Below are 57,671 nucleotides of genomic sequence, written 5' to 3'. Positions count from 1 at the left end.
CATTCTCTACCCAGAAGCCAGCAGCACCACGAGAGTAATCACCTGTCACGACGTTCACGCCTTGGCCCATGGTTTCAGTTACCAGTAAACCTGTGCCAAGTTCTTTCAGCATTTGCTCGAAACTTTGTCCCGTCGACTTCACGTACCAGTTGTGGATACCACCAGCATGGCCAGTTGGGTCCATTTTCATTTTACGAGCCGCATAACTCGTTAGCAGGTAAGTCGCGAGTACACCATCGGTGATGATTTCACGATCTTGCGTGTACACACCTTCACTATCAAATGGACTAGAAGCTAGGCCACGTAAGACATGTGGACGCTCTGAAATATTGAACCATTCTGGAAGTACTTGCTTGCCGAGGTGATCAAGTAAGAAAGAGGATTTACGGTACAGGTTACCACCGCTGATTGCCATCACTAGGTGGCCAATCAAACCTGTCGCTACGTCCGCAGCAAACATGACTGGGTACTTACCCGTTTTCAGCTTTTGAGCGTCTAAGCGACTGATGGTTTTTTCTGCGGCACTGCGGCCAACTACTTCAGGAGCCCAAAGGTCGTCACGATGGCGAGCAACGGTGTAGCTGTAGTCACGCTCCATCTCACCATTTTTGCCTACACCAATCACACAACAGCTGGTGCTGTGGCGACTTGACGCGTAGCTTGCCAACAAGCCATGGCTGTTACCGTACACTTTGACGCCGTAATGACTGTCATAGCTCGCACCATCGCTTTGCTTAATCGCATCGCTGTAGTTAAGTGCTTCTTTTTCAGCGGCAATCGCAACTTGTGCTGCGTAATCTGGATCGGGTGCGTCTGGGTGGAAAAGGTCTAAATCAGGCACCTCTTTCACCATATATTCTTTCGGAGCTGGGCCCGCGAATGGATCTTCTGATGTGTATTGAGCGATGTCTAATGCTGCTAACACCGTTTGCTCGATAGCCGCTTCGCTCAAATCGGATGTGGAAGCACTGCCTTTACGTTGGCCACGGTAAACGGTAATACCCAGTGCGCCGTCGCTGTTGAATTCAACGTTTTCCACGTCACCCATGCGAGTGGAAACACTCAAACCCGTGCTCTTGGTAATTGCGACTTCAGCGGCATCAGACTTCGCCGCAGCGATTTCTAGTGCACGTGAAACGGCTTGTTCTAGCTCGGTACGTTGCTCAGCAACCTGCTGTTTAATATCCATTGTCTTTCACATCATGTATTCGATGTACAATAGAATAACAAGAATTTCGCTTTCTCCCCACGATTCTTGTTAAAATAGTCATAATATTAATCAAAACACAGGCAACTGAAATGGCACGTAAGAATCAAAAAGCGCCATGGGAACCAGAAGAAGAGATCATCTGGGTAAGTAAATCCGAGATGAAGCGCGACATGGAAGAGCTGCAAAAGCTTGGCGAAGAGCTTGTCGGCCTTAAGCCAGCAGCTCTCGAAAAGTTTCCATTGAGCGAAGACCTACGCGAAGCAATTGCTGATGCGCAGCGCTTTAAAAACGAAGCACGCCGTCGTCAACTGCAACGTATCGGTAAGTTAATGCGTTACGAAGATCCAGAGCCAATCCAAGCGGCACTAGACAAAGTTCGCAACAAACACTCGCAAGCAACAGCGGCACTACACAAGCTTGAAGCGCTGCGTGATCGTGTAGTCGAAGAGGGCGACAAAGCAATTGATGACGTTATGGAGCTTTATCCAGAAGCAGACCGTCAACGTCTACGCCAACTTGCTCGCCAAGCAGCGAAAGAGAAGAAGGCCGGTAAACCAGCAAAATCTTACCGTGAAATTTTCCAAATTCTAAAAGCCTTGAACGAAGAAGAAATCTAATTCAATGCTTAAGAACGCAAAAAGCAGACCTTTGTGTCTGCTTTTTTTATGCCTATTTTCTAGTATTACGCTAGACGATTGAGGTTCTCACCACGATCAAACGCGTTAATATTCTCAATTAAAATCTCAGCTAAACGCTGTATCGAAGAATCACTTCCCCACGCAACATGCGGCGTTAGTAGCAAGTTAGGCAAATGCATATTCGCAATCAACGGGTTGCTTTCATCAGCGGGTTCTTGGGTAAAGACATCAAACCCAGCCCCAGCAATCTCACCTTGCTTTAACCCATCGACCAAAGCTTGCTCATCCACCAAGCCGCCACGTCCGGTATTAATCAAAATAGACGTTGGCTTCATCTGCTTAAGTTCCGCTTCACCAATCAAATTATGTGTCTCATCATTCAATGGACAATGTAGCGTGATGGCGTCCGCTTGATCCAACATCTCGGTAAAAGAAACATAGCCTTCTCGGCACTCTGTTACACCTTTACGTTCTGCAAACAACACATTCATACCCAATGCTTTTGCCAATTGTGCCGTTGCTTGACCTAATGCGCCGCTGCCAAGCACACCTAAGGTGCTGCCTGCAACATCTCCAATCGGATGCGTAAAGAAACAGAACTGCTTGTTGCGCTGCCATTCGCCAGCAGCGATATCTTGGTGATAACCAAACAAGTTACGACGCAAAGCAAACAGCATCGCGATAACGTGTTCTGGCACAGAGCGGGTCGCATAGCCACGCACGTTGGTAACCGCGATGTTGTGCTCGGCGCAATAGTTTACATCGACGTTATTAAAGCCCGTTGCCGCGACGGCAATCATCTTGAGGTGAGGAAGTTGAATGAGAACAGATTGGTCGAGCACCACCTTGTTGCTGATCACGATATCCGCATCAGCAAGACGCTCAACAACTTGCTCAGAAGAAGTCAGATCGTATTCCACCCAATCATGGGCAAAGCTTGGACGAGGTATTTGAATTTGGGCTGGGATGGTCGCTCGGTCGAGGAAGACCACTTTAGGCAGTGACATAACAACTCCTTGTTCACTGCCTAAAGATGAATTTATGGACGTGGCAGTGTTTTGTAATCTGGTAATTTACGCGCTGGGTTGAAATAGTCAAAGATCATCTCTTCCGCTTCTAGGTAAAAATCACAAGGAACAAAAATACTGCGCAACCAATCGGTTTTCGGGTGATAAAAGCTCAGCTCTGCGGCGTGCAACTCTAGACGTTCAGAGAAGGCTTTTGCTTCTTCTGTTGCGTAAAACTCATCACCCACAATTGGGTGACCTAACGCTTGCATATGAACACGCAATTGGTGTGAGCGGCCTGTAATCGGCAATAAACGCACAATCGTCGTCTTTGAACCATCAGGGTGTTCTTCTCGCTTCGCTACTTGGAAGATCGTCCTAGAGGGTTTGCCATCTTCAAAGCATACTTTCTGCAGAGGACGATTCGGCCAATCACAAATCAAAGGCAGATCGATCTCGCCCTCTTCTTGTTCAATATGGCCCCAAACACGTGCGTAGTAGATTTTATGCGTCAATCGGTATTGAAACTGTTTTTTTAACGCACTTTCTGCACGCTTGTTTTTAGCAAGAACCATTAAGCCAGAAGTGCACATATCTAAACGATGCACGACTTGAATGTCTGGATATTGCTCGGTTAAGCGACTCCACATGCTGTCATAGTGCTCAGCAAGACGCCCCGGCACAGAAAGCAAACCAGATGGCTTGTTTACCGCCAAAATTTGCTCATCTTCAAAAACGACATCAATCCAAGGGTCGGTTGGTGGATTGTACTCAAGCATTGCCATGGGCAGGATCTCTACAGAATAAAAACGCGCTGATTATACCCAAGAGATGCAAAGATGCATGCAGAAAAATCGCTTAAACCCTGCCTCTTTTTACCATCGATATAACTTTTAGAAATAACAAAAGCAACCAAGTCAATAACGAAGAAAAAAATTAAAAAAATCACTTCGTAAATATAAATTGACAAGCTGAGCGGTAATGTTATTTATAAGCACTAGTTGACACAAAAAGGACAATAATAAATGGAATCCGCAGTATCCGATCAACCCCAATCCAAAGTCTCGCAATTCTTCCGCTCTCTTGGCCCTGGTATTCTCATGGCCTCTGCCGCCGTCGGTGGTTCTCACCTTGTTGCATCCACCAAAGCTGGGGCTATCTACGGCTGGCAACTTGCGGCGCTCATCCTGCTGGTAAACCTTTTTAAATACCCATTCTTCCGAGCAGGCGTGCAGTACACCATGGGCACTGGTAAAACGTTGGTTGAAGGCTATGCCAAACTTGGTCGCCCATACTTGTGGTTGTTCTTATTCCTCAGTTCCGTTTCTGCGGTCATCAACACAGCAGCACTGTTGATGTTCAGCGCGAGCTTGTTGGGCTATTTCATTCCATTTTCTTTGTCGATGGCATCACTCAGTGTCATTGTTTTGGTGACATGTTTAGTGATTTTATTCGCCGGCCACTACAAAGCACTGGATACACTTTCAAAAGTCATTATGACGGTCCTAACGATAGCGACGCTACTTGCGGTTGCGATAGCGTTTGGAAACCCTGTAGAGCCTGTTGCGAACTTTGAATCCCCTTCTCCGTGGTCAATTGCTGCCATCGGCTTTATCGTTGTGACCATGGGCTGGATGCCTGCTCCAATCGAGATCTCTTGTTTAACGTCTGCGTGGCTAAAGCGCCAAACTAGCCAACAAGAAGTTACGGCAAAATCTGCCTTGTTTGATTTCAACGTCGGCTACATTGGCACTGCGGTATTGGCTTTGGTGTTTGTATCACTAGGTGCGTTGATGCTGCACGGTTCAGGTATTGAGCTTAAGAGCTCCGGCGTAGGCTTCTCCCATCAGCTTGTTGGCTTGTACGCCTCAACCATTGGTGAATGGTCACGTTACCTGATTGCTGTGATTGCATTCTTTTGTATCTTCGGCAGCACCATTACGGTAATTGACGGCTACTCGCGTGTGATTTCAGACTCTCAACGGTTGCTGCGTTCACAACCAGAAACCGATCCAAAAGCGACGTCGGCCATCATGCTTATTGTTTCTCTATGTGCTTTAGGTATCGTTGTTTTCTGGGCTTCAGCACTATTACCGATGTTGAACTTTGCCATGGTATTGGCGTTTATGACGACGCCATTCTTCGCGCTTTTAAACTATATTCTAGTGAGTAAAACCGACTTGCCTAAACCATTGGCGCTGGGTCGTAAATTGAAGTGGTTGTCGATTGCTGGTTTGATTTACTTATTCGGCTTCTTAGCGCTATTCATTTGGTGGAAGTGGTTGATGTAATCAGCTGCGAGCAATCAACTGAGCTTATGAGATAAAAAGCTCAGATAAAGAAAAAGGTCTTCAATTGAAGACCTTTTTTCGTTTGTATGGACGCTGATTAGTTGTGGCTGACGACAATTAAACGTAGCGAATCTAGCTGAACCTGAGCTTGGTTGATATAGCCTGTTAGCTCTTTGATTTGTTCTTCAATCACTTCAATTTCTTCGTCACGGATGTTCGGGTTAACCGCTTTCAGTGCTTGTAGGCGCTCAAGCTCTGCATTCAAGCTTTGTTGCATGTCTTGCTGTGCTTGCTTGCGAATCTCTTCCACTTTCTGCTCAACCAATGCGTCACCCGCTTCGATGAGGCTGTGGATGTCTTTCTGTACTGATGTCACTAGCTTGCTGCCTAGGTGACGGTTTACTGGGCTAAGCTGACGGTTGAAACCTTCAAACTCAACCTGAGAAGACAGATCATTACCACGACCGTCCATCATCATGCGGATTGGCGTCTTCGGTAGGAAACGCGTAATACCGCTGCGTTTTGGTGCTTGCGCATCCACCGCGTAAACCAACTCAAGCAAGATAGTGCCCACTGGTAGCGCTTTGTTCTTCAGCAAAGAAACCGCTGACGTACCCACACCTTCGCTCATCAGCAGATCGATACCGCCTTGAATCATTGGGTGTTCCCAACTGATGAAGTGCATGTCTTCGCGAGACAGCGCGGTATCGCGGTCAAACGTGATTGTCGCGCCTTCGTATGGCAAGCCTGGGTAGCTTGGCACCATCATGTGCTCAGATGGAGTTACAATCAGTGCGTTTTCACCCTTGTCGTCTTGGTTCAGACCGATGGTATCGAACAGAGACAACGCGAATGTCACTAGGTTTGTGTCGCCATCCGTCGATGCGATTTTCTCAACGATTTGCTGCGCTTTGTCGCCGCCGTTTGAGTGTATTTCTAGCAGGCGGTCACGACCTTGCTCAAGTTGTGATTTCAGCTCTTTGTTCATCTTCGCTGATTCTTCAATCACTTCATCAAGGCTTGAAACATCACCAGATGCCAGCATTTCAATCAGTGCATCAGAGTACTTATCGTAAACCGCGCGACCTGTTGGACACGTTTCAGCAAACGCGTTCAGACCTTCATCGAACCAACGCGCAAGGATCGCTTGTGAAGTACCTTTTAGGTAAGGTACGTGGATGTCGATATCACGCTTCTGACCGATACGGTCCAGACGGCCAATACGTTGCTCTAACAAGTCTGGGTTGAATGGCAAATCGAACATCACAAGCTGGTTAGCAAACTGGAAGTTACGACCTTCTGAGCCGATTTCGCTACAGATAAGAACCTGCGCGCCTCCCTCTTCTTGTGCGAAGTAAGCCGCTGCTTTGTCACGCTCAAGAATCGACATGCCTTCGTGGAATACGGTTGCACGAATACCTTCACGCTCACGCAATGCTTGCTCAAGTTGCAACGCAGTGCTTGCACGAGAAGCAATAACCAATACTTTATCGCTGCGCTTCTCTTTTACTTTTTCAAGTAACCAGTTCACACGTGAGTCGAACTGCCACCAGCTTGAATCTTCGCCTTCAAATTCTTGGAAGATTTCTTCTGGGTAAAGGTTCTTCACCGCGCGCGCTTCTGGTGTCATCTTGCCACCGATCATACCTGATACACGCATTGATGTGGTGTACTGCTGCGGAATATCCATTGGCATGAGATGCACGTTACGCTTCGGGAAACCTTTGATTGCAGCACGTGTGTTACGGAACAGCACTCGACCTGTACCGTGACGGTCCATCAGGTTGTCGATCAGTTCTTGGCGTGCTGACGCTTTCGCTTCTTCATCACTGTCGCTTTCGATAATACGGAATAGCGGCTCAACGTCCTGCTCAGAAAGCAGTTCTGTAATTTGGTTTTTCGCTTCGTCTGGCAGTTTCTCACCAGAGAATAGCGACGTGATAGCATCCGCAACAGGTGCGTATTGCTCTTCTTCTTCAACAAACGCTTCATAATCGTAGAAACGATCTGGATCTAGAAGACGTAGACGAGCGAAGTGGCTCTCACGACCTAGCTGCTCTGGCGTTGCGGTAAGCAGTAACACACCCGCTGTGCGTTCTGCCAAGCCTTCTACCACTTGGTATTCGCGGCTTGGTTTGTCTTGGCTCCACTCTAGATGGTGCGCCTCATCGACAACCAATAGATCCCACTCACCTTCTAGCGCTTGTTCAAAACGCTTACGGCTCTTACGTAGGAAATCCAGTGAACACAGTACGTATTGCTGCGTATCAAATGGGTTTTCTGCTTCTGCAAAAGCTTCAATACAACGCTCTTCATCGAAGATAGAGAAGTGCAGGTTGAAACGACGCATCATCTCAACGAGCCACTGGTGTTGCAGTGTCTCTGGTACCACGATAAGAATACGCTCGGCACGACCCGCCAGTACTTGCTGGTGGATGATCATGCCCGCTTCGATGGTTTTACCCAGACCAACTTCATCCGCTAGCAATACGCGAGGCGCGTGACGACGACCGACTTCGTGCGCGATGTAAAGCTGGTGAGGGATCAAGCCTGCACGCATGCCACACAGACCACGCATTGGGCTCTTGTGTTGCTCAAATTGGTTTTGTAGCGCACGGTAGCGAAGTACAAAGTTGTCCATGCGATCGATTTGACCTGCGTACAACTTGTCTTGCGGCTTGTTAAAACGAATGTGGTTGCTTAGGAAGATTTCACGCAACACGATCGCCGTTTCTTGCGTGTCTTCACGAGTACCGAAATAGGTGTATAAACCTTCATCTTCCAGTACTTCTTCAACTTTTAATGACCAACCTTCTTGGCAATCGATGACATCACCGACGTTGAACGTTACTCGGGTAACTGGTGCATCGTTACGTGCGTAAACTCGGTTTTCCTCTGATGCTGCAAACATCAATGTCACAGTACGAGCATCCATTGCCACTACGGTACCTAAACCTAAATCGCTTTCCGTATCGCTAATCCAGCGCTGCCCCAAAGCAAATGTCATGAATTGACTACCTCGCTGTTGTTTCTTGTTGGTCTCTACCCATCCCGATGGGCATGGATATTAGTTTAGATCTGATTCTGGCTTCTGCTATGCCAATCGTGCTTGTCATGCCACTTTGTGCTGTGCATTTTTAAGCCAGCTGAACATGATAAATCGGACGTAGCCTATACGCAGAAAAAGGTCGCTAATCTTACTTGAAGCTGTGATTTAGGTCACGTCGAAACCGCCCAGAGGGCAAACTTTTTTTCCTGAATTAGGAATGCAATCAAATTGTAAAAAACTCATGACAATTATTAAGTTGTAAGAAGTAAATTTTACGTATACTTCTATTGAGGGGCGCTTAGAGTCATCGTGCATGATTTGAGCGCATTAAGTACACGATTAGGATCAACACGGGTTTGCAGTAAGTTGTCTTGCTACTCGGTTGCGCACTAACCGACATTGCCCGACAACCTCTATTGCAAGCAATCAGAGTTAGGAAGTCTGTTCCTTCTTAACTACTAGCCAGCAAAGCCGCGCTGCGGCAAGGAGACGCTATGGGCGATACCGATCGGAAACTGTTTGTACTCGATACCAACATTCTTCTTCATGAACCCTTCGCCATCTTCTCTTTCCAAGAACACGATGTCGTCATCCCTATGACTGTGTTGGAAGAACTCGATCGAATCAAAGACAGCAAACGTGATGTTGCACGAGATGCACGCGTTGCGATTCGCGCTTTGGAGGATTTATTTAGAGAAGCCACGCCAGATGAAATCTCAGAAGGCATTCCCGTTTCTAAAGACAACCCAAGCCAAGGCACCATCTCTATTTTGGCGGACTTCGAATTGCAGGAAACCGTCAAAGCCTTCGCCGACAAAGCCGGTGATAACCGCATACTCAATGCGGTGCTTTATCTGCAAAACAAACGCGCACCACGCGAAGTTGTGCTCGTAACCAAAGACATCAACATGCGTTTGCGAGCCAAAGGTGCTGGCGTACGTTTCGTTGAAGACTATCGTACGGATCAGCTGATTGATGACATCCAATACCTCACCAAAGGCTTTCAACAGCGTGAAGGCGAATTTTGGAGTGGTGTGGATGAGGTGGAAAGCTACGCGCTGGGTGGAAAAACATTCCATAAACTCAGCCGCGAACCGTTCGACCCGACCTTTATTAATCAATACGTGATTGATGAAGAGAGTGATTTTGTAGGTCGAGTAGAGACCATCAATGAGGATAAGCTCACCTTGCTCGACCTCAGCCGTGAGCGCATGATGCATCGCCGCGCTTGGGACATTACACCGAAAAATATCTATCAAGGCATGGCGATGGATGCCCTGCTCGATCCAGATATTGACTTGGTGATTCTGACTGGTGCCGCCGGTAGTGGTAAGACACTGCTCGCCATGGCAGCTGCATTGGAACAAACCATTGAAAAAGGCATGTTCGATAAGATCATCGTGACGCGTAACACGCCAGACATTGGTGAGTCGATTGGTTTCTTACCGGGATCGGAAGAAGAGAAAATGATGCCTTGGTTAGCAGCGGTAACCGATACCTTGGAAGCGCTGCACAAGAACGACCATTGCACCGAAGGCTCGATGAAGTACATCTGTGATAAAGCCAACATTCAGTTTAAGTCGATTAACTTTATGCGTGGCCGCTCTATCCAGAACGCCTTTGTCCTGCTCGATGAGTGTCAGAACTTAACCGCTTCACAAATCAAAACCATCATCACCCGTTGTGGTGAAGGCACTAAGATTGTGTGTTCCGGTAACTTGGCACAGATTGACTCTCACTACCTAACCCCAGTGACGTCTGGTTTGACGTATATGGTTGAACGTTTCAAGAACTTTGAAGGCAGCGCCAATATTCACCTCAATGGTGTAGTGCGAAGTCGCTTAGCAGAGTTTGCGGAAGAGAACCTATAGCGAATCATCTCCCCCTAAAACCAAAAGAGCGCTCAATGAGCGCTCTTTTTAATCCTGTTTCAGATGAAGTTTATTCAGTACCACCAACGGTGATGGAATCAAGCTTCAATGTAGGCTGACCAACGCCAACCGGCACACTTTGACCCGCCTTACCACACACACCAACACCTCTGTCGATGCTTAGGTCGTTACCAACCATAGAGACTTGCTGCATCGCTTCAATACCGGAACCGATGAGCGTTGCGCCTTTCACTGGGCGAGTGATTTTACCATCTTCAATCAAGTACGCTTCCGATGCAGAGAATACGAACTTACCAGAAGTGATATCCACCTGACCGCCACCGAAGTTTGGTGCGTACAGACCTTTCTTCACCGTAGAGATGATCTCTTCTGGTGTGTGCTCACCCGGTAGCATGTAAGTGTTAGTCATACGTGGCATTGGTAGATGCGCGTAAGACTCACGGCGACCGTTACCTGTAGGGTTTACACTCATTAGACGTGCGTTTAGCTTGTCTTGCATGTAGCCTTTTAGAACGCCATTTTCGATAAGCGTGTTGTACTGACCGTTCACACCTTCATCATCGACGTTCAATGAGCCGCGTAGGTCTTTCAACGTGCCATCATCCACGATAGTACAAAGTGGAGACGTCACCTGCTCACCCATCTTGCCAGAGAACACTGATGACTCTTTGCGGTTGAAGTCACCTTCTAAACCGTGACCTACCGCTTCGTGCAGCAATACGCCCGGCCAGCCAGAACCAAGTACCACAGGCATCATACCTGCAGGTGCCGCTTCTGCTTCTAGATTCACTAGCGCCATACGAATCGCTTCATCAGCGAATTGGAAGGCTTGTTTCACGCCGTTTATTTCAGACAGGAAGAAGTCGTAACCGAAGCGACCACCACCACCAGCACTGCCGCGTTCACGACGATCGCCTTTTTCAGCAAGAACACTGATTGAAAGACGAACAAGCGGGCGAATATCACCAGCGTAAGTACCGTCGGTTGCAGCAACCAACATTTGCTCATGGACACCACTGATGCTGATCGACACTTCTTTGATCATTGGCTCTTTGGTACGAATGTACGCATCTAGAGACAACAACAGTTCGGTTTTTTGTTGCTTTTCCCAGCTTGCTAATGGGTTTACCGCATCATAGTAAGCTTGGTTATCAGAACGTTTGAATGCGTGCACTTTGCCATTTTGGCCTTGCTGCGCAATACCACGCGCGGCAATCGCACTTTGCTTCAAACCGTCTAGTTGAATTTGGTCTGAATAGGCGAAACCGGTTTTCTCGCCTGTGACTGCTCGTACACCGACACCACAGTCAATATTGAAAGAGCCATCTTTAATGATGCTGTCTTCTAGAACCAGAGACTCGTGCCAGCTGGACTGAAAGTAAATGTCCGCATAATCGATCTGGCGCGTCGCAATGCTCGCTAGTGTGTCAGCGATGTCTTGCTCTGTCAGACCGTTTGGGGCAAGGAGTGCCTGTTCTATTTGGTTTATGCTCATAGTTAGCTCTTTTATTTCCGTTTCAATTCATTTTGAAAGCGACTGTGTTGAGTCAGCGGCATATTCTGCCTTACTTGCTGGTTGTGTGACAAATCTATCTCTGCCACCAGCAGTCCTACTTGGTCATTCAATTGTTGGTGAACGCGCCCCCAAGGGTCAATCACCATAGAATGCCCCCAAGTTTGGCGACCACATGGATGTGTCCCCGTTTGCCCGCAGGCTAGAATCCAACATTGGGTTTCAATCGCTCGCGCTCTTAGCAGTACTTCCCAATGCGCTTGCCCTGTCACCGCGGTAAACGCAGCGGGTACCACAATAACTTGCGCTCCTGCTAAGCGTAGCGCTTTAAACAATTCAGGAAAGCGTACGTCGTAGCAAATACTTAAGCCTACCGTACCAATATTGGTCTCTGCGGTCACGATGCGATTGCCAGCGGTAAAAGTATCCGACTCACGATAACTGCCGTGCCCGTCAGCGACATCCACGTCAAACATATGCAGCTTATCGTAGTGAGCAATGCACTCGCCTTGCGGTGAGAAAACCAATGTCGTGGTAGTCACACTTTGTTCAGTGCGAATCGGCATACTGCCCACGATTAAAGTCAGTTGGTTATCTTTTGCGATCTCAGATAAGCGCAGCTGAATAGGACCGTCACCCAAAGTTTCTGCGCTCTGGTGATATACTTCTCGGTTGGCAAACTGCATGGCGTTTTCTGGTGTCACAACCAGCTTCACACCTTGCTCAGCAGCCAATGCACATTGCTTGGCAATGAAATCCAGATTCTCCTCGATATCTGGACCCGATGTCATTTGAATGATGCCAACACATTCCATTTATTCAATTCCTTGTTCGTCAGAAGACTGACCGCGTAATTACTTCGCTTGCTCACGCAGTTTTTCTGGCAACTTATATTCACCTTTGCTTCGTGAAATCTCTTTTACGGTAGGTGAATCCAGAGGACCTTTCACTTCGTAGTTTACCTGTGTGAAGACTTCCACCACAGGAGAGATAACGGTCGAAATCGCCAATACATACAGCGCGGTTTGAGGTGCCACTGCAAAGGCGGTCAGCATTGGAATACCCGAAGTGATGTCTGGTGTGAAGTTCACTTCCGCATCTACCAAGCGCGTGTTCATGTCAGCAATACCGCGAATCTTCATCTCTCCAGCTAATGCATCCATCACGATATCGTTGGTGATAAACACGCCATCTTGGATCTTGCCTGTCCCCGTGATTGAGTTGAATGCCATCCCTTTATCGAATACGTCAGTAAAGTCGAGCTGCATCTTACGAATGATAGAATCGAGACTAAAAAGCCCCAGCAATCGCGCTGCACCACTGACTTCAGTGATCACACCTTTACCAAACTCAGTAGACACATCACCTTGCAAGCTTTGTGTCTTCATCGACCAAGGTGCGCCATCCCAATCTAGGTTGGCATTAATTTCAAACGGCGCTTGTTGGATACCGGAAGTAATCCCAAATCGCTCCATCAAGTCACTGTTGTTTTCACCCTTCACTTTCATGGTCAGGTTTGAATGACTTCGCTCTTTCGTCAGTTCCCACCATCCGCTCATGTCGACACGGTTTTGACCACTACTGAAGTTAACATTTTTCCATTCGAGGCGGTTGTTAGCACGCTCGACGTCCACATTTACCTTACCGACCTTGTAACCTTGCAACCAAAAATCATCAATGCTCAAGGTTAAGTTTGGCATCTCTGTATGGAACTTGCGGTCAAAGTTTGAGATGAGCGGCGCGGCTTGGTCTTCACTGGCAAACAGAGAACTGCGTTCTTTGGTCATCTCATCAAAGCCAGGAATATACAAATGCAAATGATCTAAAGAGACAGATAAGTCAGAAGGTTTGAGGTAATTTGCTTTGCCCTTCACCTCTTGGCTGTCTACTTCTAATTGCCAACTCGAGTTCTTTTTACGTGCATTCAAATCCACATCATGGAACTCAATTCCACCAAGCTCTAAGTTCTGCACATCCATGTTAATGCGCGTCGGCAGTGGAATGGTTGGCGTCTTCATGCTCGATAGTACAGATTGAGTTTTGCTTTGCGGCACATGCATGAGATCAGCCCAACGATCTAAGCTCAGGTCATCCAAACGAATCGAAGCATTGTGTCCAACGACTGGGCTAATTTTAAAACCACCATTACCTAAAACCAGATGCGTTGCCGTCAACTCCGGCACATCTCCTGAAATATCAATTTCAGTTTGGTATTTCGCATTTGGTATTTCTAAACGAGCAGAGATACTTTCTTGGTTGCCCGATGCTTGAAGTTTAGCTTGCCCTTTTTCGCCGCGCTTTTTCGCTAACGGGTAAGGGTAATCACTCACAAGCTGACTAAGCTGCGCCAAAACGTCTACCTGATACGTAAAGCCTACGTCATTGAGTTGCAAGTCGATGTCCATTTGCCAAGGCGCATGACCAGAAACGAGGCTCAACCAGCGCTCACCAAGATAAGGCTTAAGTGGGCCGACTTCCCAATCACCTAAGGTGTTGATGGTCACGTTGTAGCCTTGTTCGGCATTCTCACCACGAAAATCAAGTGAAATAGGCTGTTTCAACAGTTCAGCTGACAAGCCAGAAGTGGTCACAACGTCGTTATCAAACTTGATACGGCCCGTCGCGTTTTCTAACGTCATCGGCGGCGCATCAATATCAACACGGTTGTTTTTAAGATCGGCGTAACCCCAAGCACGCGCGTCTTTCTCGGAGTCAAATGGGATATTGAGTTGGAACTCTGAATAAACAGGACCACTCACTTGCAATGCCGTCAAAGCCGCACCAACTGAATCGACGAGAGGGGTTGCCATCATGTAATCACGAACTTCATTGCCCGGCGCACTAGCCTTGGCTTCGATTTCGATGTGACCGCCTTCAGCAAGCTCAGGAATACGTCCTGTAATTCGCTTAGCTTTGACACCATTTAACGTCGCAGACTTCGAGTCCAAATACATGGCATCGTTTTCGAACAGCAAATCTAACTGTAGATTGGTGATGGTTGGCCACGCCGTGTCAAAACTGAATTTCGCATTCTTCAATCCAACCCAAGCTTGGAACATACCGTTGTGTTCTTTGTATGGAAAATCACCAAGTTCACCATACCAAAGCAGTTTTGCGGTATTGACCTTACCACCTTGAATCGCGGTAGATAGGTAGTCAGTGAGATCTTGCCCAAGCGCTAAAGTCGGAAGGTAGCGCCAAGTTTCACCCGCGTTGTAGAGGTCAGCTTCGGCATAAAACGATAGGAATGGGCTTTGATCTTTCGGGAAATCAAGACGGAACGCGCCAAGTACCTGTAAGTCAGGTGTCGCTGCAGTCACTTTATCTGACCACAAACGCCAACCGCTCTCGTCTTGCTGCCAAATAATGTCCACCTGACCTTGTTTGATATTCAATGGCGCTTGGAAAACATCACCGTATGGGAAAACATCATCAATCACGGTAACTTTGGCTTTCGCCTGATTTAAGTCACCAGCTACAGTACCTTGCACGTGGTTAAAGCCCGGCAATAACTCCCATTGGGTTAAGCCTAATTGGTCTAGCTCGGCAGAGTAGCGCAGGGTATCAAGCCCACCGCTCATTGAAAGACGAATGTCTTCCACTCGTCCTTTGGGTGCGAGTTTGTTAAGCAATTCACTCGTGGATTCCGACTCTGGCGCTAACTTGATTAATGGCGTCAATGCTTCAATATCAAGTTGAGACAGATTAAGTAACCAACCATCCGGCTGCCAATCAAACGCGACGTCTAACTCTGGCCAAGGTCGGTCATCAGTGCGGATTTGCAGTGAGTGACCATTTACTTTCCAACCATCTTTGTCTGGGGAAAGCTTAAAAATGCCTGATTCAAGCAATAAGTCATGACGACCATTTTCATTCCAAACCAGCTCAGATGGCTGCAATTCAACATAGGCATAATTCGGCTGGCTGTGTTTTAGAGTGAGCCATGTATTCAGGCTCACCTTGCCCGACTCCACACCTGATTCATCACGCATGTAAGTGGTTAACCAAGGTGTGACAGAGAGGTCTTGCGCACTCACATAGAATTCGCCTGAAACATCGCGCAGCGAACCATAATCTTTGAAGTTGGCACGCACTAACAAAGCATTCAAACTCGCATCCGCAATGCTTACGGTTCCTTCTGCTAAATGGTGCTTGCCATCGTTACTCCAACGAAGCTGCTCTATATCTAAGCGGCGCGTTTCGCCAGAGACCGATTTGTACCAAATGCGCGAGTCCGTAATGGTAAAATCTTCAAATTGACGTAACAGCAATGAATCGAGTTGGTCGATCAAGTTGCTTTCATTTTTACTGGCATTCGCTTGCGGTTCTTTGCCTTCTGATTTGGACAGAAGATCGACGGTACGAATATCTAAAGCCAAGTCGTCGATTGTCAAATCTGCGACCACAGGTCGAAACTTGAAAATCGATTGGATCAAATCAAATTCGATATGAATTTCATCAACGGCAAAACGTGCGTCTTGGTTATTCGGCAAATTCGCCTCTAAACCTTGCAACGAAATCGAGGGGTGGCTATTACGCCAAGAACCAGCAACGCTGGTGATAGAAAAGTCAAAACCTGTGCCTTGCTTGACCCAGGTTTTGATCTCATCTTGGAAGTGGTTAAGTTGTGGCAATGCTACGCGCAGGGTAGTTACTAGTATGGCTAAAAGAACCAACAGAGTAACCAAGCTCCACGCGCAGAAGCGCCCGAAACGGTTAAAACCAGAATTCACAAATTTTCCAATTACATCATCACGACGTCAAACTGCTCCTGAATGTACAGGTGTTCAGCTTGAATACGAACTTGCTTACCAATAAATACTTCGAGTTCAGCGAGCGCATGGGACTCATCGCCCAACAGCGTTTCCGCGACAAATGGCGATGCGTAAACAACAAAGTTGTCCGCATCATAAGCACGGTTCACTCGGGTGATTTCACGCAGAATCTCGTAACACACGGTTTCGACAGTCTTCACGCTGCCACGACCTTCACAAGTAGGACAGCTAGAACACAAGATATGTTCAATACTTTCACGCGTACGCTTACGTGTCATCTCTACTAACCCTAGTTGAGTAAAGCCATTGATGTTAGTTTTCACACGGTCTTTTGAAAGAGCACCTTCTAAAGAGGTAAGTACACGCTTACGGTGTTCATCCGATGCCATATCGATAAAGTCGATAATGATGATACCACCAAGGTTGCGCAGACGAAGTTGACGTGCGATTGCTTGTGTCGCTTCAACGTTCGTATTGAAGATGGTTTCTTCTAGATTGCGACGACCAACAAACGCGCCAGTATTGATGTCGACAGTAGTCATAGCTTCGGTTTGATCGATGATCAGGTAGCCACCAGATTTAAGCTCAACTTTGCGTTCCAGAGAGCGTTGGATTTCGTTCTCTGTGTCGTACATATCGAAGATTGGCTTATCACCTTCATACAGCTCAAGCTTATCAGTCAACTCTGGCACATATTCAGACGTAAACTCTTTCAGGTTCTCGTATTCAAGGCGAGAGTCGACCATGATTTTGTCAAGCTCAGTGCCAACAAAATCACGCAAGATACGCTGTGCTAAACCTAGCTCACCGTACAAGGTAGAACGAGTTTTGTACTTAGAGCGACGCTCCATGACTTTCTGCCATAAACGCTTCAAAAATGCCGCATCTTGAGAAAGCTCTTTCTCATCGGCGCCTTCTGCCGCAGTACGAATGATAAAGCCACCGTGCTCATCACAGTAGTGATTAACCACTTTCTTCAAACGCTCACGCTCTGTTTCACTCTCAATACGCTGAGACACACCAACGTGGCTCGCTCCCGGCATAAAGACAAGGTAACGAGAAGGAAGAGTGATGTCAGTTGTCAGACGTGCGCCTTTGGTACCAAGTGGATCTTTCACCACTTGTACAACGATATCTTGGCCTTGGCGAACCAACTCAGAGATATCACGTACTTGGAATTGTTGTTTTTCGTTCTCTGCGACACATTCCGTGTGAGGAACGATGTCTGACGCGTGCAAAAATGCCGCTTTATCCAGACCAATATCGACAAACGCCGCTTGCATGCCTGGCAATACACGGCTTACTTTGCCTTTGTAAATATTGCCAACAATGCCACGGCGTGATTCTCGTTCTATATGAACTTCTTGTAGTACTCCACCTTCAATCATGGCCACGCGAGTTTCACTCGGGGTCACGTTTAGCAGCAATTCTGCACTCATGTGCACACCTCAAAACAATTATAAAAATTCTTGAATTAGCTGATCGGTTTCGAACAAAGGTAAGCCTACTACGGCGTGATAACTGCCTTCGATTCGGGTGACGAAACGCCCTCCGAGTCCTTGAATACCATAACTTCCAGCTTTATCGCATGGTTCACCTGACTGCCAGTATCGTTCTATTTCTTCATGAGCCAGTGGTTTGAACCACACGTCAGTGATAACAACCACTGAGTGTTGTTGTTCTGATGATACGACGCTCACAGCGGTCATCACTTGGTGCTGACGACCCGATAAGTTACTGAGCATACGTTTTGAATCTTCAAAACTTTTTGGTTTTTCTAGTACTTGGTTATCGCATACCACTACGGTATCAGAGCCCAATATAACGGAATCAGGCTTAGCCATCGCTAAGCCTGCTTGAGCTTTTTCCAGAGAGAGTCGCAAAACGTAGTCTTGTGCTTGCTCGTGATCTTGTTTGGCCTCCTCTATATCAGGAAGCACAATATCAAAATCATAACCTAACTGAGCAAGCAGCTCTTTTCTTCTCGGAGAACCCGATGCGAGAACGAGGGATAAGCCCTTTTTCACAACGTTACCTTACGTGCCATGCGCGACGGACGCGTCGCATCAGTAAAAACATCCATGGCCAAAGTATACAGTTTATTGCCGCAGTCCACAGAGATAATGGATTAAATACTACGTCCTGGTTCAAATATTCCCCACAGAAGATGAGAAGTTCCAGTAGCACGGTAAAAAAGGCAATCAAAATAGATTGTTGCCACAATGCCATGTTACGGATTACCAAGAAATTGAGCGCCACTAGGTAGATAATGATCGACATCATCATCCCTCGGATCCCAAGCGTCGAACCAATCAAAATATCCCAAAGCAAACCTAAAACCAGAGCGGTACCAACATTGACACGGTGTGGCAATGCCAGCACCCAGTAACAGGTAACGAGGAACAGCCATGATGGACGCAGTAGATCCAAAACACCTGGCCACGGAATGGTTTGCAGGACTAGCGCGACGAAGAAGCTAACGCCGATGACCATTCGGCTTCTAAATACACTATTGGCCATCGGTTACCTCTTGTTCTGAACCTTCTTCTACATTCGACTGCAGTACTTTGTGTTGGCGGTCTTCATTCGGCCAAATCAATAGCAAGTAGCGCAGACGATCAAACTCAACCACAGGTTCCGCTTTGATTGATGCGAACTCTTGGCGAGTATCATGATCCACATTTGTAACAGTTGCGACAGGGTAGCCTTCTGGATAAATACCACCAAGACCCGATGTCACCAGCAAATCACCCACTTGAATATCGGTACTGGTTGGGATGTGCTCCAATTGGATTTCATCAACCTCACCATTACCTGATGCAATGACTCGAATATCGTTACGAATCACTTGGACTGGAATTGCGTTTTTCGCATCAGTGAGGAGAAGAACACGTGCGTTGTGCGCTGCAACAAACGTCACCTGACCAACAATACCTTTCTCATTGATAACAGGCTGACCGACGTAAACACCATCAATACGACCTTTATCGATCACCACTTGGTGGCGGTATGGCGATGTATCAACAGCCATGACCTCTGTCACGACTTTCTTCTCGTCACGGACGAATGAAGAGCCAAGCAGTTTACGTAAGCGTTGGTTTTCTTCTTTGTATTGATCGAGCAAGATAAGCTCGCTCTTCAGGCGAAGCACTTCTCGCTTCAAATTGCGATTGCCTTCAATCAATGCCTGACGGGTATTAAAACGCTCGAACATTCCATCAAACATGCTACGAGGCATATTGGCCGCGTACTGAATAGGCGCAACCATACTGTTCAATAGGTATCGGACGTTGGAAAACGTATCTAGACGGTTATCAGCCAGCATTAAGCTCGCCGACACGATGACAGCAAAAAACAGACGCAATTGCAGAGATGGTCCTCTGCCAAAAATCGGTTTCATCTTGTTTTTAACCTGATTGCTACCATGAATATAGAGCCTTACTTGGCAACCTGAGAATTCGACTTGAGACGATTCTAGGTATGGAGCAGATTGAAATTACAGAGAGCAGAAATGAAGGTGAAGCTCATGTTGAGCTTCACCACACACTTTATTCTTCAGAGAAGAGATCGCCACCATGCATGTCGATCATTTCTAGTGCTTTACCACCGCCACGAGCCACACACGTTAGTGGGTCTTCAGCGATAACAACTGGAATACCAGTTTCTTCCATTAGTAGACGATCTAGATCTTTCAGTAGTGCACCACCACCTGTCAGAACCATACCGTTCTCAGAGATATCAGACGCCAGTTCAGGTGGGCACTGTTCTAGTGCAACCATCACTGCTGATACGATGCCTGATAGCGGCTCTTGAAGCGCTTCTAGGATCTCGTTTGAGTTCAGGCTAAAGCTGCGTGGCACACCTTCTGCAAGGTTGCGACCACGAACTTCGATCTCTTGAACTTCATCACCTGGGTAAGCCGAACCGATTTCGTGCTTGATCTTTTCAGCCGTTGCTTCACCGATCAAACTACCGTAGTTACGACGCACATAGTTGATCACAGCTTCATCAAAGCGGTCACCACCGATACGTACAGAAGAAGAGTAAACCACACCGTTTAGTGAGATAACGGCAACTTCTGTTGTACCACCACCAATATCGACCACCATTGAGCCTGTTGGCTCAGAAACACGTAGGCCAGCACCAATTGCCGCCGCCATTGGCTCGTCAATTAGGTAAACTTCACGCGCGCCAGCACCGAGTGCAGATTCACGAATCGCACGGCGCTCAACTTGAGTCGAACCACAAGGCACACATACAAGTACACGTGGGCTTGGTTTTAGAATGCTGTTGTCATGCACTTGCTTGATGAAGTGCTGAAGCATTTTTTCTGTTACGTAGAAGTCAGCGATAACGCCGTCTTTCATTGGACGAATAGCTGAGATGTTACCCGGTGTACGACCAAGCATCTGTTTTGCCGCATGGCCTACAGCAGCAACGCTTTTTGCAGAACCTACACGATCTTGACGAATAGCAACTACAGAAGGTTCATCTAGAACGATGCCCTGTCCTTTTACGTAAATTAGAGTGTTGGCAGTACCTAAATCGATAGATAGGTCGTTAGAAAACATGCCACGAAGTTTTTTAAACATATTCTTCGCTCATCCTGCAAAAATTTTAGAAGACAAAAATTGTCCTAAATGTACCAATGCCTCGCTGTCACAGCAAGGCATTGGTACACAAACATGAGCAGAAAGCCTCAATTTCTTGCAGTTTCCTTACTTAACGCAAGAAACCTAACTTGTTACTGTCCGGTTAAGCCCGGTTCTCCACGGTAAATCACGCGATCATTACCACGGTGAATACCAAACGTGACGACCGATGATGGGTTTTCTTCACCAGCATTATCTTTATTCCAGTTATATTTAAGCCATGGTAAGCCATTTGCAGAGGCATCAAGATCTAACCAAACGCGCGTCTGCTGACGATATGACTCCGCTTCTTTAGCCGTTACCGTTCGAGAGTAACCATCAGAAACTTTACCACCAGCTCCCAATGTAACCGCTTTAGGAGCTGCATCATTACCTGTTGGCCAAATATGCGTTTCAGCAGCAGTGATACCTTTCACATCAGTTTGGCTATCATCAGGGTTGGCGATAAAGCGGCTACCATTCCAGTATTCAACTCGCAAAGGCACTCGGAGTATCGTTCCTTGATTACCACCAACATCATCTAGGTCTACACGGCCAAAGCGGATGTCTGGTTGAGTCGGCAATACTCCCTCACTCCCATCGATAGATACTGGGTCCGTATTCTCCGCGGCTTTGATTGATATCACCGTATCTTTAACATTCTCTTTAAAGTTAAGCGGACCATCTGGATAACTTGTGCCAGAACCTTTTAATAGCTCTAACCCATCCGTCGTTGAACCAGTAAACCTACCTAAACTTCTTGAAGAGACATAAGCTGCACCATTATTTACCCAAATCCCCGTATAGGTTTTGTTCAAAATAAAACGAGACTGATAAGAGCTAGTATCTTTCAAACCAAACTTTGCTTGTAAGCCACTAGAGAAGAAAGCATAGTTTGTTAAAGCGCCTTTACCCGCATTTAATGCCTCAACATAAAACTCCTCGACTCCAAAGCCTTGTCCCATATAAGCAAAATTTTCTTTATGTGAGTAAGCCCATTGATTTCCTTTCGCTTCATCAACTCGGAAATACTTAGGGTAGAAACGACCAATATTTTCTTCTGCTGGCGTAATGGTGAAAGCTTTACTGCCGAGATACGTTTCAGGTGGTGTAATCGTAAAGTCAAAAGCACCAACTTCGGACACAGTTTGTGTCACTGACCCCGTACCATTAGTTAGCTTGATATGATCGTATGTAGTCGTCCCTAAAGTGCCAGCAATCGCACTATCAAACTTTGGGTAAGACACTTTATGACTAATCGTCAGACCTGATTGTTGATAGTTTTGTGCAGGCTTCTTGCCATCACCAAATTGATAAGCCGTCACTTTCATCGTGAACTCTTCTCCAGCAGCAACAAGTTTCTGGCTACAAGAGCCTGAACCACACAGACCACCATCAACCGTCAATTTGAGATATGCTGGAAAACTCACAAAGCTATTCTGTCCTAACGAGTCCTTTTCATCTTTTATTTTCGCCTTCAGCGCGACTTTACCTGCCTCTGGATACTTCAAATTGAAATAAGCTTTGCCTTGCTTGTTAAAGTAGACATCGGCAACCTCAACAGTATTTGTCCCAACTGTAACCTCGTGACTAAAAGTGCCATCTCGCTTTTTGAAAGAGACATAGGCGGGAACTGATACTGCATTGCTTGTAGGTTCGATTCTTTCAATGGATAGCTGAACATCTCGATTTTCGCCGTCACCGCCCTGTTGGCTTGGTGAGCTACAAAACTCCAAATAAGGCGAACTTTGGTTGCTATATTGTGCCTGTCCTTTGGTATTGAAGAATGGCTTACCAGCAACCTTATCTGGAACCGTTACACCCAATGCCGCAGAGTTAAATACGATATTACAGTTTTGCTCAGATAGCGGACCACCAGCGATACGACACTTCGCACCGTCAAAACCAAACTGCGGAACCGAGCTACTTGCAATACCAAGCTTTGCTGAACCTGATTGGAATGCTTGTAGCTTCAATGAAACAGAATCAGAGAACGTAACACGATCGTCACCTTCCCATGCGACAAGGGAATCTGATTGCGGTAATAAGGAAACCGTCACAGGATCAACCGTTGCTCCTGGGTTAGAGCTCAGTACTGAAGATGGGTACGTTTTCGAACAAGAAGCATCCATACACGCTCGTAGTGTTACCTCGGACGCCTGACAAATACTGCCAGTACCAGCGTAATCAAATTCGAAGTGGTGAATGCCTTCCGTTATTTTCTGGTATTTGTCAGCACAAACTTGGAAGTTATCCATTTCGTGTACGTTGGTAATGTCACCAGTCGAGGCGGTAATCGACACGCGGAAATTTTCTGGAGGCGTGCTTTGCCCAAAACCTCTCATAACATCAAATTTGGAGATCAATGTTGTCCAAGAGTTCGCACTACCTATCTTACGCTGAATCGTAATGTAGACTTTACCTTGCTCTTTTGAGTCAATGATAACCTTATATCTGTGTTTTAGATTAGTACGGTTATCTAAGTCACCAACATTGTTGTTACCTTTGATATAACGGTAGCCTCCCATCCAATGCCCAGAATTGTTCTTAATCCCAGAGCCCCGAATTGCGACTGCATTTGGTCTAGATGGTCGATTTGGGGAATCGTCAAAACTACCTTCTCTTGAGTAGTTGCCGTATTCATCGATACCAAACCCAAGCCAACCGCCAGCAAAGCCTTGTATGTTAGGTTTCACACCATAGCCAAGTGGACCACCAAATGCCCCAGTTTGTGGCGGCACATTAGCATCAGATAAAACCAATGCCACACCATCAGCCCCAGATCCGGAGTGCGCATAGTGGTCAAACTCCACTTCAAGATAGTTATCTTTCGAAGGGAATAGATAGTTGTATGCCGATGCTGTTGCTTGATTTCTTTGAGACGAGTTTAAAACGAATCGTCCACCAGATGGTGTAGGTTTGATGCTTTGCCCAAAGCCAATAACAGACCAGTTGCTAATATCATTAGCATTAAAGTCTTCCATTGGAAGTAAGTTACATTGTGTTGGTTCAGGGTCAGGGGGGGTAGTACCACAAAACTCATAGAAGTCATCGTAACCGGATCCTGAACTTACATTAACTGGACATTCGCCTTTTGATTGGGAGCTGTTACAACTTGGGTCATTTAACCCACAAAACGCAACCAAATTTCCGTTGTAATAATATGAAGAGTTCAACTGCCCACACAACGTAGAGTTGTTAGAAATACTGACATACTTGTTACTGGGAAAACCTACTGCTTTCATGTCAGCAAGAATTTTCGCTCCAGAAAGTGCCATCCCTGTATTTTTGGTACTTACAGTGCCAAATACAGAGGCATTTGTGACATGCAGATACTTTTTAGTTGATACATCATCACCAACAAATGAGTTGTTAATATTTGCACCATCACCAGAGCTTGACGCTTCTCCACAAATATAGGAGTTATTAATTACGTGAAGGTACTCTTTAACATTAACATCACCTTTAACTTTAGAGTGCTCAATTCGCCCACCTTCATTTGCACTAGAAACAGTGCCTGACACTTGTGAAGATTGCACATCGACGTATCCCTTAGCAGCAATATCTCCGCCAATTTGGCTGCTATTAATTGCCATGCTCTGATTGCGCCCTTGAGTATTATCAATATCGCCAGACACACTAGAGTCAGATACACGAATAAAACCTTTGGCGGTGATATCACCAGAAACAGACGAGTTATTTAATACTTCAACCGCAGGGTTACCACTGCTACGAGAGGTAACATCTCCATTCACATTCGTATTATTGAGTTGCACATAGTCTTCAGAAAATATGTATTGATTGATTCTGTAGTTAGTCACTTTTATGGATTCTTGAGCACTAACATACCCAGAAATGAGATGCGTGCTGTTTGATACAGCCTGAATACCACCGTGGGAAGAGGAAATGTGTCCGCCCACATCACCATTCGTTGTTTTTATCTGATCTCTCGCCTCGATATACGAGCCTACATCAACATTATTCAGTGTCACCCCACCGGCATAGCTATCAACATAGCCACCAACATCACTGTTGGCACCATTAATGTGCTTTTGAGCTATGACACTTTCTCCAACATTGACATTATCAAATACAACATCATTGTTAGAGCTCCTTATAAACCTAGATACAGTAGCGTCTGTTAAATTGATGTAACCACCATTATCGATACTACCGTAAATATATAAGTTACGAGCACTAAAAGAATTTCGGTCTAGGTTAAGGGAAAGATTCCGATTACTACTACCAATCGTATTATTACCACCGAAAGAAGAATATCGATCCAAATACAGTTGTGATACATAAGGACCGGCAACAATACTATCGCCATAATTTAGATTAACGCCTACTGTACATACGTAAGTGGAGTAGTTGCTTGTATAGTAGCCATTATTGGGGCAAGGACTATTCCAAGCCACATATTCATTATCGCTCCAAGACCAACGAGGAGTAAGGTCATACATAACTCCAGCAAGAGATTGAGCAGACAGCAAGCTATATGTGAGAGCCCCAAATATTATTCTCTTTTTCATTATTTTATTTACTCCCTAACCCAAATCTCTTGTTGGCGCTGTACTTGTGCAACCCCAGAACCACAAATTGCTGTGGCTTGCACTCTGAAAAGAGATTCAGCTTCAGAGGTACCTGCGTTAAAGGTACCGATATTTGAACATGTCATAGTATTGATTCGGCAACCCGAGCCTTGTGTAATCTGTGTAGGAGGAGATGTATTACCGTTTTCAATCTTAGAGCAAACATCAGCGATGACGGAGCCATCTGTGTTTAATGGATAAAGCTGAGTTAGTGCCCACTCATTGGCAGATTGAGCAATAAACCAAGCTTTGGTGCCTAAGAATTCTCTCGTTAATGTACTTTGGTTTGACCAACTTACTCTCATCAAAGAGGCAGCTAAGTACCCCATCACAATGATGACAAACAACACGACGATCAGAACACTACCTTGTTGGATATTTCTACGGAACATTGAGCACCTGCACGTCTTGTTGGTAAACACTACGCTCCCCGTTTTGAGTGAACTCTAAATTGATGTGTACAAGACCACCACGCTGCAGCGTTGGCTCTAGATAGTGCATATCACTTACAGAAGTATCGACACTATCCGCGACTGTAATTCCATTGCGCGTTATTTGATTATTTTCGAAGCAGTAACGTACTTCAGACTTATCTTGATAGACGTAATGACGGCTCGAAATAGAAGAGCCCCCAATCGTACTGGCAGCTCCACTAATAACAAAGACATCACCAGTTTTGGCTAGACCACCAACATTTAAACTTTGTGAAGAAGAAGGTTGCAGATCTTCATAACGGCTCGGATTAATAACCATCCAAGCGTTAGCGGGCATTGGGTTTAACGTGGCGTCATTGCCCAATAAGAACTCCAAGTCGTTATTTGTCAGTGTGTAGAACCCTGAATACTCAATAGGTACAAACTCTAAACACTTCGTCGTGTCATCAGGCTCATGAAAACTATTCGGTACCGCATGGCGAATTTCTCGAGACATTTTCTCCAACACAAACTGGGCTTGAGTTTGCATACGTTGTCGGTCAATTGTATCCGCGTAACCTTTCATACCAAGCTGAACATAACCCGCAATACCCAGCATGATAAAACTCCCGATCACAATGGTGACGATCATTTCCATTAAGGTAAAACCACGAGCTTTCATCAGTAGTTTCCTCTTATGGCAGTGAGTGTTAATGGCTGAGTGTTGCTTGCAAAAATAGTAATAGTGATTTTTTTATAGTTAGTGATGCCTGTCGTTTTTGCCGTAGATAAGTTGTCGTACGCAACTCCGACCTCAACACGGAAATTGCGATATTTATCTTCACCGCTCTTCCCTAACACATCAGCAATACTCCCACGCTTCGCTACTTGGCACTGACCTACCGTTGTAGACGTACTCCAACACCCGATATAGTCATCTACATCATTAAAATCATTAGGCGTTGCCTCCAAAGAACCGTCGAGTTTTCTATCAGCACCTAATTTACTAACCTCAGTGCAATTCACACCGCTCTCACCACATCGAACAGTACCACCATCGAAGTCACTGTTTTCATCAAAGCCGCGCGCCAATATTTGCGACATAAATCCCTGCCCTAAGGCTGCTGCACGCATTTGATAATGAGGCATTGCTGAATCACGAATTTGAGGAACTAAAAAAGACGTAAACGCTACCATCGCAATCCCCATAAGAACGATGGCAATGATCATCTCAATAAGCGTCATACCAATGTGCTTTCTCATGAGCATGCTCCCTCCGAAACATAACCCTGAGGGTTGATCAATACTCGGCACTGGCTTTGACTGTTTTTATCTTGAATAAGAATAGAAATACCAGCAGAGGAAACATTGAGAGGATTACCCAATAGATCAAATTCAATGGGACTAGAGGCACCATTAATAATAGAAAACTGTGCTGAGTTATCGACAACAACATCGCTTCGAGCATCTCGTTCCTTACTAGCCAGATTGCACGCTGCACTGGCTCCTATACAAGTACTCGTAATCGATAGACAAAAGTTAGTGTAGCTAGAGTCCTCTCCAGCTTTGTAGCTACTGGGTAGACATCTTTCAGGATAAGACTTGTTTGGGATATTGATATTCGACTGCATGCGATTCACTTGAACTTGGCGAATCACAGAAATGGCTTGTTCTTGAAGTGCAAATGCAGACACACTGCCTTTGCCCATAAAACGGCTGGCAGCAAAAAGGGAGAGAATAGATAAGAGAACGATCACTAAGATCAATTCCATCAAGGTAAACCCTAATGTAGAGCTGCGAATTTTCATAACCCAACCTTAGGCTTAGGACAAGCGAAGTAAGTATACGATGAAATTATGAGAATAATGATAGGTTTATAAGTTTTAAATTCGAACTGTGAGCTGGTGTTCAAATAACCAATAAAGGTTATTTCTCCCCTTTTGAGCGCTCCAATTCTTCTTCAATTCGATCGTAAGTTTCTTTGTTGCTTAACGTCTCAGAAACGTGCTCAGCGGTTTGCTTAGTTTGCTCCCACTTTGCTTCGTAAGTTTCTGGCTCGAAGCTGATAAATCTTGGTAATACCACATAACCGATCACACCCAAGATGATCAGTACAACCACAAACTCTATTGCACTAAGACCCGATGATTTACGCATATGTACTATTCCGAGATTCATCAAAATAAGGAGATAAAGGCCAGACTAGCTGACCTTTATCCAACGAACCACTTAAGATTTATTACAAGCAGTAGCTGCTTCTGAATCTTCTCCAGGTGTGATCACTTTGCTAAATGCCGGAGTGTTAGCATCTTTAGCTTCAGTATAACGAACACATTTTCCTGTATAGTTACCAATACCAAATACAATGGTACCTGGTGTAGTTACAGCGGTGTCTGTTGCAACTCGAGTTGTTGTAGATAGTTGAACCCAATCATTATCTAGACCTTGAGTTGCTTTAACAATACCAGTTGCATCAGCCGTAGGAAAACCTAATAAAACCGTAATATCTTCTACCTTTTTACTAGGATCGACTGAAGTCTCAATGCCATCAATCGCAGACTTACCGAATACAATGCCTGACGCACCATCCATTGCGCCTTTTAAGCCTTGAAGAGCTGACTCACGAGCATCATCTTGCAGGTTAAGGAAACGTGGTGCTGCAGTTACCGCTAGAATACCTAGGATTACAATTACCACTACCAATTCGATAAGGGTGAAACCACCTTGTCTTTTCATTGTTTACTCTCTCTATGTAAGCATGCAGAGTGACTGCAAAGTTTTATCGGTCATGCGACCATTTTGGATAATGTCAAAACGGTGTGGCATCTCAACGATAAACCAAGGTTTATCCATTGAGCCCTTTTTCTACCGCTTGAGCAGAATGACGATTCGCCATTGTTAAGTTAAAGCCGAGATAAAAAGTGAATCACCTTGTGGTTTACTTTTTATTACAACCTTTTGCTTATGGTAATGTTTGCATTATACCGACTTTCATTCCTATTTATAGTACTAAAGTGTCAAAAAAATCACTCCGCCGACATTTCGACGTCTATTTTCAGACGATTAGCGTTCGATATAACAACAACTCTCTGTCCATTTTCATAAGTATAGTCACATGTATAACTATTACTTTTAATTGCTCCACGAATTTCTAACAACTCGCTCGCCATAATTTTACGTTGCGGGTAATGGACCGCCAACCAATAGTCACAATCGAGCGCACCGCTTGATTTGAAAGGTGACACTAAGCCCCCTTCTGTCATATTAAGCTCAAAACCGTCCATTAACAGCAACTTAGGCTCTCCATGAACGAGCCAAGCTTGGTGGTATCGTTGCACACTATCTTGCATCCAAACCTTAGCAAGTTTCGCTCCTGTTTCTTGCGCTTCTTGCTCTATCGGTTTTAACTTTTGCATAAATGCGGCAAGCACAATAATTCCAACGACAGCTGCAAGAATCAGTGTCGCTCGACTTTGATTTTCAACCACCCCGTTAGCCGCCTTTGATGATGTCCAGCATCCCCCACATCGGCAGGAAGATACCCAATGCCAGTACCATCACCATGCCCGCAACAATGACCAAAAGTAACGGTTCTATTCGGGCAGTCAGGGTTTTTAAGTCGTAATCTACTTCACGGTCATAAAAGTCCGAAACTTCCAATAGCAGTTCATCAATTCGACCCGTTTCTTCACCCACGGCAATCATCTGGATGACCAGAGGCGTAAAAATCTTACTGTTGATTGCCGTGACAGAAATGGTACTACCCGCTTCAATCGCCGATTTCATTTCAAGAATTCGGTTTTCTAAGAACTTGTTGCCAAGCGCTTCACCAGCCAATGCAAGTGATTGGTTTAGAGGCACACCGGATTTCAGCATCAACGAGAAGGTTCTTGAAAATCGAGAAAGCTGGGCACGGTTCACAATGTCGCCGACAATGGGTAATCTCAAGCGCAGTTTATCGAACTTCTCTCGCCCATCTGCAGTTGCAACCCAAGAGCGGAAGATTAAAAACGCACCAACGATGGCAGCAATCAACAAGCCCCAGTAATTAACAAAAAAGTTAGACGTCGCAATCAAGACTCGTGTAGGCAATGGTAGCTCCACACCGAAACGAGTGAACATCGAGGCAAATTCAGGGATGACCAGAATGTTCAAAATAAACATCGCAATGGTAATAAAAACAATCACAAAGGTTGGATAGCGCATTGCAGCTTTGATGCGCTTACGCGTTTCCAGTTCTTGTTCGTAGTAATTGGCTAGTTGCAGTAACGCCTCATCAAGACGACCAGTGTTTTCACCTACGTTGATCATCGACACAAACAGCGGACTGAACACTTTGGTATGAGGTTGCATTGCGGAAGAAAGGCCACGACCGTTGCTTAACTCGGCGACCACATCTTCAAGCGCTTCTTTCAGTTGCTTGTTTTCGCAGTTTTGTAGCAAACCACGCATAGAACGCAGTAGCGGTACACCCGCTTTGGTCAGACTAAAGAGCTGACGAGAAAATAAGATAATGACTTCAAGCGGAATAGCAGGCACAAACAGTTTGGATAAACTGACTTTGCTCTTTACCCCTTCTTTCTCTAAACGCAGGTTTAAGGGAATAATACCCTTGTTCATCAACGCTTCCGCCGCCGATTCTGAATTTACAGCCTCGACTTTACCACTGGTTGATGAGCCGTCTAAGGTGCGGCCTTGATAACGAAAAGTTGGCATTCACTTACCTACATTAGAATTGGATCGATTTTACCGGAAGCATCGCCTTCACCCAGAGCCATCACTTCATCCAAGCTGACTGAGCCTTGCAATGCGAGTTCCATTGCAGAAGCAAGCAGCGGCTTGTAGTTGCCTGAACGTCGAGCCACTTGAGCAAAACCCACTGCGTCGTTTGCACGTAACTTATCCATCATTTCATGCTCAAGCTCGAGCATTTCAAACACACCGATTCGGCCTCGGTAGCCCGTTAAGTTACAGTTTTGGCAACCGACACCTTTATGGAAAGTCGCACCAACTTGATTCGGGAATCGACCCGCTAGCCATTGTTGGCGAGCACCATCAAGCTGTTCTGTCGTTTTACAATCCGAACAAACGCGGCGCACTAGACGCTGAGCAACCACCGCGCGCACGGCACTTGCCACCAAGTAACCAGGCGCACCCATGTCGATCATACGAAGAGCGCTATCAACAGCATCGTTAGTGTGCAAGGTACTTAATACCAAGTGACCTGTCAGTGCGGCACGCAAACCGATTTCGACCGTCTCTTGGTCACGCATCTCACCAATAAGAATGATATCCGGGTCCTGACGAAGGAAAGTTCGCAGCACGCGAGAGAAAGTCAGGTCAATTTTGCTGTTGATTTGAACCTGAGTAATACGAGGTAATCGGTATTCCACCGGGTCTTCTGCGGTAATGATCTTTTTACCCGGCTCGTTCAATTCACTCAATGCGCCGTAAAGCGTGGTGGTTTTACCAGAACCCGTCGGGCCAGTAACCAAGATCATGCCGTGAGGGCGAGACAGTTGGCGACGAAGACGCGAAAGCAACTCTGCGGGTAAACCGGAGTCCTCAAGCTTACGCAAACCAGAGGATTGGTTGAGTAGACGCATTACCACCGATTCGCCGTACTGAGTCGGCAATGTCGACATACGAATGTCGATCGACTGACCACGTACTTTGATATTAAAGCGACCGTCTTGTGGCAAGCGCTTCTCGGAGATATCTAAATGCGCCATCAATTTAAGACGAAGTACCAAAGCTGAAGCAATGTTGACTTCGTTCAGTAACGTTTCATGCAACACACCATCGACGCGCTGACGCAAGCGTAGGACTTTGTCGTCTGGTTCAATATGGATATCCGAAGCGCCCACTTGAACCGCATCTTCAAACATCGAATTAACCAGCTTAACAACCGTAACTTCTTCGCTGTCTGCTCCGTCAATACCGTAATCAAATGCCTCGACATCTTGGTGCTCAGCTTGCAACTGCTCGGCAAACGATGCGATTTCTTTGGTTCGGCGGTAGTAACGGTCAAAGCTTTCAACCAGTTGACGCTCAGGGGCAATGATGAATTCCAGATTGTATTCGCCCAACAAGTTCATTAATGACTCTTGAGTAAACAAATCCGCAGGATCACTCATTGCAACACGCAACGTATCACCATTTTGAGCGACGACCATGGCACGTAAGCGTCGAGCATGAACTTCAGGAAGAATCGGCACCGCCTCTGCATCGACAGGCGCACGACTTAAATCAATCAGCGGCAAACCCAGTTGCTGCGATAAAAACTCGAGCATCTGCTTTTCACTGATAAAACCAAGGTCAATCAGTGCATCTCCAAGCTTCTGTCCTGTACTATGCTGCGCTGCTAACGCTTGTTGTACTTGGTCTTCAGAAACAATACCTTCTTCAACCAACAGATCGCCAAGTCGTTTTCTCAACTGAATTCTCATTGCGCATTCTCCAGTTGTTTTAAGATGTTCAGACGATCACGAATAAATGCCTGAGATTGATTTGAGATACCCACTTTACCCAGCGCCTGCTGATAAGAAGCAATCGCCAATGTAAAGCTTAAAGCGCGTTCCTGTTGAATCGCGAGGCCTAGCCACCAGCGTGCATTTTCTGGTTCACGCTGCGTCAGTAACTGGTAGCTTTCCAGTGCAATGTCATTTTGCTTTTGCTTTTGAGCCAATGCAGCACGCATCGCAAGGTAATCACGAGTCGGTGAATCCGGCAGGTAGGCTAATGGACTGAGTGCTGCTTCTGGTTGATCTGCTTTGACTAAAAGCTTGGATAACGCTAAACGCAAACCTTGGTTATCTGTATCGAGCTGAATGCCAGCTTGTAGAATTTCATAAGCTTTGCGTGTATCCCCTTTACCAAAGTAAAGCGCCGATAGCTTCTGGCGAGCTTCGACGTTACTTGGTTGATAACGCAATGCTTCGGAGAAAGCAGCCAGTGCTGTCTTCATGTCATTGGCATCCATGGCTTTGTCTGCACGACCTAGCGCTTTCTCCGCCAACTGTTGATGCGTCAACTCCACTTGTTCAATACGCATTGAACTGTCTTGTACTGCCGTTGATGTTTGTTGCGTATTGCCACTCAAACTCGCTAATAAAATAGGCTGCTCTTGTGCGCTGACGACTTGCTTACGAGGCTCGAAGTCGTCGACTTGTGGAACCGCTTTCACCACAGGAACTTGTACCGTTACTTTGGGTCTTTCAATTCTTTGCGCATACACCACATTGTCTAACTCAGGCGTCACCTTACTTGTTGGTGAGTGGCTCACTTCAACCACTTGAGCGGAAGGACGATTAGCCTGACTAACGGACATCACGGTAGTCGTCGCCATGTTTTCAACGGGCGCTGGACCTTGAGACACAGCCCATCCGCCGACGGCTAAGCTCAATGAAAAGCCACCAACGAGCCAAAGCCACGGTTTGCTACGTGAGATACTCGGAATATCGGCCTTGGTTAAATCCGAAGGCGATTCTTTTTCAGCAAGTTCTGATAATGCTTTATTGATGGCACTCAAGGTTAGCTCCATCCCCAAAATCTTGGAGTTTTAAACTTAGGTTTACGTGCATCGAAGGTATCGTGCATCGCAACGTAAACGTGTTGATTTTTCAAAAGCGTACAACGGTCATTAAACGCCGAAAGCAGGGCTTTATGGCTAATTTGGTTAATCAAACGAGGAATTCCCATCGCCGAACGCCAAATGGCTTTCTTCTGCTCTATTGAAAAGATATGCGCACCATTACCGGCCTTGTCTAAACGGTTATTGATGTACGCCACCCCTTCTTCAATAGAGAGAGGGCGAAGTTGGCAACTGAACGTAATGCGTTGACGAAACTGTCTGAGTTCATGCGTTTCTAAACGCTCATCCAATTCAGGCTGACCAAATAAAACCAATTGGATCAGCTTATCTTGTTCGGTTTCTAAGTTGCCGAATAAACGTAAAGTCTCGAGTGCTTCTGTTGAAAGCGCTTGTGCCTCATCGACAATAAGAACAGTGTTCTTACCTGAAGCGTGTACTTCAATCAGATGCTCTTGAATCAGTGAAACGATTTTTAATGGGTCGGTATCTTCGATGCCAAGCTCTCTTGCGACTGCAAACTGAAGCTGCTCACCGCTCAATACTGGATTAGGCAAATAAACCAATTCCACTTGTGATTCGATTTGCTCAATCAGCTTACGGCAAACCATCGTTTTACCTGTGCCGACTTCCCCAGTCACCTTGATAACCCCTTCTCCCATTTTGACCGCAGCCATAATAGTTTGAATGGCCTCATAATGAGGGACTAACCCCAGAAACATTTCTGTGTTTGGGGTTAGAGAAAAAGGCTGAACTCGAAATCCAAAATGCGACAAGTACATAGTCGAATCACAAAACCACGTTTAAACGACACTTCCTAACGCTGATTACTCAGCGTCAGGGAACCACTCTTGCAATAAATCACGTGAACGCTCTAGCTCTTTCTGCCACGTGTTCACACCAACAACCGTTGGCTTTAGCAAAATAACCAACTCTGTTTTTTGCGTCACATTGTTGATGTTGCGGAATAAATTACCAAGCGCGGGTACATCACCTAAGAACGGTACTTTCGATACTTGCTCTAGGTTTTGCTGCTTCATCAAACCACCAATAACAACCACATCACCATCTTTTGCGCGAATTACAGAATCAGATTCACGAATCGAGCTTTTCGCTAGTGGAAGTTGGATATTTTGGAAGTCGCCACCAAGGTTGAGGTTCTTAATCTCTTCTTCCACTTCAATAACTGCAGGATGAACGTGCAGGAACACATTGCCTTTATTATCGATTTGCGGAGTCACATCTAGAGAGATACCAGAGAAGAAAGGTGTAAGCTCAACTTCAGGCACCGCGTTGGAGTTCTCGCCATTACCTGCATTACTTGACAGCTCGGTAACGAAGTACTCGTCGGTACCCACCTTAATGACGGACTTTTGATTGTTTGCTGCGGTGATGCGCGGGCTAGAAAGCACGTTCAAATCACCTTGAGTGGCCATGAAGTTCATTACCGCTTCAAAGTTACCATCAGAGAAAGTAACGTTAGTTTGTCCACCGAGTAGCGAGCCAATTGCATCTAAAGGTAGTGTCACTGGGTTTCGGTCAACGACAACACTACCCGAGTTACCAATAGAGGCTGACATATTTGACCAATTGATACCCTGTTGGTAACCGTCACTTAATGTGACTTCTAGAATTTTTGCTTCCAGAATAACCTGACGTTGCATACGTTCTTGAGAGACACCCAAGAACTCACGAACTTCGCGAATCTCATCAGGGAAGGCACGAACGGTTATCACACCAGCTTGTGGGGTAACGACAACACTCTGGCCTTTGCCAGATCCAATAAGGTTCGCGACCGCTTGTTGCAGCATCGGCCAAAAATCACTTTCTGTGATAGTTTCAATGCGAGTACCACCTGTCGATGTTGTCGAGCTGTCGCCGTTATCGCTGTTTGAATCTGACGAATCAGAATCATCTGAGCCACCACCTGAATTTGATGTACCCGCAGACGTCACCGACCCAGTTACAATGCTAGTTAATGAACGACCAGAACGCTTGAACTGTAGGTAATCGACAGGAATCGTAACTGTGCGCATACCTGCTGGGTAAATTTGAATCACTTTGCCTGACTTCACAACGTCATAACCATACATGTTTTGTACGACATTAAGAACTTCGTCCAGTGTCACGTCTGATAGGTTAACCGTAATATTGCCTTGTACAGCAGGGTGGATAGCGACACTGTATTCCGTTCCTTTCACTAAGGAAGCAAAGAAGCTGCGCGCTTCAACTGCATTAGCTTGGATACGGAAACGCTTCAGAGTGCCTTGCTGAGAAGAAACACTGCTGTCTAGGTTCGGCATAAGATCGGCTTGCACAGAAGAAGGGATATCTTCAAGTGCACGACTGTTTGCTTCATTGATAGATTCATTCAGTGCTTGCTTCACTTCTACTGGGTCACGGTGACCCATAGAACAACCCATTAAGGAAGCAATCACTATTCCTACAACTAATTTGCGCATATCTGATCAGGCTCTGGTTATTATTTTTTTACGTTCAAACCAAAAAGCTCTAGTTTCCACTGACGGTCACCACGCTTTAAAGTTACAAATTCACTATTGATACTGGCTACTCGATATCCGTTAAGTTTCACGCCAGGCTCGACAATACGGTTATTCAAAATAGCGACACATTCAGTGTTCGGCTTACATACGATGCTGTTGAGCGTTGGTAAGCGGTACTGTTTTGCTTTCGGTTTGGCTTGCGATTCTGTCGCTGTTTTTTGCCAGCCAAGAGGCGCTGTTGGATCTTGGTTGGCCCAACTAGAACCGGCAGCAACCACAAGAACAAGTGAGGTAATGAGTTTCTTAACCACCAATAAACTCCTCTCTAGAACCTAATGTGTACACTTCCAACACCAACTTCGCTTTTGGATACGCTTCAACTTTATAACTGAAGCTGCGCCAGTAGTAACTTGCTGGCAAGCTTTCTAATTTGGTCAAGTAGTTAGCGATGGCAAAGTAATCACCTGTTAACTCCATACGCACTGGGTGCACGTAGTATCCGGAGTATTGCGACGCTTCTTTATCTTCCGTTATCGGCTCCGCAGGCAATGTCTGAAGCGACAATAAATGAATTCCGCTTTGCTGCTCTAATACACTTTCGAGCAAAGCTGCCATCTGTGAAGGTGTAATAAGATGTTCAATGATCTCTGAAAGCTGCATCGACAGATGTTGACTCTCCGTCAGCAATTGGGAAATTGCTTGATCAATCTCTGCGTTAGGATCCTTTTTCAATTGAGCCTGAATACGCAAAATGTCAATTTCGGTTTTTTGATTAGTCTGCTTCAAGTTACTCAAGAGTTTGTCGTTACTCACCACTTCATTGAGCTTTGGTTCCAGTACCAAAGTAAACAGCAGCATCACGACAGTGACCAATCCACATAGTGCGATCAGAACTTTTTCGCGTGCGCTCATTTCATCAAAGCGCTCTTCTAAAGAAAGCCAGAATTCGTTCATTTTTCTTCTTTGCCTCCGCGCGTCTTCAATTCAAAAGTCACGATATTGTCGTCATTACGACCAATCTTCACATCATCAAAGGTACGACCAATTAAACTGATCTCATTCTTGAACTGGCTGACCCAATTGGGAACAGAACTTGGCGTTCTTGCCAGACCTTTTAAATCTAATGTGTTGTGGTCGATACGAATTTCAGACAAAGAAATATTATTGCTGCCAAGCTTAGCGAGCGACTGCATCACGCCCGAATAACCTGTGCGTTGGGAATCATCATATTTACCAACGGCTTTCAGTGAATCACGCTTGGCTTTTACTTCACGCTCCAGACGCGCTTTGGCAGCGAGTTTATTGGTGTTTGGTTGATGCTTGCGTAACTGAGCTTGGTAACGATCTAACTCAGATTTCATGATGTTGCCTTTGCTTTTTACAATGGCGATTTCATCTTCTACGCCATCACTTTGCCAAGTCACATAACCGTAAGAAAGGAAAATAACCGCGGCAGCCACCCCCCAAGAAATCGCCACGTTTTTTAGCGTTAGCAGGTTCTTTTTCGGTTTTAAGAAATCTGGATACAGATTAACGCGTCGAGTATTAGACGTTGCTGCCGTATCGGCTAAGACATGGCCAGAAGGTTCATGATCTTCAGCCAATAATGCAGAAACCTTCGTGCTTAAACGATAGTTAAGCGACTCAACCAGTTCATTTTCATCTTCATCATCACAACATACTTTCAACTGATGCAATTGCACGTGGCGAAGTTGAGAAGAGAGGTAATCAATTGAGCGTTGCAACTCAAGAGATAGACTGTCCATCTGCAACTCGCTAGACGGCACACCTGTTAGTGGTGGGGTGACACTGCGAATAGAGCGGTGGAATGCGATGGTATGCTCGACAAACGCACTGATGCGGAAGTGTCCTCGAGCACTGCGTTGAAGCAATAAAAAGTTGCCAAGTTCACCAGAAGTATCCCCCCAAACGTCATCTTCAGGAATGATCGCTTCCAAAGGCAATTGAGCTCGACTTGCCAACAATACCAACTTATCGAGGATCTTTCGTGATAAGACGTAAGCTTGAACTTTGTTTGAGTTGGGTAACTCAACCGCATCGGCAATGATGTCGATCGCACGTTCAGAGATCAGCTCTTTTAGCAAGAATGGTAGTGCAGCAGGCCATTCATTACTCGGCATCGCTGGCTTATCAATTTGATACATCTGATAGTAGTTGTGAGAAAGCACAACCGCTAAAGAATCGTAAGAGCTTGCAGCAACGCTTAACGCTTGCTCACATGCGCGCTCCCAATTCGATTCTGAGATCTCAAACTTGGATGGTCGACTGCTTTTAAGGGGTGATGATAAATAAACTGCGTCTGGCTGAATAACCAAAAAGCAAGTGCGACCACCGACCGATGATCGCTTGAGCTTGTCGAGTACTGCTTTAAAATCCATGATTATTATCTTTATTTTTTTCGCCAGCGATTTCTTCTTCCCAATTTCACTTGAGATTCAGATTGAGAAAGTTGCATGGATTCAGAGCGAGGAAGGTATTGCTCTTCTGAAGAGAAATAACGTCCTTGCCCACCGTGAACCCCCAATTCAATTAGGGTGTTCAGCTCGTGCTTATTCTCAATTCCCACTGCTATTATTTTTGTTTTACTGTTTGCGGCCGCACCCAACATACTGCGAACAAACAACTGGTTCTCATGTCTCTGGTCGATTTTTGTTACTAAGCTGCGATGTAGCTTGAGATAACGAATGTCCACTTCTTTTAAGTAATGCGTGCTGACGATAGTACGCCCCGCTTGCCCAATCATAAGGTGGCATTCTAAACCGGCCAGCATTTTAGCGACTGGTCGCATAAAGTCTAAGTGTCTTACAAATTGTGCTTCTACAAACTCAAAAATGAGACACTTTCTTTGCTCTCGTGACAACTGTAAGAGTTCATCACGGAACCATTTGAAATATTCTCGATGCCCAAAAGGAATCACATTGAGGTTAAGAACATACGTCTGACTACTATCGAAGTTGTGTTTAAAGTCTTTTAAGAATTTATTAACAACTGCGCGGTCCATTTGCGCTTCATAACCGACTTGTCGCACCGCTGAAATAAAACGAGACGCTTTCACAATTCCATTTTCTGGATCGCGAATCCGACATGTTAACTCGTCGTGCAAAGGTTTTTTATGCGCCACATCACTTATTAGATAGGCAGATTGTGCGTAGAGTATCACATTTTTAGATGTGAGTGCTGAATCAAATAACGTACGCCATCTCACACTCCCTCGAGCATCTTCATCATGATTCCACTTTTTAAAGCGGCTCCAGTTGTTATTGTTCTGTAACTGGGCACTACGTAACGCCGTCTCAGCCTCATCAATGATTTGGCTGTGACGCTCACCCTCTTTATAAGTCGTGATACCAATGTGGCACCAGTTATCCAACTCTAACGGATATGGCGGGTGAAGCTTTTCCAATTGGCGAATGCATTGAGAAGCTAAGTTAGCCACATCTTTTGCGGATTGATGAGGCAAGAAAAGTGCAAAATCGGCATTGTAGTAGCGAGAAAACACCACGTCAGGATAACGCTGAACTAAATTGGAAAGTAAGCTACCCACTTCCACAATAAACTCATCACAGGTTTGCTTGTCCTGCTCTTCTTCTACAAGTTTCCAGTCTTGGATTCGAATCAGTAGTACCGCACCGCGTGCACCACTTTCCAACAAGGCTGATTCCAACTTACTGTCAAACAACACTCGGTTCGCCGTTCCAGTAAGTTTATCGAGGAAAGTTTGAGTACGAATAAAGGTATCGAATCGGCTACGTTCTTGACGCGCATCCTGCAACTCTTCAATCAACACATCGAGCGCTTCACTTGCCGTGTAAGGCCATTCTCGCTCATCTCCCTTTGCATATTGTTCAACGCGGCCAGCCAAAATCATTCTGCCGCGCTCTTCAAGCATTTCGGAACCTGCCAGTTGCTCTTTTAGCCAAGCAACACCGCGCATTAAACAGAAGATGATCAGAACCACAGCAAGCGTGATAGACCAAAGCGCTTGCATTGAGTAGCTGTAACCTAGATAGGGAGGAATAACCTTAAAATAGATAACATAATCTTGGTTGTGAGTAAGTGGGTACTCTTGCTCAAACAACACTGAGCTGTCTATTTTATGGGTAGTGTCTTTGAAGCGGTAAACCACGGCATCATTCGCCGAGAGGGTCATCTCGACAATGTTGCTGGCTTGAAGCATTTTCGGCATCCAGCGCTGCATCGAGTATGCGGCATCAGGATCTTCCATCTCTTTATCAACAACCTCAACGATCCCTTCCAAATAATGGGTGAGATACTCTTGCCCTAGTCGTTTAAAAGAGAGGGTGCCGCCGACAAACAAGATAAACATTGCGCATATGACGATCATAGTGACAAAAGCCACCAGCCGCGTGCTTAGCTTAAGAGTTGGGGTATACCTCATGAATACCAAATTCCTTTTCTATTCATCATATACCTTATTGAAATATTTATACTTGATAAGCGTTCAGTAAACAATCGTATTCGTGTGAATGTGAGAGACTGAGGCGGAAAGAAACAAACCATCATTCGATATTTGAGAATGAAGGTCTTCGAATTACAATTCGAAATGATTACAGTCCTTTCAGACAAACCATGAAAATAAAAAAGCCGCGAAATTCGCGGCCTTTTAAATGCAATCTTGAAGACTCTACTTAGAACGGAATGTCGTCGTCGAAGTCCATTGGTGGCTCGTTGTATTGCTGCTGTGGTTGCTGCGGAGCCTGTTGTTGAGGTTGCTGCTGTTGCTGTGGAGCGTTGTACTGCTGCTGAGCTGGTTGTTGAGGCTGACCCCAACCGCCTTGCTGTTGCTGCTGTTGACCACCCATAGGAGCGCCACCTTGAGCACGACCGCCTAGCATTTGCATTACACCGTTGAAGCCCTGAACAACCACTTCAGTAGTGTAACGGTCTTGACCACTTTGATCTTGCCATTTACGAGTTTGAAGTTGGCCTTCAACGTAAACTTGAGAACCTTTACGTAGGTACTCACCTGCTACTTCCGCCAACTTGCCGAATAGTGCAACACGGTGCCACTCTGTTTTTTCGCGCTGTTCGCCAGTCGCTTTATCACGCCATGACTCAGAAGTCGCAATCGTAATGTTTGCAACTGCACCGCCATTAGGCATGTAACGAATTTCAGGGTCGTTACCTAGATTCCCCACCAAAATAACTTTGTTAATTCCACGGCTGGCCATGATGTGCTCCGTTTCACTCTGGATATATATGTAAAATTTTAGCGCATAAGAATACACGCTTTGATGTTTTGATTAAAGCCTAATCCCATTGTGGGTTGTCATTGAAAGTTGTGGAATCGAAATCTCACTTCAACTCCAAGGCGTAGCATTTTTGATTCGTTTTGCAGACATCGTTTCGTGAACCTTTGAATCTCAACGCATTTCTTATTGAACCCTATGGCTCTGATTTATGTTTGATGCCAACGTATTCAGCGTTATGAATTCAAGGAGAAAAGACCGCGTGAAAAAATCGGCTTATGCGAGAAAACTGTTTCTGATCAGCATGGAAGACCATGCAGAGAAAAAAGTTGAAGACTTGGTCAAATACACTGACATTGATATTCCAGTGATCTCCACCGAAGCGCTTATGGAAGCCAATCCCAAACATCGTAATAAGATCTTAATGATCGATTTCAGTGAGCACAAATCCTTGGTTCAGTCGATTAAGAACCTTCCGTTAATATGGAAAAACTTTGAGACCGTTGTATTTAACGTCCCTAAGCGTTTAACCACAGATGAACTATTAGCGTTTGGTCAATTAAAGGGAGTCTTCTACCAAGAGAGCTCACTTGAGCAAATCGGAGAAGGGCTAAAAGGCATCGTAAACGGCCAAAATTGGTTGCCACGAAACGTAACCAGCCAACTTTTACATTACTATCGCAACGTCATAAACACACATACTGCGCCCGCTACTGTCGATTTGACTATTCGTGAACTGCAAGTATTACGCTGCCTTCAAGCAGGTGCATCAAATAATCAAATGGCTGAGGAGTTGTTTGTTAGCGAATTCACCATCAAGTCTCACTTGTATCAGATTTTCAAAAAACTGTCGGTTAAAAATCGCGTGCAAGCCATCGCTTGGGCTGATCAAAACTTGATGTCTTAACCAGCAGAGCAGCACAAAAATAATTAAAGGTGTGTTGCTCATGCTTCTTTGCACTTCCTGTCTCACATTTTTTCCTACTTAATTCATGATTCATATGCCGCTCTCATGTTAAAGTGTCGCTCAGATTCTTTATTAAAAAATTGAGAAAGGATATTCCCCCAATGATTAAAAAATGTCTGTTCCCTGCGGCGGGCTATGGTACGCGCTTCCTTCCGGCGACAAAGTCCATGCCAAAAGAGATGATGCCTGTAGTGAACAAGCCGCTAATTGAATACGGCGTTGAAGAAGCGATTCAAGCTGGTATGAATGGCATGTGTATCGTAACAGGTCGTGGCAAACACTCGATCATGGATCACTTCGATAAAAACTATGAGCTTGAGCACCAAATCAGCGGCACTAACAAAGAAGAACTGTTAGTCGACATTCGTGAAATCATTGACTCAGCTAACTTTACTTACATTCGTCAACGTGAAATGAAAGGCCTTGGCCATGCGATCCTAACGGGTCGTGAACTGATTGGTGACGAACCATTTGCCGTTGTACTTGCGGACGATCTTTGTGTGAATGAGCAAGAAGGCGTACTGGCTCAGATGGTGGCGTTGTTCAAACAGTTCCGCTGCTCAATCGTTGCGGTTCAAGAAGTACCAGAAGAAGAAACACACAAATACGGCGTTATCTCAGGTGAGATGATCAAAGATGATATCTACCGCGTAGACGACATGGTTGAGAAACCAGAGCAAGGTACAGCGCCAAGTAACCTAGCGATCATCGGTCGTTACATCCTGACGCCAGATATCTTCGAGCTAATCGAGAACACAGAACCAGGTAAAGGTGGTGAAATCCAAATTACTGACGCTCTGCTTAAACAAGCAAAAGCAGGCTGTGTATTGGCGTATAAATTCAAAGGTCAACGTTTTGACTGTGGTAGCGTAGAAGGCTACATCGAAGCCACTAACTACTGCTTCGAAAACCTTTATCTAAAGGATGAGAAAAAATCAGAGCTAGGTAAGCACGCAACTAAGAAAGAAGCGTAATCATCCCCAAACTATTGATTATAAAGCCTGACTAACCGTCGGGCTTTTTTCTTACTGTTTTTTTGTCCAGTATTCCCTTTGCACATTTCTCACACTATGTAATACTTGCGTGACTTGGTTATACATAGAGCAAAAACGATGGATAAAATAGAAGTTCGCGGTGCCCGCACCCATAACCTCAAAGACATCAACCTTACGATCCCCCGCGATAAACTGACTGTTATCACTGGTTTAAGTGGTTCTGGTAAATCTTCTCTCGCTTTCGATACCTTGTATGCGGAAGGCCAGAGACGTTACGTTGAGTCATTATCCGCTTACGCTCGTCAGTTTTTATCTCTTATGGAAAAGCCAGATGTCGATCATATCGAAGGCTTGTCTCCAGCTATCTCTATCGAGCAAAAATCGACGTCACACAACCCTCGCTCAACCGTCGGTACCATTACGGAAGTCTACGACTATCTGCGCCTGCTTTATGCTCGTGTTGGTGAACCTCGCTGCCCGACTCATCATACGCCGCTTGCTGCTCAAACCGTCAGCCAAATGGTCGACAAGGTTTTAGAGTTGCCAGAGGGCAGTAAAATGATGCTCCTTGCTCCTATCGTAAAAGAGCGAAAGGGTGAGCATGTTAAAACGTTAGAGAACCTCGCTGCACAAGGGTTTATTCGCGCACGCATCGACGGTGAAACTTGTGATCTTTCCGATCCACCGCCACTAGAGCTACATAAAAAACACACGATTGAGGTGGTTGTAGATCGCTTTAAAGTGCGTCCAGATTTGCAGCAACGTTTGGCAGAATCATTCGAAACCACATTAGAGCTTTCTGGTGGTATCGCAGTTGTTGCGCCAATGGATGGCGACGGTGAGGAAGTAATTTTCTCAGCAAACTTTGCCTGCCCACTTTGTGGTTACAGTATGCAAGAGCTTGAGCCTCGTTTGTTCTCATTCAACAACCCAGCTGGTGCTTGTGGCACTTGTGATGGTTTAGGTGTACAGCAATATTTCGATCCTAGTCGAGTGATTCAAGATGACTCACTCAGCTTAGCGCAAGGGGCAATTCGAGGTTGGGATCAGAAAAATTACTACTACTTCCAAATGCTAACAGCCTTGGCGGATCATTATGGCTTTGACCTTCACGTTCCGTTTAACTCCTTACCAAAGAAGACCCAAGACATTATTCTTAAAGGTTCTGGGCGTACCGAGGTTGAGTTCAAGTACATTAACGATCGTGGTGATATCCGCGTTAAACGCCATCCATTCGAAGGAATCCTAAACACCCTTGAGCGTCGTTACCGCGATACCGAATCAAACTCAGTACGCGAAGAGCTTGCAAAATACATCTCAACCAAATCTTGCTCAAGCTGTGGTGGCACTCGTTTACGCCTTGAAGCTCGCAATGTTTTTATTGCCGATACAACATTGCCAGAGATCGTTGAACTCAGCATTGCGGATGCATTGGATTTCTTCGATACACTGAAGCTAGAAGGTCAACGCGCTCAAATCGCTGAAAAAGTGATGAAAGAAATCAATGACCGTCTGCAGTTCTTGGTTAACGTTGGTTTGAACTATCTAAACTTGTCACGCAGTGCAGAAACCCTCTCAGGTGGTGAGGCGCAACGTATTCGTCTAGCGAGCCAAATTGGTGCTGGTTTAGTGGGGGTAATGTACGTTCTGGATGAGCCATCAATAGGCCTCCACCAGCGCGATAATGAACGCCTATTGAAGACCTTGACCCATCTACGAGATTTAGGCAATACGGTATTAGTTGTTGAACACGATGAAGATGCTATTCGTTGTGCTGACCACGTAATCGATATTGGTCCCGGCGCAGGAGTGCACGGCGGTAACGTGGTCGCGGAAGGTACGATGGAAGACATCATCGCTAACCCGAACTCACTAACGGGTCAGTACTTAAGTGGCGCAAAAGAGATTGCGATCCCAACAAAGCGCACACCACGAGATCCAAAGAAAACGGTTGAGTTACTGGGCGCTACTGGTAATAACCTTAAGAATGTCGACCTTTCGATTCCAGTTGGTTTGTTTAGCTGTATTACGGGCGTATCAGGCTCAGGTAAGTCGACTCTGATCAACGATACCTTCTTTAAGATTGCTCATACTCAATTGAACGGTGCAACAACGGCGCACCCTTCACCTTATAAATCGGTCAAAGGTTTGGAGCATTTCGATAAAGTTATCGACATCGACCAGAGTCCAATAGGTCGAACGCCACGTTCAAACCCAGCGACTTACACGGGTATCTTTACCCCGATTCGTGAGTTGTTTGCAGGCACACAAGAATCGCGCTCTCGTGGCTACAAGCCGGGCCGTTTTAGCTTTAACGTGCGTGGCGGTCGCTGTGAAGCATGTCAGGGTGATGGTGTAATCAAAGTAGAAATGCACTTCCTACCCGACGTCTACGTTCCTTGTGACGTATGTAAGGGTAAGCGCTACAACCGTGAAACACTTGAAGTGCGTTACAAAGGCAAGACCATTGATGAAGTACTGGAAATGACTGTAGAAGATGCACGTACCTTCTTCGACCCTGTCCCAGCCATTGCTCGTAAACTGCAAACGCTAATGGATGTAGGTTTGTCTTACATTCGCTTAGGTCAGGCAGCAACCACGCTCTCTGGTGGTGAAGCACAACGTGTGAAACTAGCACGAGAACTCTCTAAGCGTGACACGGGTAAGACCTTGTACATTCTGGATGAGCCAACAACGGGCCTGCACTTCCACGACATTCAACAATTGCTGACCGTTTTACACCGCCTGCGTGACCACGGAAATACAGTCGTAGTTATTGAACATAACCTTGATGTCATTAAGACAGCAGACTGGATTATCGACTTAGGACCAGAAGGCGGCCAAGGTGGTGGTGAGATAATTGCACAAGGAACACCAGAAGATGTGTCTCAGATCGAAGGTTCACACACAGCTCGCTTCCTTAAGCCTATGTTGAAGTAGAAAAAACAGGTAAAGTACAAAGACCAGCCATTGCTGGTCTTTTTTCATTCAAAACAACACAATAACTATGGCTACTATACACGTCAGTGGAACCAAGCTTTCTCCAGGTAAAGTGCAAGTTCCTCTTAATCGCAAGTTCCTCATCACGCTAGCAGCACTCTTTTTGCTGGCGATGCACTTTTTTATGCCAAATCCGGGCGGTTCAGGGCTCGCATTGTCTTTTAACGCAACCACGTGGGTGGCGTTCAGCTTTACGCTCGGGATCGGCTGCTACCAACTTGCGACCAACCGTGTATTACGCTATTCCAAATTAACGATTGGTCTGTTGATTAGCTGCATCATCATGACATTGCCTATCTTTTATCCAAATGCGGATAGCGCACTGGCAGCGAATAAATTAATTGGCCTGTGGTGCGGCATGCTGTTTTTTATTGTGTTGCAGCAATTCCATTTCAGTAACAAACATCGCCAACGTTTACTGTGGTTTATCGTTCTTGCGGCTGTGATAGAGGCTCTATTTGGCCTCACTCAATACCTTTACCTCAAGCCAGGTAACGTATTTGGGTACGACACTGTTGCTAATCGTCCTTATGGTATATTCCAACAGCCCAATGTCATGGCGAGTTTTCTTGCGACAGGCTTAGTGATCGCAAGTTATCTGCTTGTCCGTCAACCTTATAAATACTCGCGTAAGCTTAGCGATATCTATCTGCTTTATGCTGTGCCAGTACTTACCCTGCCGCTGATTGTCGCATTGGCATCTCGAACAGGGTGGCTTGCTTCTATCATCGCGATCCTATTAGTCATTCCGTACATGTACCGCTTCGCAACTAAAGCTAGGTTCGTACGTTGGGTAGTTGCAATGGCAACAGGTTTGGCTTTATCTATTGTGATCATGCAGATCGCTTTTCCTGATGGTAGCGGATTAGCCAGTGAAAAAGTGAACATGGAATCTCCGAGAGCTTACACCTTCCCACAAACGCTCGATATGGTGATTGAAAAACCATTTACTGGTTACGGTTATGGTAAATTTGAATCGGAATACATGCTCTATACAGCTCGCCAACACGCTCTAAATGAGAGTTACCCTGCGGGTTTACCATCGATGGATCACCCACATAACGAACTCTTATATTGGTCTGTAGAAGGCGGGTTGTTACCAATCTTGGGGATTTTCCTCGCGATGGCGTTAGTGCTACACCGAATCTATCAGGCCAAACGAGGGACACGTCTAGCCTTACTCGCCCTCTTCATCCCTATCATCCTCCATTCACAGCTAGAGTATCCGTTTTACCACTCGCTGGTGCATTGGATCATCTTCATAATCCTACTGTACTGGGTTGACCAGCGAGTCTCTCGCTACCGTCAGGCACCTTTTAGCCGAGTGACTAAGAGTTTACTTCGTGTTTGCAGCTTAGTAATTCCAGTCGTATTCAGCTTTTATATGGTGAGTGCTCTGCATACCAACTACGTATTAACTAAGTTTGAGACCACGCGCCCAACCAATCCGGACATCCTGAATCAGGTGACAAACCCTGTAGTTTGGAAAGATCGTTTCGACTGGGATGTATACAGTACTTTCTTGAATATTGGATTGTACAAGCAAGATCCAACCTTGATTCAGCCTTACATTGATTGGTCTTTGGAGATAATTAAAGATAAGCCCCGTCCAGCGTTCTACAACAACCTAATCCTTGCATACCAAGGACTGGATGATACGAGCAAGGCAGAACAAATCCGTGCAGAGGCACAATTCTTGTTTCCTAAGGTTGATTTCAGTGGCGTCAATTATCAACCGCCTTCTCAAGCCGTATCAGCTTCACCAACGCCAACTTCTGGTGCTGATCAATAAACATAAAAAAGCGAAGGGATGACCTTCGCTTTTCTTTATCTCGTTGTCGAATCATTTTACTCAGTCAGCGATTCTTCTAAAGCACGCAAACACAAAGCAACATTTTCAGGTCGAGCACCATAGCCCATCAAACCAATTCGCCATGCTTTGCCGGCAAGCGCTCCCAAGCCCGCACCAATCTCAAGGTTGTAGGTTTCAAGGAGATGATGACGCACTTTAGCTTCATCAATGCCCTCTGGAACATAAATCGCGTTAAGTTGTGGTAAGCGGTACTCTTCTTCTACCACAAATTCAAAACCCAACTTCTGTAATCCTGCTTTTAGCTTCTCATGCATCAATTGATGGCGTGCCCACGCATTTTCTAAGCCTTCGTTCTTCAGGATAAGTAGTGCCTCATGAAGTGCATATAAGCTGTTCACTGGTGCTGTATGGTGATAGCTGCGTTTGCCCTCTCCACTCCAGTAACCTAATACTAAGCTTTGATCCAAGAACCAGCTTTGAACCGGTGTCTTTCTGGCTTGAATCTTCTCTATGGCAGCAGGAGAAAGCGTCACAGGTGATAACCCCGGTACACACGACAAGCACTTCTGACTTCCTGAGTACACAGCATCCAACTGCCACTCATCAACCTTAAGAGGCACACCACCGAGTGATGTCACCGCATCCACAATCGATAATAAACCGTATTGTTTGGCTAGCTTACTCAACGTTTGAGCATCACTTACTGCCCCTGTCGATGTTTCTGCATGAACAAAAGCAAGGATCTTCGCATCAGGGTTCCGCTTTAACGCTTCTGCAACTTTATTAACCGATACTGGCGTGCCCCACTCATCATCCACAACAACTGCTTCACCACCAGCACGGACTACGTTTTCACGCATGCGCTCACCGAAAACACCATTGCGACAGACGATAACTTTGTCACCCTTTTCAATCAGGTTGACGAAACACGTTTCCATGCCCGCACTGCCCGGAGCAGAAACGGCGATGGTGAATTCGTTCTCAGTTTGGAAGGCGTATTTGAGCAGTTGTTTTAGCTCATCCATCATCGCAATAAAAAGCGGGTCTAGATGGCCAACCGTTGGGCGGCTCAAAGCTTGCAAAACTTGAGGTGAAATATCAGATGGACCAGGTCCCATCAGAATACGATGTGGGGGAATAAAGCTTTGGATCGGCATGTCAGCTCCTTGATTGCAGTCATTCATCCTGAGCGTTATAAAAATTCTATTTAAAAGGTTGGCTCAGGTATCGAACTTTTCACCCTAATAGATTTTTTCTCTATCGGCAATTAGCCCTAAGTATAGAGGTCAAACCACTGTCACAAATTCGTTAATAAAAACTTTCATTCTGGTTGGAGATATTGGTTGACATTGTGACAACAAAACCGTTCAATGTTTGAGCTTTATGCAGAAGAGGAGCACTGCCCAGGCAGGTGATTTGTGGAGCCGCAATTCCAATACCAATCACTCAGGGGGAGTAGTGCCGAGGTAAGTCAAAGTTGCAGGATTTGGCTTATCGGTTGACTTGGGTTGAGTCCCATCAACTGTCATCAGCGCAGTCTGATGAAGGGCTTCTGAGGGTAAATTTTCAAATTACATTCTAAATACCTCTCTATTTGCTCTGTTCCTTTCCTCACCAAAACATTGGATGTATTGGCAACCAATTGATGTTGTTATTTTTTAGGAAGTCGTGGGAGAACGCAGTGAGCGCATTTAACGTAGCGAAATTCGGTGGAACCAGTGTTGCCAACTTTGAGGCAATGAGCCGTTGTGCCACCATTATAGAAAACAATCCAAATACCCGCCTTGTCGTGAGTAGTGCTTGTTCTGGCGTGACCAACCTTTTGGTCGAACTAGCAAACGGTGTTCAGGACCAAGAACATCGCGCTAAAGTGCTGCAAAAATTAGCCGATATCCATGAATCAATTTTATCTCGATTAGAAGATGCTACTAAAGCGGCTGCCGAGGTTTACGAGATTCTAGATACAGTCACAAGCCTTGCAGAAGCGGCCTCTATTCAAGCAAGCACCAAACTGACTGACCATTTAGTGGCATGTGGCGAGCTGATGTCGACTCATATTCTTGCTCAGTTAATGCGTGAAAGAGGCATCAACGCCGCTCGTTTTGATATTCGAGATATTTTAAAAACAGATGGCAACTTTGGCCGCGCAGAACCACAACTAGCAAGTATTTCAATGCTAGCGCAAGAACAGCTGGTTCCTCTTTGCCAAAAACATGTCGTCATTACACAGGGCTTTATTGGCTCAGATGAAGAAGGCAACACCACGACATTGGGTCGCGGTGGTAGTGACTACAGCGCAGCTTTGATTGCTGAAGGTGTTAAAGCCGCGGGCTTAGAGATCTGGACTGACGTTCCGGGCATTTACACTACCGACCCACGAATAGCCCACAAAGCGTCACCAATTCCTGAGATCAGCTTTAGCGAAGCATCAGAGATGGCAAACTTCGGTGCGAAGATCCTTCACCCTTCTACTCTGGTACCAGCACTCCGTCACGATATTCCGGTCTTCGTTGGCTCTTCTAAAGAGCCAGAAAAAGGTGGTACGTGGATTCGACACCAAGTAGAGAGCTCACCGCTATTCCGAGCCCTTGCTCTTCGTTGCAATCAAACTATGGTCACTCTGCGCAGCGTGAACATGTTCCATGCTTACGGATTCTTAGCGAAAGTGTTCGAGATCCTGGCTAAACACAAGATCTCAGTAGACTTGATCACCACATCTGAAATCAGTGTGTCACTCACTCTCGATCAAACAGACACATCAGGTGGTGCTCCGCAGCTACCACAGGCAGTACGCGAAGAGCTCGAAGAATTGTGTACAGTAGAAGTTGAGCACGACCTCTGTTTAGTCGCTCTGATTGGTAACAACATGAGCGAGAGCAAAGGCTACGCTAAGCAAGTCTTCGGAACACTAGAGGACTTCAACTTACGTATGATTTGTTACGGTGCAAGCCCACATAACTTATGTTTCCTTGTTCATGAGTCTGTATCACGACAAGCTATTCAGAAACTGCACACAGAGCTATTCGAGCAATAATCGCTACTAAATACTCTGGACGAATAAAACAAAGGGCTGCACGTAGCAGCCCTTTTCTTTTGCGTGTGGATCGATTTAACCGTTAATGTTTGGACCGAGCCACTTTTCAGCCTCGATCCTATCCCAGCCCTTGCGATCAGCGTAACTTAGCATCTGATCCTCTTGGATCTGAGCGATCGCAAAATAACGTGAGTCTGGATGGGAGAAGTACCAGCCAGAAACAGAGGCTCCTGGATACATCGCATAGCTCGAGGTCAAAGACATACCAATATTCTCTTCAACATTCATCAATTCCCAAAGAGGTCCTTTCTCGGTATGTTCAGGGCATGCTGGATAACCCGGAGCAGGTCGAATACCTTGGTACTTTTCACGAATCAGGTCTTCATTAGAGAGTGCTTCTTCTGCCGCGTAGCCCCAAATTTCTTTACGTACTCGTTCATGCAGACACTCAGCAAATGCTTCTGCCAGACGATCCGCAACCGCTTGAATCATAATAGCGTTGTAATCATCGCCTTGTGCTTTGTATTCATCTGCGAGTTCACGCTCACCAATTCCACCAGTCACTGCAAATGCGCCAATCCAATCTTTTTTACCCGACTCTTTCGGAGCAACATAATCAGAAAGGCAATAGTTGAACCCTTTTGGTTTCTCGGTCTGCTGACGTAAATTGAGCAAAACTTTCGCTACTTCGGTACGTGATTCATCTGTGTAGACTTCGATATCATCACCAACACTCGCCGCGGGGAACAAACCACACATACCACGAGCCTTAAGTAATCCTTCACGTTCAACTCGATCCAGCAAATCATTTGCATCTTTAAACAAACGCTTCGCCTCTTCGCCAACCTCTGAGTGTTTAAAAATGGTCGGGTACTTACCAACGAGAGACCACGTCATAAAGAAAGGCGTCCAATCGATGTACTGACGCAATGTCGCAATATCGAAGTCGTCAAAAACATGGATGCCAGGCTTAACGGGTGCTGGCGGTGTGTAAACGTCCCAATCAATAGCAACCTTATTGGCACGAGCTTCTTCTAGAGTGACCGGCTTGGTTCTTGGTTTTTTGCGGTTGTGTTGATCACGAACACGAACGTAATCCTCATCCAGCTTCTCCACAAACGCAGGACGAAGTTCATCAGACAACAATGATGTACATACTCCAACCGCTCGCGAAGCATTATTCACATACACCACTGGGTTCTTGTAGTTTTGTTCAATCTTAACCGCAGTATGCGCTTTTGACGTCGTTGCACCGCCAATCAAGAGTGGCAAATCAAAATCAAGACGCTCCATCTCTTTTGCTACATGAACCATTTCATCAAGAGAAGGGGTGATAAGGCCTGATAAACCAATAATGTCGACATTCTCTTCTTTCGCTACTTTGAGGATCTTTTCGCACGGCACCATGACACCAAGGTCAATGATTTCGTAGTTGTTACACTGCAAAACTACACCAACGATATTCTTGCCAATATCGTGAACGTCACCTTTCACCGTCGCGAGCAAGATTTTGCCATTCGATGAGCCCGCTTGCTTTTCTTTGTTAATGAAAGGCTCAAGGTGGGCAACCGCTTGTTTCATTACACGAGCAGACTTAACAACTTGCGGAAGGAACATCTTACCTTCCCCAAACAAGTCACCCACCACGTTCATGCCATCCATGAGAGGGCCTTCAATCACTTCTAATGGCTTAGAGGCATTTAAACGGGCCTCTTCTGTATCTTCGACAATAAACTCAGTAATGCCTTTTACCAGCGCATGCTCTAAACGTTTTTCTACTGGCCAAGTACGCCACTCTAGAGCAGAAGCATCTTCTTCTTTGCCAACACCCTTTCCTGCGTATTCGGCGGCGATATCAAGTAGTCGCTCAGTTGAATCATCACGACGGTTGAGAACCACATCTTCTACCGCTTCACGCAACTTGTCAGGAACGTTATTGTAGATTTCTAGCTGACCCGCGTTAACGATACCCATGTCCATGCCATTTTTAAAACAGTGGTACAGGAATACCGCATGAATCGCTTCACGAACATAGTTATTACCGCGGAATGAGAAGGAAACGTTAGAGACACCACCAGAGATCATCGCATGAGGTAAGTCGCGTTTGATATCAGCCACCGCTTCGATGAAGTCCACTGCGTAATTGTTGTGTTCTTCAATACCCGTCGCGACAGCAAAAATGTTTGGATCAAAGATAATGTCTTCTGGCGGGAAGCCAACTTCATCAACAAGGATTCGATACGCATTGGTACAAATTTCAAGTTTACGCTCTCGTGTTTCCGCCTGACCAAGTTCATCAAATGCCATCACAATAACGGCCGCACCATAACGACGGATCAACTTCGCTTGTTCAACAAACTTCTCCTTCCCTTCTTTCAAAGAGATAGAGTTAACAATGCCTTTGCCTTGAATACACTTCAAGCCAGCTTCGATAACCTCCCACTTAGAAGAGTCAACCATGATTGGTACTTTTGATATCTCTGGCTCAGATGCACATAGATTAAGGAAGCGAACCATACAGGCTTCAGCATCCAACATACCTTCATCCATGTTGATATCGATAATCTGAGCCCCGTTCTCTACTTGTTGACGAGCTACTTCAAGAGCTTCATCGTAGAGCTCTTCTTTGATCAGGCGTTTAAAACGAGCAGAGCCAGTTACGTTCGTGCGCTCACCCACATTGATAAACAAGGTTTCTTTTTCAATCGTTAGTGGCTCAAGACCTGATAAGCGGCAAGCAACGGTAAGATCAGGTAACTCTCGAGGCTTCACCCCCTCAACTGCCATTGCCATGTGACGGATGTGTTCTGGTGTCGTACCACAACAACCACCAATTAAGTTTAAGAAACCACTCTCTGCCCACTCTTTAACATGTTCAGCCATATCTTCAGGTGAAAGGTCATATTCACCAAATGCGTTCGGCAAACCCGCATTTGGATGAGTAGAGAGAAAGGATTCAGATATACGTGATAACTCTTCTACATACGGTCGCAATTCGTCAGGCCCAAGTGCACAGTTCAAACCGAACGAAAGAGGATTCACATGGCGTAACGAATTATAGAAAGCTTCGGTTGTTTGCCCAGATAGTGTTCGTCCAGACGCGTCCGTAATCGTGCCTGAAATCATAACTGGAAGTTTAAATCCTAGCTCTTCAAAGACGGAATCAACGGCAAAAGCACAAGCTTTGGCATTCAACGTATCAAAGATCGTCTCGATCAGAATAAGGTCAGAACCACCTTTAATTAAGGCGTGAGTTGACTCGGAATAAGCTTCAACTAGCTCATCAAACGAAACATTACGATAACCTGGGTCATTTACGTCAGGAGAGATAGAACAAGTACGGTTGGTTGGGCCAAGTACACCGGCAACATAACGCGGACGGTCAGGAGTCTTTGCCGTCCATTCATCAGCGGCTTCACGGGCCAGCTTAGCAGCCGCGAAGTTAATCTCTTCACTGAGACCTTCCATATCATAATCCGCCATCGCGATGGTCGTGGCGTTGAAGGTATTGGTCTCTAAAATATCAGCACCTGCTTCTAAATAAGCAGTGTGTATCTCTTTTATCAATTGAGGCTGACTAAGCACCAACAAATCGTTGTTGCCTTTTAGATCGCAATGCCAATCGGCAAAGCGCTCTCCTCGATAATCTTGCTCTTCAAGTTTGTAACCCTGAATCATGGTGCCCATACCACCATCGATCAGAAGAATACGTTGCTTTAACTGAGCTTCAATCTGTTGTCTTACATTACTTCCCACAGTACAGCCTCATTCCTTTTGTTATTTCTCCATCCTATCACACAAGCAACAGGAGTCTAGACGTCTAAAATAGGAATTGTAATTATTTTGTATTGTCTCGAGTTACAAAATAATCACGAAAAAATGTTTGCTATTTAGACAACATCGGCCGAGAATTCCATTCATAAAATGTTACAAATAGAGAGCTCTATGTCGGTCTATCATACTTTATGTTTTCTATCCGCGGCAGCAATGGTTATCGCCTTTGTAAACAGCAAGATAGGAAAGATGCAAACGACCATCGCCATTACCGCTGGTTCGATGATCCTTTCACTTCTCATTCTAATCGCAGGTCAAAACGATTGGTTTCATCTTACTGAGATTGCCACAGAAACCGTCACCAGCATAAATTTCGAAGATTTTCTTCTGAAAGGCATACTCGGCTTCCTGCTTTTTGCCGGTGGTTTGGGTATCAAACTTCCCAACCTTAAAGATCAAAAGTGGGAAATTACGGTACTCGCTTTAGGTGCAACGCTCTTCTCCACATTCTTCATTGGTTTTGTTCTTTACGGTTTTTGCCAAGTTATTGGTATTCAGTTTGACCTTGTTTACTGCTTACTGTTTGGCGCACTTATCTCTCCAACCGACCCGATTGCGGTTCTCGCTATTGTGAAGAAATTGGACGCTCCAAGACGCATTTCAACACAAATTGAAGGCGAGTCTCTGTTTAACGATGGTTTCGGTCTCGTTATCTTTGTCACTCTATTCACGATCGCATTTGGTACAGAAGCCCCGACGGTTGGTAGCGTAACCCTTCTATTCATCCAAGAAGCAATTGGCGGTATTGTTTACGGCTTCGTATTAGGGTTAGTTTTCCACTACTTGATTAGTGCGACCGATGACCACTCCATGGAACTATTATTAACGATTGGCGTTCCTACAGCAGGTTATGCTCTAGCTGAATATCTCCATGTTTCAGGACCACTTGCAATGGTAGTCTCTGGCATCATGATTGGTAACTGGACACGCTTTATCGGCTTCTCAAAAGAAAGTGAAGACCACCTAGACCATTTCTGGGAGTTGGTCGACGAATTCTTGAATGGTGTACTATTCCTTCTAATCGGTATGTCGATGTTGCTATTCGAATTCCATAAAGAAGACTGGATTATGATGGCGATATCTGTGCCACTAGTACTTGGTGCCCGCTACCTAAGTGTCTTTATTCCTTATATTGGCTTTAAACGCTACAGAAAGTACAACCCATGGTCCGTGAAGATTCTAACTTGGGGTGGATTACGTGGAGGTCTAGCTTTAGCAATGGCACTATCAATTCCATCAGGTATTTTAGTCATCCCAGAAAAACTGATTGATGTGAAAGAGATCATCATGGTGATGACCTACTCTGTTGTAGTTTTCTCGATCCTTATTCAAGGATCAACGATAACGCCAATGATTGAGAAAGCGAAGCAAGCAGAGAAAGAAATGGAAGCCGAGGCTCCTGTTGCTAAGCATGAAACTAAAGTCTCTCAAGAATAAACTCTCTTATAATTGAAAAATTAGGCAGCCGATTGGCTGCCTTTTTTATGCCTGAACCAAGCAGCTATTAATAGAATAGACTGGCTGATTTCCCTCAAACATCGCCACGCTCTGATATCCTTCCAATATCAACAAACTCCAGTCAATACTAAAAACTCAAATTAAAACAATCCTCAAGATCCCTAGCTACACTAAGGTTGAATCGGTCGATGCTTAGTTTCAAGACTAAGTAAGATTTGGGCACAAAATACAACAGCTCGTTTACAGGCGGAATATGGCACAACATTGAGCCCGATAGAGTAAGGCTATGAAAATATCATGTAGCAAACCAGAGCATTACGAACTACACCAATATTGCAGACGAGGTGTGATATGCATGGAGTTAACTCTTGGAAAGTGATGATGGAGTGACAAATATGTGCAAAAGATAATGAATTAACCTGGCCAGTAATCTGACAGATTGGTATGGCACTAGCAGCCCACACCAAGCAACGAAGAAATTTGTGGATGCCAGAATTGTTATTTCTAGCGAGACTTTCAATAAGTGCCGGAACGACTGGGCTTGCACTCAATTGGACTCGTTGGTTGTAGACCAAAGTAATATCGCAAATACGAAAAATTCCCAGCATTTCTGCTGGGGATTTTTGTCTGAATAAGTGGCGAATCGGCGAGGGCGCCTAGCCCGGAGTTGCAGGCGGCCGAGACTCGTTCCCTGACAAGGGAAAACCTCTTTGCTTTTAAACGACAAAACCCAGTCCGAAGACTGGGTTTCTAAATAAGTGGCGGAGCGGCTGGGCTTGCACACAAGCGGAACTCGTTGGTCGTAGACCAAAAAATAATATCGTAAATGTGAAAAGACCTCAGCATTTCTGCTGAGGTCTGGAATAAGTGGCGGAGCGGACGGGACTCGAACCCGCGACCCCCGGCGTGACAGGCCGGTATTCTAACCAACTGAACTACCGCTCCGCACTGGTTAGACATTTAAGTCTAAATTTAAAGCCTGGCGATGTCCTACTCTCACATGGGGAAACCCCACACTACCATCGGCGCTAATTCGTTTCACTTCTGAGTTCGGAATGGAAGTCAGGTGGGTCCAAATCGCTATGGTCGCCAAGCAAATTCTTTAATCTGGAAAGCTGTTTTTAAATTCTATTTATACACATTCAATGTTCTTGCATTGAGTCCATCAAAACCCCTTGGGTGTTGTATGGTTAAGCCTCACGGGCAATTAGTACAGGTTAGCTCAACGCCTCA

41 protein-coding genes, 1 tRNA gene, 1 rRNA gene and 1 riboswitch (1 of these 44 running past the window's edge) are annotated in these 57,671 nt (G+C 45.5%); of the genes, 9 read left to right on the top strand and 34 right to left on the bottom strand.

Features of this window, described 5'->3' with window-relative positions; genetic code table 11:
• Positions 1-1,189: the 5' portion of a metalloprotease PmbA gene (gene pmbA, locus ATB76_RS22730; protein ID WP_038864524.1), read on the bottom strand. Its footprint begins 155 nt before the window's first position; only the first 1,189 of its 1,344 coding nucleotides appear in the window; its start codon is at positions 1,187-1,189; its stop codon lies beyond the left edge, outside the window.
• Between the two features lie 110 nt (positions 1,190-1,299).
• Between pmbA and yjgA the strand changes: the two genes are divergently transcribed.
• On the top strand, positions 1,300-1,827 hold the full coding sequence (gene yjgA, locus ATB76_RS22725) for a ribosome biogenesis factor YjgA (protein ID WP_038864526.1): 528 nt from the start codon (positions 1,300-1,302) through the stop codon (positions 1,825-1,827).
• 65 nt (positions 1,828-1,892) lie between these two features.
• On the opposite strand, the gene ATB76_RS22720 is transcribed toward yjgA, so the two are convergent.
• Positions 1,893-2,855: a D-2-hydroxyacid dehydrogenase gene (locus ATB76_RS22720; protein ID WP_061036145.1), complete on the bottom strand. Its 963-nt coding sequence runs from the start codon at positions 2,853-2,855 to the stop codon at positions 1,893-1,895.
• A 32-nt stretch (positions 2,856-2,887) separates the two neighbouring features.
• On the bottom strand, positions 2,888-3,640 hold the full coding sequence (gene rluA, locus ATB76_RS22715) for a bifunctional tRNA pseudouridine(32) synthase/23S rRNA pseudouridine(746) synthase RluA (protein WP_038879703.1): 753 nt from the start codon (positions 3,638-3,640) through the stop codon (positions 2,888-2,890).
• Between the two features lie 240 nt (positions 3,641-3,880).
• Between rluA and ATB76_RS22710 the strand changes: the two genes are divergently transcribed.
• The gene (locus tag ATB76_RS22710) at positions 3,881-5,146 is read left to right on the top strand and encodes a divalent metal cation transporter (protein ID WP_038864533.1); all 1,266 of its coding nucleotides are present in this window, start codon (positions 3,881-3,883) and stop codon (positions 5,144-5,146) included.
• A 97-nt stretch (positions 5,147-5,243) separates the two neighbouring features.
• Here ATB76_RS22710 and rapA read toward each other — a convergent pair whose 3' ends face one another.
• Positions 5,244-8,153: an RNA polymerase-associated protein RapA gene (gene rapA, locus ATB76_RS22705; protein WP_061036144.1), complete on the bottom strand. Its 2,910-nt coding sequence runs from the start codon at positions 8,151-8,153 to the stop codon at positions 5,244-5,246.
• Positions 8,154-8,689: 536 nt separating this feature from the next.
• Here rapA and ATB76_RS22700 point away from each other — a divergent pair.
• On the top strand, positions 8,690-10,066 hold the full coding sequence (locus ATB76_RS22700) for a PhoH family protein (protein WP_038879704.1): 1,377 nt from the start codon (positions 8,690-8,692) through the stop codon (positions 10,064-10,066).
• A gap of 70 nt (positions 10,067-10,136) precedes the next feature.
• On the opposite strand, the gene tldD is transcribed toward ATB76_RS22700, so the two are convergent.
• The 26 genes from tldD to ATB76_RS22570 all read right to left on the bottom strand — a co-directional run bounded on the left by tldD (position 10,137) and on the right by ATB76_RS22570 (position 41,319).
• A complete protein-coding gene (gene tldD, locus ATB76_RS22695) occupies positions 10,137-11,582 on the bottom strand; it encodes a metalloprotease TldD (protein ID WP_061036143.1) in 1,446 nt (481 codons plus the stop codon).
• A gap of 11 nt (positions 11,583-11,593) precedes the next feature.
• Positions 11,594-12,415: a carbon-nitrogen hydrolase family protein gene (locus tag ATB76_RS22690; RefSeq protein WP_061036142.1), complete on the bottom strand. Its 822-nt coding sequence runs from the start codon at positions 12,413-12,415 to the stop codon at positions 11,594-11,596.
• Positions 12,416-12,454: 39 nt separating this feature from the next.
• Positions 12,455-16,333 (bottom strand): YhdP family protein, encoded by a 3,879-nt coding sequence (locus ATB76_RS22685; RefSeq protein WP_061036141.1) that lies wholly within the window; start codon positions 16,331-16,333, stop codon positions 12,455-12,457.
• 11 nt (positions 16,334-16,344) lie between these two features.
• Entirely contained in the window at positions 16,345-17,814 is a 1,470-nt protein-coding gene (gene rng, locus ATB76_RS22680; protein WP_039975690.1) for a ribonuclease G, read from the bottom strand.
• Positions 17,815-17,832: 18 nt separating this feature from the next.
• The gene (locus ATB76_RS22675) at positions 17,833-18,402 is read right to left on the bottom strand and encodes a Maf family protein (protein ID WP_045408573.1); all 570 of its coding nucleotides are present in this window, start codon (positions 18,400-18,402) and stop codon (positions 17,833-17,835) included.
• Positions 18,403-18,406: 4 nt separating this feature from the next.
• A complete protein-coding gene (gene mreD / locus ATB76_RS22670) occupies positions 18,407-18,895 on the bottom strand; it encodes a rod shape-determining protein MreD (protein ID WP_038864551.1) in 489 nt (162 codons plus the stop codon).
• Positions 18,885-19,775, bottom strand: coding sequence for a rod shape-determining protein MreC (gene mreC / locus ATB76_RS22665; RefSeq protein WP_038864553.1), 891 nt, complete (start codon positions 19,773-19,775; stop codon positions 18,885-18,887). Before mreC ends, mreD begins: the two co-directional genes overlap by 11 nt.
• Before the next feature lie 148 nt (positions 19,776-19,923).
• Positions 19,924-20,967: a rod shape-determining protein gene (locus ATB76_RS22660; protein WP_005381144.1), complete on the bottom strand. Its 1,044-nt coding sequence runs from the start codon at positions 20,965-20,967 to the stop codon at positions 19,924-19,926.
• Between the two features lie 152 nt (positions 20,968-21,119).
• Positions 21,120-25,538 (bottom strand): DUF6701 domain-containing protein, encoded by a 4,419-nt coding sequence (locus tag ATB76_RS22655; protein ID WP_061036140.1) that lies wholly within the window; start codon positions 25,536-25,538, stop codon positions 21,120-21,122.
• Between the two features lie 8 nt (positions 25,539-25,546).
• Entirely contained in the window at positions 25,547-25,990 is a 444-nt protein-coding gene (locus tag ATB76_RS22650) for a hypothetical protein (RefSeq protein ID WP_005444353.1), read from the bottom strand.
• Positions 25,980-26,693, bottom strand: coding sequence for a prepilin-type N-terminal cleavage/methylation domain-containing protein (locus tag ATB76_RS22645; protein ID WP_009698816.1), 714 nt, complete (start codon positions 26,691-26,693; stop codon positions 25,980-25,982). The genes ATB76_RS22650 and ATB76_RS22645 overlap by 11 nt, the downstream gene beginning before the upstream one ends.
• Positions 26,693-27,274 carry a type II secretion system protein gene (locus ATB76_RS22640; RefSeq protein ID WP_061036139.1) on the bottom strand — a complete coding sequence of 194 codons (582 nt, stop codon included), beginning with the start codon at positions 27,272-27,274 and terminating at the stop codon, positions 26,693-26,695. The genes ATB76_RS22645 and ATB76_RS22640 overlap by 1 nt, the downstream gene beginning before the upstream one ends.
• Positions 27,271-27,819: a prepilin-type N-terminal cleavage/methylation domain-containing protein gene (locus ATB76_RS22635; protein ID WP_017187903.1), complete on the bottom strand. Its 549-nt coding sequence runs from the start codon at positions 27,817-27,819 to the stop codon at positions 27,271-27,273. Before ATB76_RS22635 ends, ATB76_RS22640 begins: the two co-directional genes overlap by 4 nt.
• Positions 27,820-27,937: 118 nt before the next feature.
• The gene (locus ATB76_RS22630; protein WP_005432800.1) at positions 27,938-28,168 is read right to left on the bottom strand and encodes an MSHA biogenesis protein MshA; all 231 of its coding nucleotides are present in this window, start codon (positions 28,166-28,168) and stop codon (positions 27,938-27,940) included.
• A gap of 72 nt (positions 28,169-28,240) precedes the next feature.
• Positions 28,241-28,747, bottom strand: coding sequence for a type II secretion system protein (locus ATB76_RS22625; RefSeq protein WP_045382729.1), 507 nt, complete (start codon positions 28,745-28,747; stop codon positions 28,241-28,243).
• A 290-nt stretch (positions 28,748-29,037) separates the two neighbouring features.
• Positions 29,038-29,499, bottom strand: coding sequence for a hypothetical protein (locus ATB76_RS22620; RefSeq protein ID WP_038864562.1), 462 nt, complete (start codon positions 29,497-29,499; stop codon positions 29,038-29,040).
• Positions 29,500-29,503: 4 nt separating this feature from the next.
• Positions 29,504-30,727 (bottom strand): type II secretion system F family protein, encoded by a 1,224-nt coding sequence (locus ATB76_RS22615; RefSeq protein WP_038879730.1) that lies wholly within the window; start codon positions 30,725-30,727, stop codon positions 29,504-29,506.
• Positions 30,728-30,735: 8 nt separating this feature from the next.
• Complete coding sequence (locus ATB76_RS22610) at positions 30,736-32,460, bottom strand: GspE/PulE family protein (protein ID WP_039975676.1); 1,725 nt, start codon at positions 32,458-32,460, stop codon at positions 30,736-30,738.
• Positions 32,457-33,554: a tetratricopeptide repeat protein gene (locus ATB76_RS22605; protein WP_061036138.1), complete on the bottom strand. Its 1,098-nt coding sequence runs from the start codon at positions 33,552-33,554 to the stop codon at positions 32,457-32,459. The genes ATB76_RS22610 and ATB76_RS22605 overlap by 4 nt, the downstream gene beginning before the upstream one ends.
• Complete coding sequence (locus ATB76_RS22600) at positions 33,545-34,384, bottom strand: AAA family ATPase (protein ID WP_038864571.1); 840 nt, start codon at positions 34,382-34,384, stop codon at positions 33,545-33,547. Before ATB76_RS22600 ends, ATB76_RS22605 begins: the two co-directional genes overlap by 10 nt.
• Before the next feature lie 45 nt (positions 34,385-34,429).
• Entirely contained in the window at positions 34,430-36,064 is a 1,635-nt protein-coding gene (gene mshL / locus ATB76_RS22595; protein ID WP_038879737.1) for a pilus (MSHA type) biogenesis protein MshL, read from the bottom strand.
• A 20-nt stretch (positions 36,065-36,084) separates the two neighbouring features.
• A complete protein-coding gene (locus ATB76_RS22590) occupies positions 36,085-36,417 on the bottom strand; it encodes a hypothetical protein (RefSeq protein WP_038864575.1) in 333 nt (110 codons plus the stop codon).
• Positions 36,410-37,060, bottom strand: a complete 651-nt coding sequence (gene gspM, locus ATB76_RS22585) for a type II secretion system protein GspM (protein ID WP_038864576.1) — start codon at positions 37,058-37,060, stop codon at positions 36,410-36,412. The genes ATB76_RS22590 and gspM overlap by 8 nt, the downstream gene beginning before the upstream one ends.
• Entirely contained in the window at positions 37,057-38,505 is a 1,449-nt protein-coding gene (locus ATB76_RS22580; protein WP_061036137.1) for a hypothetical protein, read from the bottom strand. The genes gspM and ATB76_RS22580 overlap by 4 nt, the downstream gene beginning before the upstream one ends.
• A gap of 11 nt (positions 38,506-38,516) precedes the next feature.
• Positions 38,517-40,526: an RNase E specificity factor CsrD gene (gene csrD, locus ATB76_RS22575; protein ID WP_038864578.1), complete on the bottom strand. Its 2,010-nt coding sequence runs from the start codon at positions 40,524-40,526 to the stop codon at positions 38,517-38,519.
• Between the two features lie 250 nt (positions 40,527-40,776).
• Entirely contained in the window at positions 40,777-41,319 is a 543-nt protein-coding gene (locus tag ATB76_RS22570) for a single-stranded DNA-binding protein (RefSeq protein ID WP_038864580.1), read from the bottom strand.
• Positions 41,320-41,599: 280 nt separating this feature from the next.
• Here ATB76_RS22570 and ATB76_RS22565 point away from each other — a divergent pair, with 280 nt between their 5' ends.
• The 4 genes from ATB76_RS22565 (at position 41,600) to ATB76_RS22550 (ending at position 48,091) form a co-directional block, all read left to right on the top strand.
• Positions 41,600-42,244, top strand: coding sequence for a LuxR C-terminal-related transcriptional regulator (locus tag ATB76_RS22565; RefSeq protein WP_038864583.1), 645 nt, complete (start codon positions 41,600-41,602; stop codon positions 42,242-42,244).
• A 161-nt stretch (positions 42,245-42,405) separates the two neighbouring features.
• Positions 42,406-43,278, top strand: coding sequence for a UTP--glucose-1-phosphate uridylyltransferase GalU (gene galU / locus ATB76_RS22560; RefSeq protein WP_038864585.1), 873 nt, complete (start codon positions 42,406-42,408; stop codon positions 43,276-43,278).
• Between the two features lie 138 nt (positions 43,279-43,416).
• A complete protein-coding gene (gene uvrA, locus ATB76_RS22555; protein ID WP_061036136.1) occupies positions 43,417-46,239 on the top strand; it encodes an excinuclease ABC subunit UvrA in 2,823 nt (940 codons plus the stop codon).
• A 67-nt stretch (positions 46,240-46,306) separates the two neighbouring features.
• On the top strand, positions 46,307-48,091 hold the full coding sequence (locus ATB76_RS22550; protein WP_061036135.1) for a PglL family O-oligosaccharyltransferase: 1,785 nt from the start codon (positions 46,307-46,309) through the stop codon (positions 48,089-48,091).
• Positions 48,092-48,147: 56 nt separating this feature from the next.
• Here the strand turns inward: ATB76_RS22550 and ATB76_RS22545 are convergent, their stop codons facing one another.
• On the bottom strand, positions 48,148-49,269 hold the full coding sequence (locus tag ATB76_RS22545; protein ID WP_061036134.1) for an alanine--glyoxylate aminotransferase family protein: 1,122 nt from the start codon (positions 49,267-49,269) through the stop codon (positions 48,148-48,150).
• Positions 49,270-49,493: 224 nt separating this feature from the next.
• Positions 49,494-49,672, top strand: a riboswitch (Lysine riboswitch).
• Between the two features lie 121 nt (positions 49,673-49,793).
• Here ATB76_RS22545 and lysC point away from each other — a divergent pair.
• Complete coding sequence (gene lysC, locus ATB76_RS22540; protein WP_061036133.1) at positions 49,794-51,146, top strand: lysine-sensitive aspartokinase 3; 1,353 nt, start codon at positions 49,794-49,796, stop codon at positions 51,144-51,146.
• A gap of 75 nt (positions 51,147-51,221) precedes the next feature.
• Here the strand turns inward: lysC and metH are convergent, their stop codons facing one another.
• A complete protein-coding gene (gene metH / locus ATB76_RS22535) occupies positions 51,222-54,902 on the bottom strand; it encodes a methionine synthase (RefSeq protein WP_061036132.1) in 3,681 nt (1,226 codons plus the stop codon).
• Positions 54,903-55,091: 189 nt separating this feature from the next.
• Here metH and ATB76_RS22530 point away from each other — a divergent pair, with 189 nt between their 5' ends.
• Positions 55,092-56,417: a sodium:proton antiporter gene (locus tag ATB76_RS22530; protein WP_061036131.1), complete on the top strand. Its 1,326-nt coding sequence runs from the start codon at positions 55,092-55,094 to the stop codon at positions 56,415-56,417.
• An 889-nt stretch (positions 56,418-57,306) separates the two neighbouring features.
• On the opposite strand, the gene ATB76_RS22525 is transcribed toward ATB76_RS22530, so the two are convergent.
• A tRNA-Asp gene (locus ATB76_RS22525) sits at positions 57,307-57,383 on the bottom strand.
• 32 nt (positions 57,384-57,415) lie between these two features.
• Positions 57,416-57,532 (bottom strand): 5S ribosomal RNA (gene rrf, locus ATB76_RS22520).
• Between the last annotated feature and the right edge of the window lie 139 nt (positions 57,533-57,671).

Origin of the sequence: Vibrio sp. MOR3, assembly GCF_001557775.1 — a bacterium.
Classification (GTDB): Bacteria; Pseudomonadota; Gammaproteobacteria; order Enterobacterales; family Vibrionaceae; genus Vibrio; species Vibrio jasicida.
Note: the sequence above shows the minus strand (reverse complement) of the source record. Positions and strands in the feature narration are given on the sequence as shown.

Excerpts from the sequence above, each read along its gene's own strand:
- yjgA (WP_038864526.1), top strand. The coding sequence starts at position 1,300 with ATGGCACGTAAGAATCAAAAAGCGCCATGGGAACCAGAAGAAGAGATC.
- ATB76_RS22720 (WP_061036145.1), bottom strand. The coding sequence starts at position 2,855 with ATGTCACTGCCTAAAGTGGTCTTCCTCGACCGAGCGACCATCCCAGCC.
- rluA (WP_038879703.1), bottom strand. The coding sequence starts at position 3,640 with ATGGCAATGCTTGAGTACAATCCACCAACCGACCCTTGGATTGATGTC.
- ATB76_RS22710 (WP_038864533.1), top strand. The coding sequence starts at position 3,881 with ATGGAATCCGCAGTATCCGATCAACCCCAATCCAAAGTCTCGCAATTC.
- rapA (WP_061036144.1), bottom strand. The coding sequence starts at position 8,153 with ATGACATTTGCTTTGGGGCAGCGCTGGATTAGCGATACGGAAAGCGAT.
- ATB76_RS22700 (WP_038879704.1), top strand. The coding sequence starts at position 8,690 with ATGGGCGATACCGATCGGAAACTGTTTGTACTCGATACCAACATTCTT.
- tldD (WP_061036143.1), bottom strand. The coding sequence starts at position 11,582 with ATGAGCATAAACCAAATAGAACAGGCACTCCTTGCCCCAAACGGTCTG.
- ATB76_RS22690 (WP_061036142.1), bottom strand. The coding sequence starts at position 12,415 with ATGGAATGTGTTGGCATCATTCAAATGACATCGGGTCCAGATATCGAG.
- rng (WP_039975690.1), bottom strand. The coding sequence starts at position 17,814 with ATGAGTGCAGAATTGCTGCTAAACGTGACCCCGAGTGAAACTCGCGTG.
- mreD (WP_038864551.1), bottom strand. The coding sequence starts at position 18,895 with ATGGCCAATAGTGTATTTAGAAGCCGAATGGTCATCGGCGTTAGCTTC.
- mreC (WP_038864553.1), bottom strand. The coding sequence starts at position 19,775 with ATGAAACCGATTTTTGGCAGAGGACCATCTCTGCAATTGCGTCTGTTT.
- ATB76_RS22660 (WP_005381144.1), bottom strand. The coding sequence starts at position 20,967 with ATGTTTAAAAAACTTCGTGGCATGTTTTCTAACGACCTATCTATCGAT.
- ATB76_RS22655 (WP_061036140.1), bottom strand. The coding sequence starts at position 25,538 with ATGAAAAAGAGAATAATATTTGGGGCTCTCACATATAGCTTGCTGTCT.
- ATB76_RS22650 (WP_005444353.1), bottom strand. The coding sequence starts at position 25,990 with ATGTTCCGTAGAAATATCCAACAAGGTAGTGTTCTGATCGTCGTGTTG.
- ATB76_RS22645 (WP_009698816.1), bottom strand. The coding sequence starts at position 26,693 with ATGAAAGCTCGTGGTTTTACCTTAATGGAAATGATCGTCACCATTGTG.
- ATB76_RS22640 (WP_061036139.1), bottom strand. The coding sequence starts at position 27,274 with ATGAGAAAGCACATTGGTATGACGCTTATTGAGATGATCATTGCCATC.
- ATB76_RS22635 (WP_017187903.1), bottom strand. The coding sequence starts at position 27,819 with ATGAAAATTCGCAGCTCTACATTAGGGTTTACCTTGATGGAATTGATC.
- ATB76_RS22630 (WP_005432800.1), bottom strand. The coding sequence starts at position 28,168 with ATGCGTAAATCATCGGGTCTTAGTGCAATAGAGTTTGTGGTTGTACTG.
- ATB76_RS22625 (WP_045382729.1), bottom strand. The coding sequence starts at position 28,747 with ATGAAAAGACAAGGTGGTTTCACCCTTATCGAATTGGTAGTGGTAATT.
- ATB76_RS22615 (WP_038879730.1), bottom strand. The coding sequence starts at position 30,727 with ATGCCAACTTTTCGTTATCAAGGCCGCACCTTAGACGGCTCATCAACC.
- ATB76_RS22610 (WP_039975676.1), bottom strand. The coding sequence starts at position 32,460 with ATGAGAATTCAGTTGAGAAAACGACTTGGCGATCTGTTGGTTGAAGAA.
- ATB76_RS22605 (WP_061036138.1), bottom strand. The coding sequence starts at position 33,554 with ATGGAGCTAACCTTGAGTGCCATCAATAAAGCATTATCAGAACTTGCT.
- ATB76_RS22600 (WP_038864571.1), bottom strand. The coding sequence starts at position 34,384 with ATGTACTTGTCGCATTTTGGATTTCGAGTTCAGCCTTTTTCTCTAACC.
- mshL (WP_038879737.1), bottom strand. The coding sequence starts at position 36,064 with ATGCGCAAATTAGTTGTAGGAATAGTGATTGCTTCCTTAATGGGTTGT.
- gspM (WP_038864576.1), bottom strand. The coding sequence starts at position 37,060 with ATGAACGAATTCTGGCTTTCTTTAGAAGAGCGCTTTGATGAAATGAGC.
- ATB76_RS22580 (WP_061036137.1), bottom strand. The coding sequence starts at position 38,505 with ATGGATTTTAAAGCAGTACTCGACAAGCTCAAGCGATCATCGGTCGGT.
- csrD (WP_038864578.1), bottom strand. The coding sequence starts at position 40,526 with ATGAGGTATACCCCAACTCTTAAGCTAAGCACGCGGCTGGTGGCTTTT.
- ATB76_RS22570 (WP_038864580.1), bottom strand. The coding sequence starts at position 41,319 with ATGGCCAGCCGTGGAATTAACAAAGTTATTTTGGTGGGGAATCTAGGT.
- galU (WP_038864585.1), top strand. The coding sequence starts at position 42,406 with ATGATTAAAAAATGTCTGTTCCCTGCGGCGGGCTATGGTACGCGCTTC.
- uvrA (WP_061036136.1), top strand. The coding sequence starts at position 43,417 with ATGGATAAAATAGAAGTTCGCGGTGCCCGCACCCATAACCTCAAAGAC.
- ATB76_RS22550 (WP_061036135.1), top strand. The coding sequence starts at position 46,307 with ATGGCTACTATACACGTCAGTGGAACCAAGCTTTCTCCAGGTAAAGTG.
- ATB76_RS22545 (WP_061036134.1), bottom strand. The coding sequence starts at position 49,269 with ATGCCGATCCAAAGCTTTATTCCCCCACATCGTATTCTGATGGGACCT.
- ATB76_RS22530 (WP_061036131.1), top strand. The coding sequence starts at position 55,092 with ATGTCGGTCTATCATACTTTATGTTTTCTATCCGCGGCAGCAATGGTT.